Source organism: Blautia segnis, assembly GCF_014287535.1.
Taxonomy (GTDB): Bacteria; Bacillota; Clostridia; order Lachnospirales; family Lachnospiraceae; genus Blautia_A; species Blautia_A acetigignens.
In genome coordinates, this window is record NZ_JACOOT010000023.1 from 1 (window position 1) to 57671 (window position 57671).

52 protein-coding genes, 1 tRNA gene and 1 pseudogene (1 of these 54 running past the window's edge) are annotated in these 57671 nt (G+C 46.2%); 15 read left to right on the forward strand and 39 right to left on the reverse strand.

The genetic code is table 11. The features are described 5' to 3' along the window. Positions 1 to 431: 431 nt before the first annotated feature. From H8S54_RS09705 to H8S54_RS09735, 8 genes are all read right to left on the reverse strand, one after another. Positions 432 to 803, reverse strand: coding sequence for a TnpV protein (locus H8S54_RS09705; protein WP_118253499.1), 372 nt, complete (start codon positions 801 to 803; stop codon positions 432 to 434). A gap of 31 nt (positions 804 to 834) precedes the next feature. Further along, positions 835 to 2781: a recombinase family protein gene (locus H8S54_RS09710; protein ID WP_279288577.1), complete on the reverse strand. Its 1947-nt coding sequence runs from the start codon at positions 2779 to 2781 to the stop codon at positions 835 to 837. Then, positions 2762 to 2992, reverse strand: a complete 231-nt coding sequence (locus H8S54_RS09715) for a helix-turn-helix domain-containing protein (RefSeq protein WP_015540908.1) — start codon at positions 2990 to 2992, stop codon at positions 2762 to 2764. Before H8S54_RS09715 ends, H8S54_RS09710 begins: the two co-directional genes overlap by 20 nt. A gap of 89 nt (positions 2993 to 3081) precedes the next feature. Further along, on the reverse strand, positions 3082 to 3267 hold the full coding sequence (locus tag H8S54_RS09720) for a hypothetical protein (protein ID WP_117526568.1): 186 nt from the start codon (positions 3265 to 3267) through the stop codon (positions 3082 to 3084). A gap of 15 nt (positions 3268 to 3282) precedes the next feature. After that, positions 3283 to 3594 (reverse strand): hypothetical protein, encoded by a 312-nt coding sequence (locus tag H8S54_RS19560; protein ID WP_330600158.1) that lies wholly within the window; start codon positions 3592 to 3594, stop codon positions 3283 to 3285. Beyond that, the gene (locus tag H8S54_RS09725) at positions 3588 to 4544 is read right to left on the reverse strand and encodes a plasmid recombination protein (RefSeq protein ID WP_330600159.1); all 957 of its coding nucleotides are present in this window, start codon (positions 4542 to 4544) and stop codon (positions 3588 to 3590) included. Before H8S54_RS09725 ends, H8S54_RS19560 begins: the two co-directional genes overlap by 7 nt. Positions 4545 to 4916: 372 nt before the next feature. Next, the gene (locus tag H8S54_RS09730; RefSeq protein ID WP_117598360.1) at positions 4917 to 6308 is read right to left on the reverse strand and encodes a DNA primase family protein; all 1392 of its coding nucleotides are present in this window, start codon (positions 6306 to 6308) and stop codon (positions 4917 to 4919) included. Further along, positions 6283 to 6903 carry a CHC2 zinc finger domain-containing protein gene (locus H8S54_RS09735; RefSeq protein ID WP_186901402.1) on the reverse strand — a complete coding sequence of 207 codons (621 nt, stop codon included), beginning with the start codon at positions 6901 to 6903 and terminating at the stop codon, positions 6283 to 6285. The genes H8S54_RS09730 and H8S54_RS09735 overlap by 26 nt, the downstream gene beginning before the upstream one ends. A gap of 222 nt (positions 6904 to 7125) precedes the next feature. On the opposite strand from H8S54_RS09735, the gene H8S54_RS09740 reads away from it, so the two are divergent. The 7 genes from H8S54_RS09740 to H8S54_RS09770 all read left to right on the forward strand — a co-directional run bounded on the left by H8S54_RS09740 (position 7126) and on the right by H8S54_RS09770 (position 15129). Next, positions 7126 to 8229, forward strand: coding sequence for a DUF6076 domain-containing protein (locus tag H8S54_RS09740; protein WP_186901403.1), 1104 nt, complete (start codon positions 7126 to 7128; stop codon positions 8227 to 8229). Between the two features lie 12 nt (positions 8230 to 8241). After that, positions 8242 to 8868: an alpha/beta fold hydrolase gene (locus tag H8S54_RS09745; protein ID WP_055058962.1), complete on the forward strand. Its 627-nt coding sequence runs from the start codon at positions 8242 to 8244 to the stop codon at positions 8866 to 8868. 34 nt (positions 8869 to 8902) lie between these two features. Next, positions 8903 to 10075 (forward strand): sigma-70 family RNA polymerase sigma factor, encoded by a 1173-nt coding sequence (locus tag H8S54_RS09750; RefSeq protein WP_186901404.1) that lies wholly within the window; start codon positions 8903 to 8905, stop codon positions 10073 to 10075. A 16-nt stretch (positions 10076 to 10091) separates the two neighbouring features. Further along, complete coding sequence (locus tag H8S54_RS09755; RefSeq protein ID WP_186901405.1) at positions 10092 to 10769, forward strand: response regulator transcription factor; 678 nt, start codon at positions 10092 to 10094, stop codon at positions 10767 to 10769. Beyond that, the gene (locus H8S54_RS09760; RefSeq protein ID WP_186901406.1) at positions 10762 to 11661 is read left to right on the forward strand and encodes a sensor histidine kinase; all 900 of its coding nucleotides are present in this window, start codon (positions 10762 to 10764) and stop codon (positions 11659 to 11661) included. Before H8S54_RS09755 ends, H8S54_RS09760 begins: the two co-directional genes overlap by 8 nt. 135 nt (positions 11662 to 11796) lie before the next feature. Further along, positions 11797 to 12468, forward strand: coding sequence for an ABC transporter ATP-binding protein (locus tag H8S54_RS09765; protein ID WP_118225235.1), 672 nt, complete (start codon positions 11797 to 11799; stop codon positions 12466 to 12468). Positions 12469 to 12483: 15 nt separating this feature from the next. After that, positions 12484 to 15129: an ABC transporter permease gene (locus H8S54_RS09770; protein ID WP_186901407.1), complete on the forward strand. Its 2646-nt coding sequence runs from the start codon at positions 12484 to 12486 to the stop codon at positions 15127 to 15129. A 51-nt stretch (positions 15130 to 15180) separates the two neighbouring features. Here H8S54_RS09770 and H8S54_RS09775 read toward each other — a convergent pair whose 3' ends face one another. Genes H8S54_RS09775 through H8S54_RS09785 form a run of 3 tightly spaced genes read right to left on the reverse strand, consistent with a single transcriptional unit; the run spans position 15181 to position 18044 of the window. Then, positions 15181 to 15426, reverse strand: coding sequence for a DUF6061 family protein (locus H8S54_RS09775; protein WP_055199743.1), 246 nt, complete (start codon positions 15424 to 15426; stop codon positions 15181 to 15183). Positions 15427 to 15450: 24 nt separating this feature from the next. Then, positions 15451 to 17091, reverse strand: a complete 1641-nt coding sequence (gene rlmD, locus H8S54_RS09780; protein ID WP_186901408.1) for a 23S rRNA (uracil(1939)-C(5))-methyltransferase RlmD — start codon at positions 17089 to 17091, stop codon at positions 15451 to 15453. A gap of 5 nt (positions 17092 to 17096) precedes the next feature. Further along, positions 17097 to 18044 (reverse strand): 3'-5' exoribonuclease YhaM family protein, encoded by a 948-nt coding sequence (locus H8S54_RS09785; RefSeq protein WP_021925191.1) that lies wholly within the window; start codon positions 18042 to 18044, stop codon positions 17097 to 17099. Positions 18045 to 18338: 294 nt separating this feature from the next. On the opposite strand from H8S54_RS09785, the gene H8S54_RS09790 reads away from it, so the two are divergent. From H8S54_RS09790 to H8S54_RS09800, 3 genes are read left to right on the forward strand one after another with little or no spacing between them, the layout of a single operon-like run. Then, positions 18339 to 20720: an endonuclease MutS2 gene (locus H8S54_RS09790; protein ID WP_021925192.1), complete on the forward strand. Its 2382-nt coding sequence runs from the start codon at positions 18339 to 18341 to the stop codon at positions 20718 to 20720. Between the two features lie 11 nt (positions 20721 to 20731). Beyond that, positions 20732 to 21433, forward strand: a complete 702-nt coding sequence (locus tag H8S54_RS09795) for a response regulator transcription factor (RefSeq protein ID WP_021925193.1) — start codon at positions 20732 to 20734, stop codon at positions 21431 to 21433. Next, complete coding sequence (locus tag H8S54_RS09800; RefSeq protein WP_186901409.1) at positions 21430 to 22890, forward strand: sensor histidine kinase; 1461 nt, start codon at positions 21430 to 21432, stop codon at positions 22888 to 22890. Before H8S54_RS09795 ends, H8S54_RS09800 begins: the two co-directional genes overlap by 4 nt. Positions 22891 to 22966: 76 nt before the next feature. Here H8S54_RS09800 and H8S54_RS09805 read toward each other — a convergent pair whose 3' ends face one another. From H8S54_RS09805 to H8S54_RS09825, 5 genes are all read right to left on the reverse strand, one after another. Next, positions 22967 to 23467 (reverse strand): tRNA (cytidine(34)-2'-O)-methyltransferase, encoded by a 501-nt coding sequence (locus tag H8S54_RS09805; RefSeq protein ID WP_021925195.1) that lies wholly within the window; start codon positions 23465 to 23467, stop codon positions 22967 to 22969. Between the two features lies 1 nt (position 23468). Beyond that, a complete protein-coding gene (locus H8S54_RS09810) occupies positions 23469 to 24098 on the reverse strand; it encodes an AIR synthase-related protein (protein ID WP_021925196.1) in 630 nt (209 codons plus the stop codon). Between the two features lie 132 nt (positions 24099 to 24230). Beyond that, the gene (locus tag H8S54_RS09815; protein ID WP_173765315.1) at positions 24231 to 25895 is read right to left on the reverse strand and encodes a B12-binding domain-containing radical SAM protein; all 1665 of its coding nucleotides are present in this window, start codon (positions 25893 to 25895) and stop codon (positions 24231 to 24233) included. A 6-nt stretch (positions 25896 to 25901) separates the two neighbouring features. Beyond that, positions 25902 to 26231: a thioredoxin gene (gene trxA / locus H8S54_RS09820; RefSeq protein WP_330608623.1), complete on the reverse strand. Its 330-nt coding sequence runs from the start codon at positions 26229 to 26231 to the stop codon at positions 25902 to 25904. Next, positions 26231 to 27163 carry an NAD(P)/FAD-dependent oxidoreductase gene (locus H8S54_RS09825; RefSeq protein ID WP_021925200.1) on the reverse strand — a complete coding sequence of 311 codons (933 nt, stop codon included), beginning with the start codon at positions 27161 to 27163 and terminating at the stop codon, positions 26231 to 26233. Before H8S54_RS09825 ends, trxA begins: the two co-directional genes overlap by 1 nt. A gap of 264 nt (positions 27164 to 27427) precedes the next feature. Between H8S54_RS09825 and H8S54_RS09830 the strand changes: the two genes are divergently transcribed. Beyond that, positions 27428 to 27500, forward strand: a tRNA-Phe gene (locus H8S54_RS09830). A 245-nt stretch (positions 27501 to 27745) separates the two neighbouring features. Here H8S54_RS09830 and H8S54_RS09835 read toward each other — a convergent pair. The 13 genes from H8S54_RS09835 to H8S54_RS09895 all read right to left on the reverse strand — a co-directional run bounded on the left by H8S54_RS09835 (position 27746) and on the right by H8S54_RS09895 (position 42220). Further along, positions 27746 to 28372: an HAD family hydrolase gene (locus H8S54_RS09835; protein ID WP_243176772.1), complete on the reverse strand. Its 627-nt coding sequence runs from the start codon at positions 28370 to 28372 to the stop codon at positions 27746 to 27748. Beyond that, positions 28356 to 29372 (reverse strand): UDP-glucose 4-epimerase GalE, encoded by a 1017-nt coding sequence (gene galE, locus H8S54_RS09840; protein ID WP_021925202.1) that lies wholly within the window; start codon positions 29370 to 29372, stop codon positions 28356 to 28358. Before galE ends, H8S54_RS09835 begins: the two co-directional genes overlap by 17 nt. An 86-nt stretch (positions 29373 to 29458) precedes the next feature. Further along, positions 29459 to 30577 (reverse strand): phosphotransferase enzyme family protein, encoded by a 1119-nt coding sequence (locus H8S54_RS09845; RefSeq protein ID WP_186901410.1) that lies wholly within the window; start codon positions 30575 to 30577, stop codon positions 29459 to 29461. Between the two features lie 3 nt (positions 30578 to 30580). After that, positions 30581 to 31507, reverse strand: a complete 927-nt coding sequence (locus H8S54_RS09850) for a nucleotidyltransferase family protein (RefSeq protein WP_021925204.1) — start codon at positions 31505 to 31507, stop codon at positions 30581 to 30583. Between the two features lie 93 nt (positions 31508 to 31600). Then, on the reverse strand, positions 31601 to 32419 hold the full coding sequence (locus H8S54_RS09855; RefSeq protein ID WP_186901411.1) for an acyltransferase domain-containing protein: 819 nt from the start codon (positions 32417 to 32419) through the stop codon (positions 31601 to 31603). Beyond that, positions 32410 to 33666, reverse strand: a complete 1257-nt coding sequence (locus tag H8S54_RS09860) for a Gfo/Idh/MocA family protein (RefSeq protein ID WP_186901412.1) — start codon at positions 33664 to 33666, stop codon at positions 32410 to 32412. Before H8S54_RS09860 ends, H8S54_RS09855 begins: the two co-directional genes overlap by 10 nt. Positions 33667 to 33673: 7 nt before the next feature. Continuing rightward, complete coding sequence (locus tag H8S54_RS09865; RefSeq protein WP_186901413.1) at positions 33674 to 34984, reverse strand: alpha-L-fucosidase; 1311 nt, start codon at positions 34982 to 34984, stop codon at positions 33674 to 33676. A 48-nt stretch (positions 34985 to 35032) separates the two neighbouring features. After that, the gene (locus tag H8S54_RS09870) at positions 35033 to 35887 is read right to left on the reverse strand and encodes a carbohydrate ABC transporter permease (protein ID WP_186901414.1); all 855 of its coding nucleotides are present in this window, start codon (positions 35885 to 35887) and stop codon (positions 35033 to 35035) included. A gap of 15 nt (positions 35888 to 35902) precedes the next feature. Further along, complete coding sequence (locus H8S54_RS09875) at positions 35903 to 36793, reverse strand: carbohydrate ABC transporter permease (protein WP_186901463.1); 891 nt, start codon at positions 36791 to 36793, stop codon at positions 35903 to 35905. Between the two features lie 160 nt (positions 36794 to 36953). Further along, positions 36954 to 38231, reverse strand: coding sequence for an ABC transporter substrate-binding protein (locus H8S54_RS09880; RefSeq protein ID WP_186901415.1), 1278 nt, complete (start codon positions 38229 to 38231; stop codon positions 36954 to 36956). 249 nt (positions 38232 to 38480) lie between these two features. Continuing rightward, entirely contained in the window at positions 38481 to 39752 is a 1272-nt protein-coding gene (locus H8S54_RS09885) for an ABC transporter substrate-binding protein (protein WP_186901416.1), read from the reverse strand. Continuing rightward, positions 39736 to 40491, reverse strand: a complete 756-nt coding sequence (locus tag H8S54_RS09890; protein WP_186901417.1) for a response regulator transcription factor — start codon at positions 40489 to 40491, stop codon at positions 39736 to 39738. Before H8S54_RS09890 ends, H8S54_RS09885 begins: the two co-directional genes overlap by 17 nt. Next, the gene (locus H8S54_RS09895; RefSeq protein WP_243176774.1) at positions 40466 to 42220 is read right to left on the reverse strand and encodes a sensor histidine kinase; all 1755 of its coding nucleotides are present in this window, start codon (positions 42218 to 42220) and stop codon (positions 40466 to 40468) included. Before H8S54_RS09895 ends, H8S54_RS09890 begins: the two co-directional genes overlap by 26 nt. Before the next feature lie 202 nt (positions 42221 to 42422). Between H8S54_RS09895 and nagB the strand changes: the two genes are divergently transcribed. Next, positions 42423 to 43148: a glucosamine-6-phosphate deaminase gene (nagB, locus tag H8S54_RS09900; RefSeq protein ID WP_186901419.1), complete on the forward strand. Its 726-nt coding sequence runs from the start codon at positions 42423 to 42425 to the stop codon at positions 43146 to 43148. A 28-nt stretch (positions 43149 to 43176) separates the two neighbouring features. On the opposite strand, the gene H8S54_RS09905 is transcribed toward nagB, so the two are convergent. The 5 genes from H8S54_RS09905 to H8S54_RS09925 form a co-directional block, all read right to left on the reverse strand. Then, complete coding sequence (locus H8S54_RS09905) at positions 43177 to 44511, reverse strand: sensor histidine kinase (RefSeq protein ID WP_186901420.1); 1335 nt, start codon at positions 44509 to 44511, stop codon at positions 43177 to 43179. Continuing rightward, on the reverse strand, positions 44508 to 45194 hold the full coding sequence (locus tag H8S54_RS09910; RefSeq protein ID WP_186901421.1) for a response regulator transcription factor: 687 nt from the start codon (positions 45192 to 45194) through the stop codon (positions 44508 to 44510). Before H8S54_RS09910 ends, H8S54_RS09905 begins: the two co-directional genes overlap by 4 nt. 38 nt (positions 45195 to 45232) lie before the next feature. Then, positions 45233 to 47002: a Na/Pi cotransporter family protein gene (locus H8S54_RS09915; RefSeq protein WP_186901422.1), complete on the reverse strand. Its 1770-nt coding sequence runs from the start codon at positions 47000 to 47002 to the stop codon at positions 45233 to 45235. 247 nt (positions 47003 to 47249) lie between these two features. Then, complete coding sequence (gene greA / locus H8S54_RS09920; protein WP_021925218.1) at positions 47250 to 47750, reverse strand: transcription elongation factor GreA; 501 nt, start codon at positions 47748 to 47750, stop codon at positions 47250 to 47252. 50 nt (positions 47751 to 47800) lie between these two features. Then, the gene (locus H8S54_RS09925; protein WP_186901423.1) at positions 47801 to 50695 is read right to left on the reverse strand and encodes a translation factor GTPase family protein; all 2895 of its coding nucleotides are present in this window, start codon (positions 50693 to 50695) and stop codon (positions 47801 to 47803) included. Positions 50696 to 50969: 274 nt separating this feature from the next. Here H8S54_RS09925 and H8S54_RS09930 point away from each other — a divergent pair, with 274 nt between their 5' ends. Together H8S54_RS09930 and H8S54_RS09935 are read left to right on the forward strand one after the other, a co-directional pair. Then, on the forward strand, positions 50970 to 52190 hold the full coding sequence (locus H8S54_RS09930) for an iron-containing alcohol dehydrogenase (RefSeq protein WP_186901424.1): 1221 nt from the start codon (positions 50970 to 50972) through the stop codon (positions 52188 to 52190). A gap of 79 nt (positions 52191 to 52269) precedes the next feature. Further along, a complete protein-coding gene (locus H8S54_RS09935; RefSeq protein ID WP_186901425.1) occupies positions 52270 to 53649 on the forward strand; it encodes an aldehyde dehydrogenase in 1380 nt (459 codons plus the stop codon). Between the two features lie 101 nt (positions 53650 to 53750). On the opposite strand, the gene H8S54_RS09940 is transcribed toward H8S54_RS09935, so the two are convergent. Together H8S54_RS09940 and H8S54_RS09945 are read right to left on the reverse strand one after the other, a co-directional pair. Next, the gene (locus tag H8S54_RS09940) at positions 53751 to 55820 is read right to left on the reverse strand and encodes a PQQ-binding-like beta-propeller repeat protein (protein WP_021925222.1); all 2070 of its coding nucleotides are present in this window, start codon (positions 55818 to 55820) and stop codon (positions 53751 to 53753) included. Positions 55821 to 55853: 33 nt separating this feature from the next. Next, complete coding sequence (locus tag H8S54_RS09945) at positions 55854 to 56219, reverse strand: response regulator (protein WP_186901426.1); 366 nt, start codon at positions 56217 to 56219, stop codon at positions 55854 to 55856. A 134-nt stretch (positions 56220 to 56353) separates the two neighbouring features. Between H8S54_RS09945 and H8S54_RS18470 the strand changes: the two genes are divergently transcribed. Then, a complete protein-coding gene (locus H8S54_RS18470; RefSeq protein WP_279288576.1) occupies positions 56354 to 56485 on the forward strand; it encodes a hypothetical protein in 132 nt (43 codons plus the stop codon). A gap of 117 nt (positions 56486 to 56602) precedes the next feature. Here H8S54_RS18470 and H8S54_RS19355 read toward each other — a convergent pair. From H8S54_RS19355 to H8S54_RS09955, 3 genes and pseudogenes are all read right to left on the reverse strand, one after another. Next, positions 56603 to 56773, reverse strand: a pseudogene (locus H8S54_RS19355) (virulence-associated E family protein); the annotation flags it as partial. Positions 56774 to 56963: 190 nt separating this feature from the next. Further along, a complete protein-coding gene (locus H8S54_RS09950) occupies positions 56964 to 57644 on the reverse strand; it encodes a hypothetical protein (RefSeq protein WP_186901427.1) in 681 nt (226 codons plus the stop codon). An 11-nt stretch (positions 57645 to 57655) separates the two neighbouring features. Beyond that, positions 57656 to 57671: the final stretch of an SH3 domain-containing protein gene (locus H8S54_RS09955; protein WP_186901428.1), read on the reverse strand. It continues 791 nt past the right edge of the window; the window shows 16 of its 807 coding nt (coding positions 792-807); the start codon falls outside the window, past its right edge; its stop codon occupies positions 57656 to 57658.

Below are 57671 nucleotides of genomic sequence, written 5' to 3' on the forward strand. Positions count from 1 at the left end.
GCTTAAACACCATTGTTAGCCTTTGGCGCTCCAAGGACTCGGTACTGGCGACTTGCTAAGTCTTACCAGACTGGATTCCCACCAGTTATATATTTGGCACCGAACTGGCGCACACCTCCTGCACACATATTATAATGAGAGCGTGCATAAATCAATCGACTAGCAGTAGAATTGCAGAATATTAGCACATAATTCATCAAATAATCTCCCCATCATGATTATTTCTATAAAGTTATATTCGAATATTTTTTAAGCCATACTATGGAATAATTAAATCGGCAACTTATAACTATGACGGAAAAAACCAGCCTTCCGAAACTTAGAAAAGATCACTTGCTATAGAATTGTAATTTGCTTCTTCTTTGACCCCTTATAAACATAAAAGCTGAACAAACAGGATTTTTCGTCCTACTTGTTCAGCTCTTATTCTACTACCTATAAATCAATTCTTTTAACACAATCTCTTCTGCTGCATTCCGGATGTTATTTACAACTCCAACCCACACCATCTGATCACGAGCTTTCAATTCTTCCGTAACGCCTTGCTTCTCCATCATCTGACGCACCAGAATACCCATCCTCTCCTGTGCTTCATCATCCACAGCATTCAGATGTTTTGTCAATCTGTCTTCCAACATATACAGAGAATACATTGCCGGACGATGCTCTTTCAGATACGTTTTCCGCAGCATTCCATATTTCCCATAATGCGGTTCTTCATCTGTACTGACAAGATTCGGATAGTAAATTCCGTCTGCTCCCAGTGTGTAGGTTCCACCCATTTTTTCAAATGTGCTTTTCATGTGTTATTCCTCCTTGAAATCAGCGATATCTTTAGATCATCGCAAAATATTTCAGGGCAGCCTTGATAGCATCTTCTTTCTCTTTCGGACACTGTGGCACTTTTGGATTTTCTGTCTTTGGCAGATTATAGTTCTCTCCTACTTCGATTCCACATTTCCTTTTGATTTGAGAAATATATAAATTTGAAACCTTCAAGCCAAATTCTTTCAGCACATAATCTTTGATTTCCTGATAGGTCGCTTTCGTCTCTGCACTGGTTGCATCCAGCTCATCTAAGTCTAAGTCGATCTCTATCGTATCATCTGGTTTTTGTTGGGACAAAAGAACAACCGTCTCAACGGTTGTTTCAGTTTCCAAGGGAAGTTCTTTCACTTCCTCACCATCAACAGGCACAGGAAAATTGAATACGATCTTCTTTATCCAACTACCGTCTTTTCTCTTTTCCGGGAACATCTCAATTCGCTCAATAAAGGCTTTCATAAACTCTTTCTGCTCCGCTTCTGTTGCGGAATGGTAGACTTCATCAAATGCCAGTAAGAGCCGATAAATGTTATCGCCAGAGATTTTCTCCTGCTGGATGCTGCGTATCTGTCCTTGCAGTTCGGCAATCTGAACTTCAATTTCCTCTATGATATCATACTGCTCATCATAGCGGCGCTGCAAGTCCAAAATCTTTCTGTCATAGTGGGCATCATTGAGGTCCAAGGTATCCATCTGACGCTCCAAGCGGCTTTTCGTTCCAAAGGCTTGCTTTAGCCGCCCTTGTAGGACAGCAATCTGCTTTTCCATATCTTCTGTATCAACTGCTGTTCCGATTTTCGCCTGAATCGCTTCTACAAACCGTGGATTATTGACCATAGCGGAGATAACCTTCGCCACAAATTTGTTGATTTCCGTCTGCTCAATATTCAGACGGAAGCTGCACTCATGCCCGGTAGGTGTAACCGTATTTTTGCAGTAGTAATAATACCGGGTTTTCTTATCCTTACTGTGCGCCTTGGCGATATTGCCGTACATACTCTTGCCGCAGCATGGGCATTTCAAGATACCGGACAGGATGTGGGCGTGGTCTGGATTATTGACCTTTTCCCGCTTAAAGGAATTGACCTTGCGCTTTTCCTGTGCCAGATACCAATCTTCTTCGGAAATGATAGCTTCGTGCTGTCCTTCATAAACCGGGAACTCCGACTGCTCAACCACATGCATCTCGTTTCTTGTACCCTGTTTCTTTTCTGTTCTTCGTCTGCCGTAAGCAATCTTTCCCATATAAACAGGATTGTACAATACATTTTTCACAAAATCTCTTGAAAATCCCGGAATGGTATTATTCTGTCTTAGTTTCTTAGTATAACCATTGCGGTTCAGATATTTTGCAACTCCTGCAACACCCTCGTTTGTATGAATATAACGATCATAGATTACTCGGATAACTTCTGCTTCATCTTCGGCAATAACAAGTTCACCATTATCCAGTTTATATCCATAAGGTGCAAATCCGCCGTTCCATTTGCCCTCACGAGCCTTTTGTTCCCGTCCTGCCATTGTTTGTGTGCGGATATTCTCTCGCTCGATTTCTGCCACCGCAGACAGCACAGAGATCATCAGCTTTCCTGCATCCTTGGAGCTGTCAATGCCATCCTCCACGCAGATCAGATTGACACCGAAATCCTGCATGAGTTGCAAAGAGTTCAGAACGTCCGCTGCATTTCTGCCAAATCGGGACAGCTTAAAGACCAACACATAAGAAACATCATCTTTGCCGTCCTGGATGTCATTCAGCATCCGTTGAAACTCCTGCCGCCCTTGAATGTTCTTTCCAGAAAAGCCCTCGTCAGAATACTCCCCGGCAACGATCATATCCTCGTATGCCGCATACTTCCGCAGCTTGTCACGCTGGGCATCCAAGCTGTATCCGTCAACCTGCATCGAGGTGGACACTCTTGTATAAAGATAGCATTTAAGTTGTTTCTTTTTCAGAATCTCCACCTCCCTCATTCCTTCCTTTTACCATAAGTCCCTCGTTGCGGATATAATACTCCAAAAGCCACAGCACATAATCCGGTGCATGGCGGTTGTCCAATTCCCATTCAGTCATAGTCCGGTAAGGAATATGGACGAGCTTGCAAAAATCTTTCCGATTCAGTCCTGTGCTTTCCCGCAACTTTATAATTCTGTTTTTACAATCCATCCGTCTTTTCTCCACAAAAGCAAAAAATACACGTTGCGTAATCATTATAGCATAGCCATAGTGAATACGCAACGTGTAAATTGCAAATTTTACGCAGCCTTATCCGTCAGAAGCTGCGCTTGATTACTTTCCTCGGAATACTCCACTTCCTGCGGAGCGTCCTGTTCCAATTTATCCAAAACCTGATGTCCATATTTCTGGAGCATCTGGCTCATAACATCCACACAGCGGTCAAATGCCGCATTATATTTCGCTTCTTCATAATATTTCTTCAATAGGCGATTCCTCCATCAAAGTTCCATATCCTGTCCACGCTTCCGGGCAGGGTGTTCGTGTTCCTGTGTTTCCTTTCCTCTGATGAGGATAGAATTGATAAAAGCCCGAACCTTTTCGGATGCGATTTCCAGTGCATCCAGAAAGGGTTGGGCTTTCTGTTTGAGTTTCATATATTTTTCGCTTACCGCTTCATACCGCTGCTTCCAGATGGAAACCGTCTTTTCTGCGGAAGCCAATTTTTCTTTCAGTCGCTTGTTGTCAGCATTGGCAATAATACCATTGACCGCATAGTGTTTGAGCGTGTCGCATTCATCCGGAGTCAGCACAACATTGTTTCAATCTCCTGCACCGTCAGAGCAACGGTCTTTGCTGTTTTGGTTTCCTTTTGCAGAGCTTCCAGTTTCTGTTTCTGCTTCTCCGTGGCAGCTTTGGCATTCTCCAAACCCCGCTCCACCTGTGCCACCTGTCCGGCCACAGTTTCCAGCCGCTGCTGTTCTGCCTGCACCTTGAACTGGGTCACAGTCAGATGTTCCTCGGTACTGCCACGCTCTCCACGCTCCAGATCGGTATATCCGGCAACTCGCATGAAATGAAAAAAGTCATCCTGCAACACACTGTAGGATGACCTCAAAATCTTTTTTCCTCTTGCGTTCAACATTGGATTACCGTCCTCGTCAAGCACCGGCTTAGACTCCCATTTCTTACTGCGGCTGACCTGTGTGATGACCTCCTTAACGGTTCCCCGGAGGGCTTCATCCTTGCATCGCTTCGACCAAAGGATCTGCTTTTCCACCACCGGGATATAAACCACATGAAGATGATAGTGGTACACATCCTCGCCCAGAGCTTCGGACATTGCCCGGTTGCGCTCATCGGCGTGCATCACAGCGGAGAGGATATACTGCTCACCGCCTACAATCTCCACGGCGGCTTTGTAAGCATCAGCATAAAACTGTTTTGCAAATTCATAGCCGCCATGATTGTAGAAATAAGCAGAGTTCACATCAGATACTAACTCGCCGTATTTGACGGCATCCGGTTTCAGACCTCTGGTGGAAATTACGCCGTCCTGTTCCATCTGCTCAAACGTTTTTACATAATCGTCCGTGGGTGCTTTGAAATGAACGTTCAGAGAAGTGCGTTCCGGCACGATGTCCTGATTGCTGTAGCTGTCCTTTTCACGCTCATTGTGTTCCTGTACCTTAGCCACATCTGCCGGGGTTTCCAAGTCCTGATTTCTGGCTACGGTACGGTCTATTCCATCATTTCTTGCCATAGAATTTTTGTCCTTTCTTTGAGATTTGCAGACAGCGGAGAACTACGGAGAGGCACTTTTTCAAAGTGTAATAACCCACTATGACACTTTCATCCATACTGGCTGCAAAGTGCCGTGGGCTCTCCGAGGGCTCTCCCGAGGGGGAATGCGGTCACTGCGGTGACCTCTGCTGAACTGCCCGAAAACTGTCTGCATCGTTTTCTGTTGTTCAGCCCGGATAGCTGCTGTTTTGCGAAACACCACCCATCCCGGCGGCAGTGAAAATCAAATCTTTCACTGCAATAGAAACAGCCCAAATAAAGGAAATGAGCTGTTTCTATCACAAGCGTTTCACGCTCTTTTGCTGCGTACATACGTACCAGCCAATGGGATTTACTCGACCTGCCGCCATTCCTCCGGAATGTCCTCCGGTACGTACGTACACGGCGAATCTCCGTAAAACCCATTTATATGAGGTCGTGCAATGGCTTCCACTCCCATGAATCCCCAAACCCGCCGTCCGGCAGAGTTGGTGATATTGTTGCAATGTTCCAGATTAAATTTCTTGGCATTGGCAATCATGGCGTCGCTGAAGCTGCGGGCTTTCAGCGGTGCAAGGGAATTTTCTTCGCACCACATCCGGTAGATTTCATAGAAATCCTTGGAACTGATGGACGCATCCGCTTTACGCTGGATGTATCCCTCGGAATCCATGAAATCAAAGATATTGTTGTTGTCACGCTTGACCGCTTCCCGGTTTTCCCGGATACGCTCACTCTCCGTAAACTTAAAGTTGTTGGCAACAAGCCGCTGTAAGCCTTCAAATGCCCACAGGAAGATACCCTCGGCTTCAGCTTTCATCTTCTCCGCAAGGTCGGGATCGTCAGCTCTGTCCACTGGCTTTTCCTTGGTGGTCAGCACAAGCTGTCTGCGATAAAATCCGTCACTGCGGTCATACAAGGCTTGCAGATCACCGTTGCTGAATGCCAGCAATCGGGCGAACATCCAACCCTGATAACTCTGCTTGCCTTTGCGTTCCAAATCCATCTTGCCCTGTGCGGTGACAATGGATTTTACATAGTTGGTCTGGCGCAGAGCTTCCATCCGCATATCATCATCCACGCACAGGAGAATGTGTTCCAAATCGGCACGGGCGAAGCGGTTTTCAGAAATCTTGCCGATGCTGCCGTCTTTCATATTCGTGCCGAAGATGGTAGACAGTACCGCACCGATTTGAGATTTACCCTCGCCGCCGTTGCCTTTAATCACCATCATGCGCTGCCCCTTGTTGGAGGGAATCAGGCAATAGCCGATAAACTCCTGCAAAGTTGGAATGTCCTCGGCGTAAAGCAACCCATCCAGAAAGTTCAGCCAGATCACCGGCGCAGTAGCATCGGGATTGTAAGCAACCGGCAAACGGCTCCGCACGATAGCCGGTCTGCCCTCGGTAAATGTGCCGTTCAATAGCAGCGTACCGTTGGACAAATGAATCCGATCCTGCTCCGGTGGAAAGTCCGGCACTTGCGCTTCCAGTTTCAGCACTTCCAGAATGTTGGTGATCTTCCGGGGGATATTGTTTACGGCACAGAATTTCAGCTTGTCGTAAATCTCCCCACGCAGAGGAAGATCGTCCGTCACTCGACCATCGGGCGTGAAAAAAGCTCCGTTTGCGAAGATGATCCTGCGCTCTTGCAGAAATTCTTCACAAAACAGAGCTTCGTTGATGTTCTGCCCGTCAAACCACATGGGCAAGTTCATATCAGGCGTTTTCCGGTTCTTCGCCATGGTGCGCCACCTCCTTTTTCTTTCGTGCGGTATACTCTTGCAGAAAAGCAATTTTGCCGTCCTGCATCAGCTTGTCCACCAATGCCACCCGTTCTTCCAGATCACCCACCGTCAGCACATCTGCCATATATTCGATATGGCAGTGCATCTGGCAGGCTTCCACAAAACGGTCATCCAGAGCATCTTCCGGTGTCTTGGGAGCATAGCGCACTTTCCAATCTTCCAACAGATGCAAATAATCCGTCAGCACCCGGAAGCACAGCATTTCATCCTCCCGGAACTGACGGATATAGGGACGCTTTGGCTTGACCATAGCTGCGGCAGTGGGCGGTTTCGGGTCAAGCCCGAAGTCCAAAGCCAGCTTTTGCGCTGCTTCATAACTGCTCAGATTGAACAGCCTTGCCACAAGGTCGATCACATCCCCTTTGGCTCCGCAGCCGAAGCAGAAAAAATAGTCCTCATTCAGCTTCAAGCTCGGATGCCTGTCGTTGTGGAACGGGCAGCAAGCCATGCCGTTGCGGTTGACATTCAGCCCGTAGTGTTTGGCGGCTTGCTTCACGCTGATTGCCGCCTTGATGGTTTCATAGATCGTCATAGAAAACCTCCGTTCATAGTATTCAGAAAGCACGAAACACCCACCGTGATTGGCAGGTGTTTGGCTCTTTCTACTATGGTTATGCCGGATTTTTCAAAAAACAGGCTAATCGGAGGACAACCCCGTTTCAAAAAACAGGACAACTTATTGATAGATGTAGATTTCCTTACATTAGCATGATACAATTAAGAAAGTAAAAAAAACGGGACAGGAGGGGCAAGCATGAACCAAGAACTGATGACATTGGACTTTTGGCAGGATACGGTCATATATGAGGGAAAAACACTTCCTGTCGGCACTCTTGCCTGTGATGCGCTGAATGTCCCTGCGGATACCATTGCAAAGATGAACGAGCAATGCGAGAAAATCAATCTGCTGCTTGGAATATTAAACGCCGGACAGGATGCTTCTGCACTCTGTCCTATTGCAAGGGAAGCTACTCTGGCGATGTTGGATATTCTCAGCGAAACTCCGCCGTTCTCCTATCTGGATATATCAAAGCACAGAGAACGGATTGAAAAAGTCTTTACTGTAGACAATGCGCTGAAATATGTGGAGTTTGCCATAAAAGCCGCAACCAATTCTTTGCAATTTGAAGAAATCCAGAACTTTGCCGATGCGATGATGCTCCAACGCTATACCGCAGTTTTCGGGCATCTATCATACTCCCTTGGGGAATACCAAACGGCTATGCTTGATTTTGCAGAAAAAACAGACGGCAACGAAGCAGACCGCACCGCAGAGGGTTTTGCAAAAATGTTCGGCAGCTATTTCCCGCCGGAGTTTTCCATCACGGAAGGCAATGCCTGGATGTCTACCCTGAACAATTCCGTTCAGTATGTATCCGTCATCCGTCCCGGCGAGGATGTAGCAAAGCTGGTCAAGCGGATGCACTATGTATCCTTTGTGGGGATGTTCCGGTCTGATCTTTTTGAGGGCTTATGTGTTGGTCATGCACCGAAGAAATGCAAAATCTGCGGCAAGTGGTTCCTCACCACCAACGCAAGGCACACCAAATACTGCGGCGGCTATGCACCGGGGGACAAGCTGCACCGTACTTGCCGGCAGATCGGCAATCTAAAAGGCAGAGAACAGCGAGAGCTTGCAGACGATCATCCGATTATCCAGATATATGAAAAGAGGCTGAACACCATAAATCGCTATGTAAAGCGTGGTACTCTGGACGCTGACCTTGCGGAGGTCATGAAGAAACTGGCAAAAGATAAAGAACTCCGGGCAAAAAGTGATGTTGCTTATGCCAAAGGAGCTTATGAAAAAGAAATGGAACAGGCTGCTTTGCTTGCAGAAGCTAAGATACATATTTAGTGGGGGAACAATATGAAACAAATATATGTGCATGGATTAGGACAAACATCTGACAGTTGGACAAAAACAATAGATATCTTGCAAACTACTGATTACAGCTTGTGTCCGAATCTTCCTGATTTAGTTCATAGCAAAGAAGTGACCTATGATAATCTATATGCTGCATTTTCAGATTACTGCAATCAATATGATGAGCCTATTGATTTGTGCGGTTTATCGCTTGGGGGCGTATTAGCTCTGAACTATGCTATACAATATCCGAAAAAAGTTCGCTCCTTGGTACTTATCGCCACACAATATAAAATGCCCAAGAAGCTTCTGAAATTTCAAAATCTTCTCTTTAGATTTATGCCTAAATCCATGTTTCAACAAATGGGATTTAGAAAAGCTGATTTCTTACTTCTATGCGAAACCATGATGGAGTTGGACTTTAACAACTCTCTGCACAAAATATCATGCCCTACACTATTGTTATATGGCGAGAAAGATACTGCGAATAAAAATGCTTCTATTGAATTGGCAGAATTGCTTAAGAACGTGGAATTAAAAACGATTATTGGTGCCGGACATGAAGTTAATATTGAATCACCGCAGGAATTGGCAGAAATACTTCATGCTTTTTATGAAAGAATGTCTTAAGGGATTCTTATAGAAATGAGAAGGGAGGTGCGCTATGCTGAGTGATTTTTCATGGGACATGACCGGATACATACCAAAACACGCTGTCAATCCGCACGGTGACGGCATCATTCCTTATGCGGCAGAGCGCATCTTTCAACTGGAACCGGAGCCTCCAGCGGTGGGCAATCTGAACGAATATATCCTGTCTGCCTTGCAGGAAAAGAATTTGATATATTTCTCATTCTTCCTACACCACTACGAGCCGCAGCTTAACAAGCGCATCAAAGACTTTCTCGGTGTGGATGGCGGCGATCTGTATGACACAGACCGATTTATAGATATAAAGCTCTCCTGCCGGGAGCAAATGCTCCAAAAGCTGATGGACTATGACCTTACCAAGGGCGCAGAGTATGCTACATACATCTATCCGTTCATCCGGGATGATATGCTCCGTTTTCGCATGGGCGAAGAAAAATGGTCGGTGTCCTCTCTGACCAATTACAAAATGGTGCGGTCAATGGCTTGGCTGTACCACAATACCAAGGATGCGGTCAACGAATTTTCCAAGAAATACAACTGCGATCTTGCCCTTGCGGAAGAATATCTGAAAGTTGTCCGTGGAATCCGCAATCAGCAGCCTTTCTATGTCACAGACGAGGACGGCGAAGAAACAGGCGAGGATGTAGCCCTTGACGATAGCTGGAACTATACCGATATCCTCTGGAACGGCATACAGGCAGAAAAGGTGCAGCGGGCATTTGAGAAACTGAATTACCGGGAACAGACCTTGCTCGAAAAACGGTTAGCAATTTGCATGACCTGTGGGCGTGTCAGCTCATGGAAAGACCGCCCCACCTTTGAAAAACTGGCGGTCATGTTTGAGGGCAGTACAGCCAGCGGTGCAGAACGAGCCTACCGAAAAGCAGTGGACAAGTTGACGGAATTGTTGGTTGCCGAGGGCGCAATCCATGCAGTCCGGCTAAAACAGAAATCCAAGATCAAGCGAAAAAAGAAAATCGCCGCCGCAATCTACGAATATCAGGCAGACTGCGACGGCGAATGGGGCGAAATATCATTAGATTTTGAGAACGGCAAGGCAGAGGTCATTTTGCTTGCCGATTGGGATACAGTGAAAACAAACAAATTTGCAAGCAGAGCAATCGCCTATCTTCTGAACTGTGAGAACGAAAAATTACCCAAGGAAATAATGGTGGCCTTTGAATAACGAGGGAGTGAGATACATGGAACAATTATTGATTATTGAAGATGATATAGGGTTGAATCAGGGTTTAAGTAAAGCACTGAAAGCAGATGACCGTCAGATCATTTCCTGCCAAGACCTAAAAGCGGCGAAGGAACAGCTGCTTTGCGGCGGTGTATCCCTGATCCTGCTGGATATCAATCTGCCGGATGGCAGTGGGCTTGAGCTGCTTCGGGAGGTCAAGGAAAACCTGCCCGGAATTCCTGTTATTCTGCTGACTGCCAACGACACCGATCTGGACATCGTAGACGGACTGGAGAGAGGCGCTGATGATTATATTACCAAGCCCTTTTCTCTTTCGGTTTTGCGTGCAAGGGTGAATACCCAACTGCGAAAGCAAGCGTCAAACCATAAAAATGCGCTGTTCCATATGGATCTATTTCACTTTGACTTTGAGGCTATGACCTTTTATGTGGGAGATTCAAAAGTTGAATTGAGCAAAACAGAACAAAAATTACTGCGTCTGCTTGTTGAAAACCGAGGCCGAACCATGACCCGTGGAGACCTTGTCGACCGGATCTGGACAGATGGCGCAGAATATGTGGATGAAAATGCTTTGTCTGTTACGATCAAGCGTCTGAGGGATAAGCTTGGCGCACAGAAATACATTAAAACCATCTACGGAATCGGTTATAGCTGGGTGACAAAAGATGAATAAAACCGGCATTGTGATCATACTGCTATGTTTTCTGGCGGCGATAGCTGCTGTATTATGGGAGCGGAGGAAGACCAGAAAAACGATGGAAGAAATCGAAAGGATGCTGGACGCTGCCATGACCGGCTCCTTTTCTGAAACCAATTTTGATGAAAGCCGGCTATCTGCTTTGGAAACAAAGTTTGCACACTATCTTTCCGCAGCAGAAGCATCTTCTCGAAATGTAGCGCAGGAAAAAGACAAAATCAAAACCTTGATTGCGGACATCTCGCACCAGACAAAAACGCCGATTGCAAACCTGCTGTTATACAGCGAGCTTCTGAAGGAGGAAACTCTGCCTGCATCGGCGAAGGCAAATGTGGAGGCGCTGTACAAACAATCGGAAAAGCTGCGATTTTTGATCGATTCTCTCGTAAAGCTTTCCAGACTGGAAAATGGGATCATTTCACTCACCCCTCAGCAAGCAGCGCTACAGCCGCTGCTTGAAAGCGTAGTAGAACAATATGCCGCCAAGGCTTCTGAAAAAGGATTGTCTTTGCGACTGCAGGATACCGATGCTTTTGCTGTATTCGACTTCAAATGGACAGCGGAAGCGCTGGCGAATATCGTAGACAATGCCATCAAATATACAGAGCATGGCACAATCAGGATTTCTGCCGTAAGTTACGAAATGTTTGCAAGGATCGATATATCGGATACCGGTTCAGGCATACCGGAAACTGAGCAAGCGAAGATATTTGCTCGCTTTTACCGCTCAAAGGCGGTTCAGGAGCAGGAAGGGGTCGGCATCGGCTTATACCTTGCCCGACAGATCATATCCGGCGAGGGAGGTTATATCAAGATTGCTTCCGTTCCGGGAAAAGGAAGTACGTTTTCCATATTTCTGCCGAAATAACAACAATTCTATCAAAACTGTTAGATTTCATTTTCCGCCGGAAAGAATGTGGAAAGATTCCTATGCGATAATCTGTATGTATCAAAGGATGATTTCCTTTCATACATACAGATTTTTTCATGGAGGTACTCATTTATGGATGTTTTACAGGCAAAAGACCTGAAAAAGATTTATGGCTCCGGCAATAACGCAGTTCATGCGTTGGATGGAGTTGATTTAAGTGTAAAGAAAGGCGAATTTGTTGCAATTGTCGGCACATCCGGCTCCGGCAAATCCACGCTGCTGCACATGCTGGGCGGGCTGGATCGCCCTACAAGTGGCACGGTCATGGTGGACGGACAGGATATTTTCTCCCTGAAGGAGGAAGCGCTGACCATCTTCCGCCGCAGGAAAATCGGCTTTGTGTTCCAAGCATATAATCTTGTTCCGGTGCTGAATGTGTATGAAAATATTGTTCTACCCATTGAGCTGGACGGTGGCAAGGTCAATAAGGATTTCGTACAGCAGATTGTACAGACACTTGGGCTGGATGATCGTCTGGATGCGCTGCCCAATCAGCTCTCAGGCGGTCAACAGCAGCGGGTAGCCATTGCCCGTGCGCTGGCGGCAGCACCCGCTATCATTCTGGCAGATGAACCCACCGGCAATCTGGATTCCAAAACCAGCCAGGATGTATTGAGCCTTTTGAAAGTCACCAGTCAAAAGTTCGCCCAGACAATCGTAATGATCACTCACAACGAAGAAATTGCGCAGATGGCAGACCGCATTATCCGTATCGAAGATGGTCGGATCGTCTCCCAGAACTAACGGGAGGTGGCTGCGATGAATGTCAAAAACAGAAAATGTATTCGAAAACTCAGCTTAAAATCTCTTTATGCGAACCGTCGCCGCAATCTGATCGCTATTTTTGCCATTGCGCTGACAACGCTGCTATTTACGTCCATGTTCACCATTGTCTTGTCGTTGAACGCCAGCTATGAAACCTACCAGTTTCGGCAGGTAGGCGGCTATGCACACGGCACCTTTAAGGATGTTTCCCCCGAGCAGGCGGAACGCATCGCTGCCCACCCAAAGGTGAAGGCTACGGGGGTACGGAAGGTAATCGGTATCACTGCGGAGGGGGTCTTTGCCAAAATACCGGCAGAGATCAGCTACATGGATGCCAACTGCACTAAATGGAGCTATGCAACCCCTACTATCGGACGGATGCCCGAAAGCGGCAAAGAGGTAGCCATGGATACGGCAGCGTTGCAGCTGCTTGGTGTGACGCCGGAGTTGGGCGCAGAGGTCACGGTTTCCTATTCCATCACGGACAAGGATCAAACCGCCTTTGCTGTAACGGACACCTTTACGCTGGTAGGCTATTGGGACTATGATGAACTAATGCCTGTTCACTACATCAACATCAGCCGTGATTACGCAGATGACATCGAAGCGCAGGCAGTGAAAACAGGGTTACAGCCCTTCCGCACCGATTTGAATGTCATGATGGCTTCCAGTACAAACATTCAAGGGCAGATGGAGCAGGTGGATACCGATCTCGGCTACACATGGGACAGCTATACCGATCCCAACAGCGTTCGAATCGGCGTCAACTGGGGATATACCTCATCCCAGCTGGAGTCGCAGCTCGATCCGGAACTTGTGATCGCCATAGCAGCTTTTTTGCTGCTGGTGATTTTCACCGGGTATCTTATCATCTATAACATTTTCCAGATCTCTGTTGCGGGGGATATCCGGTTTTACGGGCTTCTGAAAACCATTGGCACAACGCCCCGGCAGCTCAAACGCATCATTCGCCAGCAGGCACTTCTGCTTTGTCTGATCGGCATTCCGGCGGGGCTGCTGTTGGGCTATGGCATTGGCGCTGTTCTGGTGCCTGTTGTCTTGCGCTCCACCCAGTTGGATGCAGGCATCACCACCATCAGCACTTCGCCTGTGATCTTTGTTGGCTCCGTGCTGTTTGCCCTGCTGACGGTGCTTTTGTCCTGCTCCAAGCCCGGGAAAATGGCAGCCAGGGTTTCTCCGGTGGAGGCTACCAAATATACGGATGCAATGCAGACCAAGAAAAAACAGCGCAGCACCCGGGGAGCGAAGCTCCATCAGATGGCCTTTGCCAATCTGGGACGAAACAAAAAAAAGACGGTGCTGGTGGTGGTGTCTCTGGCACTGTCGGTGACGCTGTTCAATGCGCTGTGTGCCTTTGTGGGCGGCTTCAGCATGGAGAAGTATGTATCCTTCATGACCTGCGCCGATTTTATCGTCAGCACGCCCGACTATTTCCGTTACAACCCGGCAGATGAATTCATCACGCCGGAACAGATTGAAGAGATCGCAGCAAACACAAAGGCCAGTCTTTCCGGCACGGGATATGCTGTGCGAAAACCCGCATATCTGTGGATGACGGAGGATGCTCTGCGGCAGGACTATGCAAGGTACGAAAGTGCTGAGCAGTTGGACAGCCATATGAGCCGTCTGGAGCACCGGGGCAATATGGTGATGGGAGATACCAGAATCGAGGCTCTGGATAACAGTCTGTTTGACAAGCTGCAAGTGCTCGACGGAGATATTTCTCCTATGCTGGAGCCAAACAATAACGCTATTGCCATTGCGGTTTCTTTGGATGATTACGGCAATCTGCTCAATCCTGAATACTACCCCAAGGTGGGGGACACGATTACCGCTACCTATGCGGATGATGTGAAATATATCGACAGCCGCACCGGGGAACTCCGCACCGAAGATACACCGGAGGAGTACTTTCAGGCAAAATTGTATGGAGCCAGAGATGTAGAGTACACGGTCTGCGCCTTGGTAGAACTTCCGAATTCCATGAGTTATCGTTATGGTGGTATTGGATATGACGCAGTTTTGTCTGTGGACACCGCACAGAGGGACAGCGGTGGTGCAGCCATTCCGATGCTCTACCTGTTCGACACAGCGGACGAAGTTGACGAGGCCGAAGCAGAGCAATATCTATCGAAGCTCACTGCCGGTGAGTTTTCGCCCTTGATGTATGAAAGCAAGGCCACGGCTCGCTCTGAATTTGCTCAGTTCCGGCAGATGTTCCTTCTGATAGGTGGTATCCTCTGTGCTATCATTGGGCTGGTGGGACTCTTAAATTTCTTCAACGCCATGATGACCGGTATTCTTTCCCGCCGCCGTGAATTTGCTGTGCTTCAGGCTGTAGGAATGACAAACCGGCAGCTCAAAACCATGCTGATCTATGAGGGGTTGTTTTACGCAATGTCCTCCGTAGCGGCGGCCTTTATTTTGTCGCTGGCGGTGGGACCTCTTGCGGGAAAAATGCTGGGCAGTATGTTCTGGTTCTTTGAGTATCGATTCACCATTCTGCCTGTCCTGCTGACAATTCCGGTATTTCTTCTGCTGGGGTGGCTGATTCCTTGCATGATGTATGACAACGCAGCGAAATGCAGTGTTGTAGAGCAATTAAGGGATGCTCAATAACTGTTAAGCAAAAAACGGCCCTCTGCCAATGAAAAGGCAGAGGGCTGAGTTTTAATCTAAGGGTTTACATTCAGTTACAGTTTTTAGATAAATTTCGGGGTTTCCGTTCAATATCAAGTCTGCATATCCAATCGGGTCATTGTAGATTAGATAGTCCAGCTCTGACCGCTGATACATATTGTCAGCAACCTCATTCTCCACGGCTATTGTATCAATAGCAATCATACTGCCATCTAAGAATTTCAGTTCCACACAGGCATTATCCATGTTGAACTCACAAGAAATCAACCTATCCATAAGAAACCTCCACTTTGCTGGATGTTAGATCATCCCAAAATATTTGAATGCTTCTCGGATTGCTTTCTCTTTTTCCGGTGGACACTGGGGCTGTCTGGAATCCTCGGACTTCGGCAGATTATAGTTCTTACCAACCCCAATCCCACATTTTCGTTTAATCTGTGAGATATAGAGGTTGGACACCTTTAACCCGGTATGCTCCAACACATACTCCTTGATCTGCGGATAGGTTGCCCCATCCTGAAATTCGGACATATCCATATCTTCCAAAGAGAACTCAACCCGAATCTTTTTCGAGTCGACCTTACCCTTGGAAAGCAAGACAACCGTCTCTACCGACACCGTGTTCGGGAACATGTCTACGGGGCAGACTTTCTTTAACTGGTAGCCGTGGGCGCAGAGGTACTTCAGGTCGCGGGCCAGGGTGGCGCTGTCGCAGCTTACGTAGACCACTCGGTCGGGCTGCATTTCGATGATGGTGGCAAGGAGGGTCTCGTCACAACCTTTGCGGGGCGGATCCACTACGATCACATCGGCGCGCTCGCCTGTGCGAGCGTACTGCTCCGGCAAAACCTCTTCGGCTTTTCCTACAAAGAATTCTGTATTGGTAAAGCCGTTCAGCTTGGCGTTTTCTTTGGCATTCTCAATAGCTGCAGGAATAATCTCCACGCCTCTTACCATCTTCGCCTTCTGTGCCAGGAACAGGGAAATGGTTCCGATTCCGCAGTAAAGATCCCATACGGTTTCATTACTGGTAAGGTCTGCGTATTCCAGTGCCTTTCCATAAAGCCGTCCCGTCTGGTAAGGATTTACCTGGAAAAAGGACAGCGGCGAAATCTGATAGGAAATCTCCCCAATCTTATCTGTAATGTAAGGCTTGCCCCAAAGCAGCCGCACTGTTTCCCCAAGGATCACGTTATTTCGCTTCTTATTCACATTCACCATCACACTTACAGTCTCCGGAATTTCCCGAAGGGATTTCACAAGAGCGTCCTCCCCCGGAAGCTCCTCCCCGTTGATGATCAGACAGACCATCATCTCATCTGTGAAAAAGCCGTAGCGGATCAGCACATGGCGCACCAGCCCTTTGCCTGTGTTCTCGTCATAGGGCTGAATATGGTACTTTTCCATGTGGGAGATCACACGGTCCAGCACCTCTTTATTCTGGGAAACTCCAAGAGCGCAGTCCCGGTTCTCAATAATGCTGTGAGTCCTTCCTGCATAAAATCCGGTAATAATTCTGCCGTCCTTTGATTTTCCCACAGGAAACTGGGCTTTATTTCGATAGTGGAAAGGCTGCTCCATTCCAAGGATCTCTTCCATGGGAATATCCGTAAAGCCGCCGATCCGTTCCAGGTGTCCCTTTACCTTGCCAGCCTTGAATTCCAGCTGCTTCTCATAAGAAAGAGCCTGCAGCTGACAGCCTCCGCACTGTCTTGCAAAAGCACATTCTGGCTCCACACGGTTTGGTGAGGGTGTAAGGATCTCCTCCAGCCTGCCATATCCGTAATTTTTCTTCGCTTTCATGATCTTTGCGCGAACTGTGTCTCCGATTACCGCATCCTTGACAAAAACGGTGAAGCCATCAGCCTTTCCGATACCTTCACCGTCAATTCCGCAATCTTCAATCTTTAACGTAACAATATCATTCTTACGATACTCCATAAAGATTACCATTCTCCTGTCTTTCTTAAGTTAGATTCAAACAATCTGTTATATCCAAGCCATTCCTTCTTGCTCTTGTCTGCCGCAAAAATCTCGGTAAGGGTCTCCATGCGGGCGTCTGTATTATCTGCAAGGTTTAAGGCAACCGCCTCTACCATAGCAGGCTTCTTCGGGGAACCGTATTCCAGTTCGCCGTGATGGGCCAGAATACAGTGTACCAGCTGGTTCTCAAGATCTTGCGGAAAATCCGGGATCTCCTTAGCCAGATCATGGATCATCTGTGCTCCGATAATAATATGTCCAAGAAGCTGTCCTTCATCTGTGTAGTCATTCATCGGAAAAGAAGAAAGCTCCCTTGTCTTGCCCACATCATGCAGAAGAGCGGCTGTGATCAGCAAATCACGCTTGATCACCGGATAAGCACCTGCCATATAATCACAAAGTCTGGCAACGCTTAAGGTATGCTCCATCAGACCGCCCATAAAACCGTGGTGCACAGTCTTGGCTGCAGAATGCTCCTCAAAGGATTTCAAAAATTCCTGATCCTCCACAAACAGCTTCTTCAGAAGGGTATTCAGATACCCATTCTTCACGGTACCGATCATAGCCGTCAGCTGTGCGTACATATCATCCGTGCTGTTCTCACTTACCGGAAGGTAATCTGCCGGATTGTATTCGCCCTCGCCTGCCTTGCGCACGCGCTTGATATTCAGCTGCATGGCACCTGCAAAGCTAGTCACATCTCCCATGACCTCAATATAATCCAGTGCATCAAAATCGTCGATTCCAAGGGAATTGGGATCCCAGATCTTGCCGTCCATCACTCCGGTTTTATCCTGAAGAATAATATTTTCATAGGGCTTTCCGTTCTTGGTCACAGCCGGCTGCTTCTGCTTGCACAGGTAAATGCCGCTGATCCGGTCACCCTCATGTAACTCGTTCAAAAAACGCATATAATCTCTTTCCTAACCTTTCTAAACACATATACCTCTAAATCATGCTCTGCGCACAGGCGCTCACAATAAAGAATCCGAATCTTTTATAGCATACCAAATATTTATGAACATTTTATGAATTTCTTCCCACTTTTTCCTTTTCAAGCGGGGATAAATCATGTACAATAGGTGTTGCAGCAAAGCTGCCCGCAGAGAGCACATTTCTGATGCTGCCTCTGTGAACAGCGTAAAGAGCAGTATATTTGCGTTACTGTTCACTCTGTGCCCAGTAACATATTTACAGGAGAAATTATGAATCAAAAAGCTTTAAAATCACTTGAATATTACAAGATCATCGACCAGCTGGCCGAGAAGGCTTCTTCCCCTATGGGAAAAGACCTGTGCAAACACCTTCTCCCATCTGAAGATGTTTATGAGATCCGTCATATGCAGACCCAGACAAGAGATGCCCTCACCCGCCTTTTCCAGAAGGGAAACATTTCCTTTGGAAGCGTGAAGGATGTGCGGGGCTCCCTGAAGCGCCTGGAGATCGGAAGCTCTCTGGGAATTTCCGAGCTGCTTGCCATTGCCGGACTTCTTGAAAATACCAACCGTGTCAAAGCATATTCCCGCAACGAGCGCGGAGATGCCAGAGAGGATTCCCTTGACGGCATGTTCGAGAGCCTGGAGCCGCTGACTCCTCTCTCCTCTGAGATCCGCCGCTGCATCCTTTCCCAGGATGAGATCAGCGATGACGCCAGCAGCGGACTGATGCATGTGCGCCGCAGCATGAAAATTGCCAACGACCGCATTCACACACAGCTTGCATCCCTGGTAAACGGCAGCGCCCGCAATTACCTGCAGGATTCTGTGATCACCATGCGAAACGGCCGCTACTGTATTCCAGTCAAGGCAGAATACAAAGGACAGGTTCCCGGCATGATCCACGACCAGTCCTCCACAGGCTCCACCTTATTTATTGAGCCTCTTGCCATCGTCAAGCTGAACAACGACATCCGCGAACTGGAGCTGGAAGAACAGAAAGAAATCGAAGCAGTCCTTGCCGCCTTAAGTGAGCAAACCGCACAGAACGTGGATGCCATCCGTGCAGACCTGGAGATCATGATCCAGCTGGACTTTATTTTTGCCAGAGCCGGACTTGCCATGGATATGAATGCCACTGAACCTATTTTTAATACAGAAAAAAGAATCCGCCTGAAACAGGCACGCCACCCTCTGATTCCGAAGAAACAGGCAGTTCCCATTGACATTCGTCTGGGCGAGGATTTCGATCTGCTTGTGGTAACCGGACCGAACACCGGCGGTAAAACCGTTTCCCTGAAAACCGTGGGACTTCTCACACTGATGGGACAGGCTGGCCTTCACATTCCGGCCCTTGACCGCTCCGAACTTTCTGTTTTCCGTGAAGTTTACGCGGACATCGGGGATGAACAGAGCATTGAGCAGTCCTTAAGTACCTTCTCCTCCCACATGACCAATGTGGTGTCTTTCCTCGAGAAAGCAGATCAGGACTCTCTGGTACTTTTCGACGAGCTTGGTTCCGGTACGGATCCCACAGAGGGGGCCGCACTTGCCATTTCCATTCTCTCCTTCCTTCATGAGCAGGGAATCCGGGCCATGGCAACCACCCACTACAGCGAGCTGAAGGTTTACGCCCTTTCCACCAAAGGCGTGGAAAATGCCTGCTGTGAATTTGATGTAGAGACCTTGCGTCCCACTTACCGTCTGCTCATCGGAGTTCCTGGAAAGAGCAACGCATTTGCAATTTCCTCCAAGCTTGGTCTTCCTGATTTCATCATCGACCGTGCCAGAAAGCGCATCAGCAAAAAGGACGAATCCTTTGAGGATGTACTTGCTTCCCTGGAAAACAGCCGTGTGATCATTGAAAACGAGCGCCAGGAGGTGGAGCGCTACAAGACAGAGATTGCAGCCCTAAAGCAGGAGCTGGAGTCCAAGCAGGAGAAGCTGGATGAGCGCAAGGAGCGTATTCTCCGGGAGGCCAACGAGGAGGCCCGCAAGATTCTTGCAGACACCAAGGAATACGCAGACCAGACTATGAAGATGTTCCACAAATTCCAGAAGGATCATGTGGACACCGCTGCCATAGAGAAAGAGCGCCAGAACCTGCGCGCCCGCATGAACAAAGCCGAAAAAGGCATGTCCATGAACACTGCAGTAAAGAAACCAAAGAAAGAGCTCAAGCCCAAGGATCTTTCCCTTGGAGATACGGTTCACGTACTGAGCATGAATCTGAAGGGAACCGTCAGCAGCCATCCGGATTCCAAAGGCTTCCTTTTTGTACAGATGGGAATCATCCGCTCCAAGGTACATATTTCCGACCTGGAGCTGGTAGACGAGCCGGTGATCAATACTCCCGGACTTTCCCGCACAGGCGCAGGCAAGATCCGCATGTCCAAATCCACCAGTGTCTCCACAGAAATCAATCTTCTTGGAAAAACTGTGGACGAGGCCGTGGCAGAGTTGGACAAATATCTGGATGACGCTTACCTTGCACACTTAAAAAGCGTCCGCATCGTACACGGAAAAGGAACCGGAGCCCTCAGAAAAGGCGTACACAATTATCTCCGCCGCCAGAAGCATGTGGCTGATTTCCACCTGGCTGAGTTCGGCGAAGGAGACGCAGGCGTTACTATTGTAGAGTTTAAGAAATAAAAGGAGAAGTTATGGTTGCTAAACAGAAAATCCTCATCGTAGATGATGACAATAACATTGCAGAGCTGATTTCTCTGTATCTTACCAAGGAATGCTTTGAAACCAAAATCGTAAATGACGGCGAGCTTGCACTGAAGGAATTCCAGACCTTCCGCCCGAACCTGATCCTTCTGGATCTGATGCTTCCGGGCATTGACGGCTATCAGGTATGCCGGGAAATCCGCCACACCTCTGATGTGCCCATTATCATGCTCTCCGCAAAAGGAGAAACCTTTGACAAGGTGCTTGGCCTGGAGCTTGGAGCTGATGATTACATTATCAAGCCTTTTGACTCCAAGGAACTGGTAGCCCGCGTCCGCGCCGTGCTCCGCCGCTTCCAGCCAAAGCCGACAGCCGTTGTCAGCGACGAAAAATGTGCATCCTACCCAGATCTTACCGTGAACCTTACCAACTACTCTGTTACCTACATGGGAAAACAGGTGGACATGCCGCCTAAGGAACTGGAGCTTCTTTATTTCCTGGCAGCCTCACCCAATCAGGTATTTACAAGAGAGCAGCTTCTGGACCATATCTGGGGTTATGAATATATTGGAGATACCAGAACCGTAGACGTGCACATCAAGCGTCTCCGTGAAAAGATCAAAGATCATCCAAGCTGGTCCATCTCCACAGTCTGGGGAATCGGATATAAATTCGAGGTGAAAAGCGAATGAGAAAAACAGTGCACAGCAAACTGATCGCCTGTTATATTCTCATCGGAATCATTGGTTTTCTTTTTGCCACAGCAGGAGGATCACATTTTGTGGAATCCTATCTGGAAGGTGAGGTAGGACACCGCTTATATGACGGTGCCACCCGCTTTGCTTCGGATGAGATTGCAAAGACGCAGATCACAGAAGGCCTTCAGAAACTGGTGGATATTCTGGCTTCCGGGGAAGAAGCAGGCGTACTGCTTTTTGATGAGAATGCTCATGTGCTGGTTCAGTCCTCCAATATTGCTTCCCGAATGGCAGTTTCTGATGCAAAGTCCACTGAAATGGACTTTGCAGATGCAGATAAAGCAGCTATCAATGATAATATCTCCCCATTTGAGCTGGATTCTGAGCTTTGGGAATCAGCGGAATACCGAATCAGCAATTTTTACGGTTATTTCGACAGCCCGCAGTTAAACGTGGTAGCTCCCATAAAGGATTCTGAGAAAATCCTGGGATATGTGACCTATCATTATGACATGCAGCAGCTTTATCAGAAACGCAGTGGTCTTCTTGGAATCCTTCAGATGATTTTCTTTGGAGTATACGCACTTTGCGGACTTTTGCTTCTGTTCTACCAGAAATGGGTGCACATTCCCATGAAGCAGATCATTAAGGGGGCTTCGGAGTATGCAAACGGAGATCTGACCTACCGCATTCCGGTAAAGTCAGAGGACGAGCTGGGTTACCTTTCCAATACCCTGAATTACATGGCTGACAAGATCAACCAGAACGGGGAGTACCAGCGAACCTTTATCGCCAATGTTTCCCATGATTTCCGCTCTCCCCTTACTTCCATCAAGGGCTATGTGGAAGCGATTCTGGATGGTACCATTCCGCCGGAGATGCAGGACAAATACCTGAATATTATTTCCCATGAGGCAGACCGTCTGGAAAAACTGACCCGCAGTCTTCTGGTGTTGAACGATCTGGATCAGCGCAAACGGATGATGAACATCCGCCGTTTTGATATCAACGATGTGATCAAGAATACAGCCAATACCTTCGAGGGAACCTGCTCCCGGAAAAATATTGATCTGGAGCTTTTGCTGTCCGGCAAGGAACTGTTTGTGGAAGCGGATATGGAACAAATCCAGCAGGTACTGTACAACTTACTGGACAATGCTATTAAGTTCAGCAATGACAATTCTTCCATCAACATTGAGACAACTGTGAAGAATGGAAAGGTGTTCGTGTCTGTGAAGGATCACGGAGTGGGAATTCCAAAAGAAAGTCTTTCCAAAGTGTGGGATCGTTTTTATAAGACAGATACTTCCCGTGGAAAGGATAGAAAAGGAACCGGACTTGGACTTTCCATTGTAAAGGAAATCATCCGGGCACATAATCAGAATATTAATGTAATCAGTACAGAAGGGGTTGGAACAGAGTTTATCTTTACCCTGGAAAAAGCGAAGTGAGAAATTTGGGGATGGCAGAATCTGCCATCCCCTGTTTATTATTTCCAATTTTCTCTGCCATACAACTGCTTATTCTTTACTTCCAGTCGTATTTCCGTAAATGTCCTTCCAGCTTCAGATGGGCGAAATCATGCTGGCGGAAGGCTTCGTAGAGAATGATGGCTACGGAGTTGCTTAAATTCAGGGACCTGGTCTCGCCGAACATGGGGATTCTGACACAGGTTTCCTGATTGTCTCTTAAAATCTCTTCCGGAATTCCGGCGCTCTCTTTGCCAAACATGATGAAGCAATCGTCCTCATACTGTACATCCGCGTAGGTCTGAGGAGCTTTGGTAGTGGCATAGTAAATCTTCGCTCCTGGATTCTTTGCCAGAAAGTCCTCGTAATCCACATATCTGGTTACGTCCAGATCCTTCCAGTAATCCATTCCGGCACGCTTCAGTGCTTTCTCACTTAGAGAAAAGCCCAGGGGCTCGATCAGATGAAGACGTGTTCCTGTTGCCACACAGGTACGTCCGATATTTCCTGTATTTGCCGGAATCTCCGGCTCATGAAGTACAATGTTTAAGGTTCCCATTTTATTCTATTATTATCTCCTGTTTCTGCAGTACTTTATAAATCTCATCTTTCGCAGGTCTTTCCAGATATCTGCCGTTTCCGTTATAATACAGCATTCTGTCATTCCCACTGTTGGTCTGGCCAATTACGGCAGCCATAAGGCCCATGCGGCGAAGCTCCAAAACCAGCGCCTCTCCTGCCGGAACGCCAATCAAAATAGTTCCCTCTGACTGCAGTTTATATGGATTTACATCAAAAATCTCACAAATCTCAATGGTTTCCTGCCGGATGGGCACTTTGGTAAAATCCATTTCCAATCCCACCTGGGAAGCTTCCGCCATTTTCCAGAGGGCACTTAGAAATCCGCCCTCTCCCATGGCATATAAAGCAGTGGCCCCAGCTTTCTTAGCTGTTTCCCAGGCTGCGCTTTCCTCTGGATTTTCTCCTACACCGTAACTCTCCTGCATGTTCTCAGAATCATACAGAAATCCCTGGGAAAAATGTTCCCTGAGAATCTCATGCTTTTCTTTTGCAATCAGGGCAGTTCCCTTAAGGGCTACGGCTCCTGCCACAACCAGCTCATTTCCCGGCGAAAGCTGCCCGCAGATTTCTGCCTGCAGCGCCTCCATAGCTGCTTTTCCAAGTCTCATCTTCCCACATCCTTACAGAAGAAGAGAAATGACCGTAGGCACTACCATTGCCAGAACAAGAATCACTGCAATGATGGCTGTCACAAGCTTTCTTTTTTTCGGATCAAACATTCCCATATTTCTAACCTCTCTTTATAGCTGGATCTCACGCACTGCGGCATTGTTCAGCAGCGGATCCCGGTTTTCATAATCAAATAATAATACTCTGCCGTCACGGAATACCTCAATCTGGGCAGTCTTCGGAATCTCCTCCCTGCGCCTGTATTCCCAGATGGCTTTCTCGTAAGGCTTCTGGTCCTTTTCAAAGGACGGATGGCTTTTGAGCTTTTCCCGAAGATACAGATCGTAAATCATGGAATCTGCCACCTTTTCCCAGGTAATGGCGTCCTTAGAACCGCCAGTCTCTTCCCTGACAAACTCCAGCAAAATCTCATAGCGTCTCATTCTGGAATGGGAAATTTCAGAATAGCCTTTTTTCTCATAGTACTGTCCCAGTTTCTCGTACAGGGTAAACGCATCCTCAAAAAGCGGCTCTATACAGGCAATAGTATTCTGAAACTGTCCGCTGTTATAGTACACTTCTACCATACTTTCCACCATTTTCAGGCGCAGAATGTCCTCGTAAGGCAGCCATTTGGTTCCCAGTACCTCATAAGGCTCCTGTTCTTTGTACACGATCTGGTACTCTTCCACCATCTCTTTCATATGAGAGCCTTTCAGCACCTTCAAAAATCCAAGCTGAAGCTGCTGGGGCTTCAGTGCGTACACGTCGTTGAAGGATCTGTGAAAGCTTTCATAGTCCTCGTAGGGAAGACCTGCGATCAGATCCAGGTGCTGGTGAATATTCTGAAAACTATGAATGCGGTTTACGATTTCTGCCAGCCTTGGGAAATCCATGGTACGGTGAATGGCACGGATAGTGTCCGGATTTGTGGACTGTACTCCAATCTCCAGCTGGATCAGTCCCGGGCGCATAGTGCTCATCAGCTCCAGTTCATTCTCCCTGATCAGGTCTGCGGAAATCTCAAAATGGAAGTTGGTGATTCCATTGTCGTGATCCTTTATGTACTGCCAGATGGCCATCGCATGGTCATGCTTGCAGTTAAAGGTTCTGTCCACAAATTTTACCTGAGGCACCTTGTGATCCAGGAAAAACTGCAGTTCCTTTTTGACCAGGTTAATATCTCGGAATCTTAATTTCTTGTCGATGGAAGACAGACAGTAGCTGCAGGAAAAAGGACAGCCCCTACTGCTTTCATAATAGATGATGCGGTTCTCAAAATCCTCCAGGTTCTCATATGCAAAGGGAACCTTGCTCAGATCCATAAGCTGACGCCATCCGTTGTTCTGAAGAGCTCCGTCCGCTTTTCGATATACAAGTCCTCTGGTTTCTTCCAGGGTGACACTTCCGTCCACATAATGCTTCACAAGCTCCAGGAAGGTTTCCTCCCCTTCTCCTACCATAACGCCATTAAAGGCAGGATTTTTCCCAAGAAAGGTTTCTGCATCGTAAGAAACCTCCGGGCCGCCTGCCCAGAACGGAACATCCGGCAGGATCTTGCGAAGATCCTGCATCAGTTCCCGCACAAAGGTAATGTTCCAGATGTAGCAGGAGACACATACCACATCCGGATGACAGCGGTAGATGTCTTTCAAGATGTCATCTTTTAGCTGGTTAATGGTGTATTCCCGAAGCACAACCTGGCTGTCATATTCCTTTGCATAGGCTTTCAGATTAAAGACAGCCAGATTGGAGTGTATATATTTTGCGTTGCATGCTGCAAGTAATATCTTCATTTTAGATTACTCGTCAAGCAGCTTTTTCAGGTCTTCTTTTTCTGTAAGGCCAACCAGACGGTGTGCTTCCTCGCCGTTCTTGAATACGATCAGAGTGGGAATGCTCATAACACGGAACTGCTGTGCAAGCTCCATGTTCTGGTCTACGTCAACCTTGCCTACTGCATAGCCTTCTTCTCCCAGTTCTTCCACGATTGGGCCCTGACGCATGCATGGTCCGCACCAGGTTGCCCAGAAGTCCAGAAGGAACGGTTTCTCAGATTTCAGTACTTCTTCTTCAAAATTCTGTGTTGTGATTACTTTTGCCATAATTGATTCATCCTTTCTATCTGATATTATTTTGTAACTGTTGATTTGCTGCGCACATACTGATTGGCGCTGATGCCTGCCTGGGCGCCGTCATAGACGGCTTTCGCCACCTGGAGAAGTCCTCCGGTACAGTCGCCTGCCGCGAAAAGACCGGGGATGGAGCTCTCCATCTTATCGTTTACTTTTATGTTTCCTTTCTCGGTAAGGGATGCGCCCATCTGCCTTGCCATCTCCGCGCTTCCTGCAGTTCCCATAGCCACGAAAATGCCGTCAGCGGGGGCGAAGGTTTCCTGCTTCGTGGAATCTTTGCACTCCTGTGTGCTGACTTCTGCCTCTTCTTTCTTTCCAGAAATCACACGCAGCCCGGATACCTTGTCATCACCTTCCACGCACTGAATCTTCATGGTATTCACTGCAAAAGACGGCTCTCTGGAAAATTCCGGTTCTTTGCCATCGGTATAGATGGTAACAGAACCTGCCATTGGGGCCAGTTCTTCTGCCTCATGAAGCGCAAAGTCACTGTTTCCAACCACGGCAACGTCTTTGCCTCTGTAAAAGAATGCGTCGCACACCGCACAGTAGCTGACTCCTCTTCCCTCGAACTCCTTAATTCCAGGAATGGAAGGAGCTTTTCGTTTGCTTCCTGTGGCAAGGATCACGCTGATAGTCTCGAAATCTCCGGCAGTAGTCTTTACCTGGAAGGTATCAAATCCGCCAATGCCAAGAACCTGGGCATCCAGAATCCGCACGCCAAGAGCCTTCGCCTGGGCTAATCCAATCTCAAAAAGCTCTTTGCCGGACACAGGATGATCCATGCCGTAGTAATTCTCTATTTTCTCCGCTTTTTCCAAAGCGCCGATTCCATTGTTGATCACAAGGGGATCCATGTTGGCCCGCGCAGCATACAAGGCTGCTGAAATTCCAGCCGGTCCGGCGCCGATGATCACTATTTTTTCCACATTCTCACCTGCTTTTTATCAGATTGCCTGTAGGGATTTCTCTGTTGCTGCTCACTGTGAGTCAGCAATACTGCTTCTACAGGTTACTGCCATTCTAACATTACTATATATGAAAAGCAAGGCATGGATTTTACAATGGCTATCTCTTTTGGACGTTTTGCATTCTTGAAATTGACAGATTTTACAGATTTTTGCAAAAATTCTGTTGCATGCGAAACATTTCTGTGGTATGATAACGTCTGTAAGTTCAAAGAACTTGCAAATGCCCAGATAGCTCAGTTGGTAGAGCAGAGGACTGAAAATCCTCGTGTCGCTGGTTCGATTCCGGCTCTGGGCATTTTTCTATACCTTTTTTTGCTCACGGCTGGTTAGAAAAAGCCTGGGCATTTTTCTATACCTTTTTTTTTGCTCACGGCTGGTTAGAAAAAGCCTGGGCATTTTTCTATACCTTTTTTTTGCTCACGGCTGGTTAGAAAAAGCCTGGGCATTTTTCTATACCTTTTTTTTGCTCACGGCTGGTTAGAAAAAGCCTGGGCATTTTTTTGTTAGAAAAAGCTGCCCCCGGAGGGACAGCCTTTTTATTTACTCGGATAGCATTTTGTCGAGGATTTCGTTCAGCATCTCTCTTGATGTGACCTGGATTGCCTCAATTCCCATATTCCTTGCCGCTTCCACATTGTCTGCGCGGTCATCGAAGAACAGGCACTCCTCTGCTTTCAGATCATATTTCTCCAGAAGCAGCTCGTAGATTCTTCTGCCAGGTTTGATCTCCTTCACCTGGTAGGAAACGATTCCACCGTCAAGAACCTTCAAAAAAGAAGCATCCTTCGTATGCATCTCGAATAATTCTTTTGAATAATTGGACAATATGTAGATGTTATAGCCTTTTTTCTTTAGTCCGATAACCTTTTCCCAGATTTCAGGACGCTTCACAGCCATCCTTTCTCCATTTCTGAGAAACCATTCCATTACCCGAATATCCTGCGGATACAATTTACCGTATTCCAGAATCGCCTCATCCAGAGTAATCCGGCCACCGTCCAGACCAAGTCCCCACAGATCATTCTCAAACATTTCGTTTCCGATTCTGTTTGCCTCCTCCGAAGACAGCCCAAAATCTTCTGTGAGCATCTCAAACCAACGATACCCGATCAGAACATTTCCAACATCAAAAATCAAATTGCGAACCATATTAGTCATCATAACCATTCGGGTTATTGCTCTGCCATCTCCAGGAATCCTCGCACATTTCACGGATGCCATTTTCTGCAGTCCAGCCAAGCTCTCTGGCTGCCTTGGAAGCATCGCAGTAGCAGGTTGCAATATCACCGGCACGACGAGGTTTGATCACGTATGGGATCTTCACGCCTGTTGCAGCCTCGAAGTTCTTCACAATGTCAAGAACGCTGTAGCCTTTGCCTGTACCAAGGTTGTAGATTGCAAGTCCCGGATTCTCCTCGATCTTCTTGAGGGCTTTTACATGGCCTTTGGCAAGATCCACTACGTGGATATAATCTCTCACACCAGTTCCGTCCGGAGTGTCGTAGTCGTTTCCGAATACGCCAAGCTCTTTCAGCTTGCCAACAGCAACCTGTGTGATGTATGGCATAAGGTTGTTCGGGATACCATTTGGGTTCTCTCCGATGGTTCCGCTCTTGTGTGCTCCAATTGGATTGAAGTAACGAAGAAGCATTACATTCCACTCAGGATCAGCCTTCTGAATGTCAGTCAGCACCTGCTCCAGCATGGATTTGGTCCAGCCGTATGGGTTGGTGCACTGTCCCTTCGGGCACTCTTCTGTGATCGGGATCTGAGCCGGATCACCATATACAGTTGCAGAGGAAGAGAAAATAATATTCTTAACGCCGTGTTTTCTCATTACATCTACAAGAGTCAGGGTTCCTGCAATATTATTCTCATAATATTCCCATGGTTTCACTACAGACTCTCCAACTGCCTTCAGTCCGGCGAAATGAATACAGGAGTCAATGTCTTCTTTGTCAAAAATCTGGTCGAGGGCTTCTCTGTCCAGGATATCAGCTTTATAGAATTTCACTGGCTTGCCTGTAATTTTGGAAACTCTATCAAGTGCCTTCTCGCTGGAATTGGACAGATTGTCCAGAACTACTACATCGTAACCGGAGTTCTGAAGTTCTACAACTGTGTGGCTTCCAATATATCCTGCACCGCCTGTTACTAAAATTGCCATGATAATTTCCTCCTTATGCAACCAACTTTTGGTTTCCTTATGGTATCCGCAAAGACAACTTATTCTCTGCAAGTTTTAGGATACCACTATTTATATTTTTGTACAATAGCTTTCATCTCAGATAATTTCTGTTCCATATCCCAAACAAGCTTAAACTGGGTTCTGGCACGATCCAGATTGTGATTTTCCCTGTGGATACGGAAATAATGGTCTCCCTCAAGGTGATCTGCAAGGAAGCGCATTCCACATTCAAAGGTCATAAGAATGGCGCCCATAGGAAGCATTTCCACTTCCAGATCTGTAAGTGCACCGCCGCAGCCTTCCAGGAATCCCTTTACATACACTTCAAACAGGTGAAGGTCACAGGATACTTTGGAAATGTCCTGTTCGTCCTCTGCTGCCGTGCTGGCTCCGAAGCGGATGGAATCTCCGAAATCATTCAGGGAAAGTCCCGGCATTACCGTATCAAGGTCAATGACGCAGATTCCCTTGTGGGTGACATCATCGATCATAATATTGTTCAGCTTGGTGTCATTGTGAGTTACGCGAAGCGGCAGCTTTCCTGCTTTCTGAAGGTCCACAAGGGTATGTGCCAGCTGCTCTCTTTCCAGGACAAACTGAATCTCCTTCTGGACATCAGCTGCGCGGCCACACGCATCCTCTGCCACAGCCTTTTTGAAATCGCCGAAACGCTTCACTGTATTGTGAAAATCCGGAATGGTCTCATGAAGAGTTTCTGCCGGATAATCAGAAAGAAGTCTCTGGAAATTACCAAATGCAAGGGCACTCTGGTAGAAATCCTCATCATTTTCCACCTGGTCAAAGCAGGTCGCTCCTTCAATAAACAGGTAGGCTCTCCAGTATTCTCCTTCTTTATCTACCAGATAAGGGGAACCCTCGCGGTCATTGACAATATTCAAAGTCTCACGCTCCACATCCCCGCCGTTCTCCTGGATTTTCTTCTTCAGCCAGGAGATGACTCCGCTGATATTTTCCATAAGGCCAACGGGATCCTTGAAAATCTGGTGATTCATTTTCTGCAGAATAAATTTTTTCTTTCCGGTATCTGTGGAAAATACCGCACAGTAAGTCTCGTTAATATGACCGTTTCCAAAAATACCAACCTCTTCCAGTTCTCCGCCAAAATCAAAGCCTGAAATTACTTCCAGCAGTTCCTGACGGCTTGCCTCTTTTGCTCTTTCCACGGATCAGTCCTCCCACAGCTTCTGAGGATAAACGCCTTCATCCTTCATCTTCTGGACAGCAGCCATTACAACCGGCTTGTCCTCTTTATAGGTAACGCCATACCATTTGTCCATGGATTTCAGCACCTTAACAGTGGCTTTCTTCTCACCAAGAAGCTCATCTACTACAAATGGAAGGAAATACTCGCACTTCAGCGGGTTCTTCTCTATGTTCTTCTCAAGGAATAACGGGAATCTGTCCTTCAGCTCCTTCAGAATGCTTGCGGAAAATCCCCACATGTTCATGGATACGGTAGCATCCATAGGAAGTGCGGTCCAGGTAGCACCGTCATCCTCTGTGTAGGCTGCGCCGCCGTCCTTTTTCTCAATGTGGGTACGCTCATTGATATCCTTCAGGTATCCGTCCTCGTCTGTCACACATACGCCTCGTGCCACATGGCCGTTGTCGGTAAGGGTGTTCTCCAGCTTGTAGCCAACCATCATATACTGGTAAACACCATCCTGATCCTGGTTCTTGGTAAGGAAATCATAAGCCATCTGAAATGCATGACGTCCATAATAATCGTCTGCATTGATAACTGCAAATGGTCCGTCGATCACATCGATACAGCTCATGATCGCATGACCTGTGCCCCATGGTTTCACACGTCCTTCCGGAACCTGATAGCCTTCCGGAAGATTGTGCAGATCCTGGAATACAAAGACTACCTCTGCATGCTTGCTCATGCGGTCGCCGATGGCTGCACGGAAATCTGCCTCGTTTTCTTTCTTTATGATAAATACAATTTTTTCAAATCCTGCCTGGAGCGCATCATAGATAGAAAAATCGATAATAATATCTCCCTCTTTATCTACCGGGTCGATCTGTTTGAGACCGCCGTATCTGCTTCCCATACCTGCTGCCATTACTACTAATGCTGGCTTTTTCATATTACTGCTACCTCCCTGCTTTCGCGCAATAAAATTTCAATTTTGTTACTCTGATTATCGTAACAGACTATCCCATTCTTGTCAATTTTAACCTCAAAGTTCCTGCAGAACTCCCAGCCCGTTTCCAAGTTTTTTCCCGGACAGAAGATACTGTTTTGCCCTTTTTTGCAGGGTGGTGTTTTCTGGATATTTTTCCGGATTTTCTTCCACCTTTCCGAAAATTCGCCACTCTGCTTCTTTCTCTGCAAAATCAATGTCCACAATCTGAAAATAATTCTGAAACTGCAGGATATTGCTTGTCTGTGAAAGTACTTCTTTCAGCCCCGGATATAAAAGCCAGGAATGACACAGATAAGGCAGCTCATCTCCCCAGAAGCTTTTTCCTTTTTCCAGGGAATGGGCTGCTGCCTGGGGTGTCAGCTTTTCCCCCTGCGGAATGTGAACACTGATCACCGGGTGGCCTTTTCTTATTTCCCAGACCGCAGCGTGGATCTCCCATGGAGATTCCATTTTTTCAAATTCCAGCCTTCCCAGCCGGAAAATCTGCAGGTCAAAATGACGGAAAAACCAGTCGTATTCGTTGATGCCATACTCCCCATATTCCCGGAAGCAGTTTTCACACCATAGGGTAAGATCATAAAAGGTAGCGTCAAATATTTCATCCCCGATTCCCTGTGACTGATAATCCTCATAGGCTTCTACTCCCATGCGGCAGAAATCATACAAAAACCGCAGCCGATAGTCCTTATGCTGCTTTACCTTCTCATAAAACTGCTGCCTGTTTCTTCTATAGAGCATTTTATCCTGCAAATACTGTTCTTCTTTTATTCTTTTGGAAGCAGCCAGCTGTTTCAACATTTCCACAGCTGGCTGCACCATATGAATTCTATTCAAAAATTCAATTAATTCCACTTACAAAACTCCCCGAAATCGATAACCTGTCCTTTTACTCTTGCTTCCTCTGCTGCCAGGGCCATCAGATGGCTTTCCACAGAAACGGAGGCATCTGTCTTTCCTTTTTTGCCTTCTCCGATCATTCTTACGAAATCACGCATCATGCTCATGTCGCTTCCGTTGTGTCCCTTGGCCGGAGTGTGCAGCTGTATGGTTTCATGGTTCTGGCTTACGAAATCAATGATCTCGATCACGCCCGTGTCCATATCTCCCTTGATTTCCCCCTTTGTTCCCATAAGGCGGATCCGTCTTGCACACTGGTTGGTAAATGCGGTCATAAGGAAGGTAGCGGTCACCTGATTTTCAAAATGGATATCCACACTCTGATGATCCACAACGGTGTTATCACAGTGGAACACACATCTGCCGTAAGGCCCTTTTTTCAGCGCTTCCAGAACATGCTCCGGGTCTGCCGGATCTGTTACGGCATACACAAGCCCGTCATCCACTGCTTTGGGATGCTCCAGATAAAACCTTGGTGCATAAAAGGCACATTCATCCCTGTGGCTGCAGCCATCCAGACAATAGGCAGGCGCACCTTCGGGACTGTTTTCCTCTTTGAAATAAGATAATTCCCCGAAGGAGCTGATGCTTTCGCATTTGCTGTCCGCCAGCCACAGCATAATATCCATATCATGGCAGCATTTCTGCAGGATCATAGGGCTGGATTCCTCTGCATTTCGCCAGTTTCCGCGGACAAAGCTGTGAGCGTGGTGCCAGTAGCCCACTTCCTCCATGTGCTGAATGGTCATCAGCCTTCCGATTCTGCCCTCTTCCAGAAGTTCCTTTAATTTGGAAAAGAAGGGTGAATACCGAAGTACGTGGCACACAGACAAAATCCGGTTGTATTTTTTCGCCATCTCCCCCATCTTTATGATTTCTTTTTTGTCCGGGGACATGGGCTTTTCACAAAGTACGTGATAGCCTTTTTCCATAGCCATCACAACTGGCTCATAATGCATCTGATCCTGGGTGCAGACCATAGCGCAGTCCGCCATTTTTTCTTTTGCCAGAAGCTCCTCATAGTTTTTGAAGCATAATTTCTCCGGAATGTGATGCTTCGCAGCAAAAATCTCCCTGCGCTCTTTATCCGGCTCTGCAACTGCCACAACCTGAAATTCGTCCGGATGATCCAAAGCATACTGGGAATACACATAGCCGCCCCTAAGACCCGCTCCGATCAAAATTGCTGTAACTTTTTTCATATTCTGCTCACCCCTGTCTCAAACGGATTTTTAAAACTGTGTCTTTCTCGTCGGGCAGTGGATACGTAAATACCGGATTCTCCCCAAAGGATAAAAATGCCACATCCGGATACAGTACGGTATTCCAAGCCTCTCCTCTGTTTACCTCGCTTCCATCTGCAAGATAGGTAACGGATTCCAGCTTATCCGGTCCGATTCCATATAAAGGCAATGCACCAAGAGGAGTTTCATAAACATGGGCATAAATTACATCGCCATTCTGGGTATACCTTCCCCAATCCGGTTTTTCCAGCTGTGAAATACCGCAGCCGTAAATGCTCTCTTTATTTTTGTCCATCCATTTTCCCATCTCCGTGAGAATTTCCTCACTCTTAGTCGGAATGTTTCCCCGACCATCCGGGCCCACGTTCAGGATCATGTTGCCGCCCTTGCTGACGCACTCCACCAGTTTTCGCACAAGCATCTGAGGTGTTTTGTACTGATAGTCGAAATTGCAATATCCCCAGTGGTTGTTCATTGTGGCACACAGTTCCCATGGAATGGGATTTCCATGTTCATCGCACACACCCTTTGGCGGAATGATCTGCTCCGGGCTTGCGAAATCGCCGCTATAGATCAGAGGCTCATCTGTGGTGATGCTGCCGTGATTGTCACCTGCCCCTTCCAGGCGGTTGTCTATAATTACGTCCGGCTGGTAGGTGCGCACCATTTTAATCAGCTCAGTTGCCTTCCATTTTTCCCCGGTCATATCATCATAAGAAAAGTCAAACCACAGAAGATCCAGCTTGCCATAATTGGTCACAAGCTCTTTTACCTGTCCATGCATGTATTCCAAATACCGGTCAAAATCAATTTTTTCATCCTTGTATGCCAGATTGTTCCGCATTGGATGCTGCCTGTCCCCATATTTTGGAAAGTCTGGATGGTGCCAGTCAATAATAGAAAAATATAGTCCGGTCTTCAGCCCTTCCTCATGGCAGGCATCTACAAATTCTCTTACCAGATCGCGTCCGGCTTTTGTATTTGTTGCTTTGTAATCGGTCAGCTTGGAATCAAACAGGCAGAAGCCATCGTGATGCTTTGCAGTAAGAACTGCATATTTCATTCCCGCTTTTTTCGCCAGGCGAACCCACTTTTTCGGGTCATAATCTACAGGATCAAACTGTTCAAAATACTTGTGATATTCTTCTGTTGTCATTTCTTTTTCTGACATCATCCACTCGCCGCAAGCAGGAATGGAGTAAAGTCCCCAGTGAATAAACATGCCGAATCTGGCATCCATAAACCATTTTGTACGCTTTCTAATTTCTTCGTTCATATTATTGTTCTCCTATTGTTTTCTAAGTCTTCAAGCGTGTTTGAAAAATCATCCCTTTACTGCTCCGCCGGACAGTGCCTCAATAAAGAATCTGCTGAAAATACAGTACAAAAGCACAGGAGGCAAAATAATAATTACCATAGCAGAAAAAAGTCCGTTGTAATTAGTATTAAAGGCAGTTGTAAAGGTGGACAAAAGTGCAGGAACGGTCAGCTTTTCCCTTGTGATCAGTACAAGAGATGCCCAGTAATATTCGTTCCAGTTATTCAAAAAAGCAAGCACTGCTGCCGTCATAATGCCGGGACGGGCAATTGGGAAAATTACCTTTACCCATGTCTGCACATAGCCGCAGCCGTCAATTCTGGCTGCCTCCTCAAGCTCTCTTGGAATGTTGTCATAGTAGTTTTTGATTACAAAAAAGCTGACTGCAATTCCGCTGCAGGAATAGATCAGGATCAGGGCAGATCTGGTATCATACAGATGCAGGCGGTTTACCAGGTTGTAAACCGGATAGGTAAGGGCTGTGGCGGGAATGAACATGGTGGAATATAACAGGATATTCACCAGTGCCTTTCCCTTGAATTCCATTCTTGCAACTACATAGGCAGACATGGAGATCATCACAACGCTGATCACAACGGATATACCGGCAACAAACAAGCTGTTTCCAAAGTACCGGAGCACATGCAAGTCTTTAAATGTGGAAATATAGCCATCCAGGCAGATAGATTCCGGAAGCTGGAAGCCAGGTCTTGCCATCGGATCTTTTTTCAGACTGGAAAGAACCAACCAGCCAAGTGGGACTAATGATACGATCAGCGCCCAGGCAAGACAGATGTAGGTCACAATTCTTGTTCCCATTGGCATACTGTTGACACCTTTTTGGGTGTTTGCTTTTTTCATATTCTTCCTCTTTTCTTATTTCTTCTCTTTTTTGAAGGAAATGCTGTACGCAAAATTGATTACCAGAATAATCACCATTCCGGCTAAAATCTGTATCATGGCAACTGCGTTGGCACGACCGAACTGGGTTCTTGGGCTGGTAATGGCAAGCTCACGAATGATATAGCTGATACTGTAGGTTCCTGCAGCGCCCTTTGTCAGGAAGTAAACCTCGTTGTAAAGGAGGAATCCGGATGTGGCAGCAAGTACAGATACGGTTTTTAAGGTTCCTTTTATCATGGGAATAGTGATATGCCAGTCCTGTCTTAAGCCGCTTGCTCCGTCCAGCATGGCAGCTTCCCTTACCTCTTCCGGTACTGCCATAATATTTCCCAGAATCATCAGGGTGGTGGTCCCAGTAAAAAAAATGTAAGCACAGGTCATTGCCACAAAAGCAGATCCCTTCAGAAGCAGAATATTATCAGTAAAGTCCTTATGAAAAAGACGAATAATTGGATTGATGATTCCATAGGACGGATTATACAGCTGTAAAAATACAATGCCCATTGCGGCAGTTGAAATCATATTTGGAATAATATAAACATTTCGTACAAATTTGATGCCTTTTACTTTTCTGGACAGTGCCAGAGCGATCAGCGTTGCTATAGGAATCTGAACTACCGCACCCAAAATTGCCCATGTTGTGGAATTGCGAAGGGCTTCCCAGAAAAACGGATACTTGTTAAAAATATAATCATAATTGTCCCAAAGATTGCTCCAGCCGAAAAATTCCGGGCTGGTAATGTTAGTGTAATCCCATTTGCAAAAAGAAGTGACAAACACGGTGATAATGGGATACAGATAAAATACGCAAAATGCAATAAGAGTAGGTGCAAGAAAAGCAATGATAAAGCTTTTTCTACGCATTCCCAGCTTATTCTTTCTTTTGTTCACAGCTTTCAAATTTTCCAAATTAATACCTCCAGAGTAACCGTTCACAGTTACCTTTCAAAAAGGGAAGGGATTGCTCCCCTCCCTTTCCTTCATAGTTTATGTTCATCACAGCATATTTCTGAATTTCTGTTATTCAGGCGATCAGTGCAATCAGTTCTGTCTGAAGCGCTGCGAATCTTGCATCAATATCAGTTCCAGATACTGCACACTCCATCAGTGCATTGATAATTGCCTTGTCAACGTCAGATCCCCATGTGTAGTTCATATCGATTACTACATTTTCAGCTTCGTTTACCTCAGAGCAAGCCAGTGCAAGCTTCTTGGTTGCTGCATCATCACTGTTTTGGGCCAATGCATTTAAATCAATTGTTGTATTACATGGATTCGCCTGTACGCCTGTGAAGATTTTCTCCTGAACCTCTTCGCTTGTCATGTATTTGATAAACTCAAGTGCAAGCTCTGTTTTTTCCTCGCTCATGTTGTTTGCAACAGCAAGTCCGCCGCCTGCGGAAGCGATTGCGATGTTTCCCGGGAAAAGAGCCGGCTCGATCACATCACTAAGAGATGCATCAATTCCGCTTGCATTCCATACGCCGTTAAATAGAACACCAGCTTTTCCATTTGTATTAAACTCAGCCATAAGGTTTCCGTTGTCATCCGTTGTGTGCTCAGATCCGTTGTCCTGATCCAGCTTTGCTGCAGTCTTAAATGCATTTGCGAACTCATCAGAATTGATGGTATCTTCTGTAAGTTCAGATTCCAGCATTGCTTTTCCTTCATCAGTAGATGCCATGACCGTATTTACAATATAGCTGGAACCCTGTCCTGCAATGTATCCGTAAACATCCTCATCCAGAGCACGGATTTTCTCCATAGCTGCTGCAAAGGAATCCCAGTCAGCAAAAGCATCCTCTGTGATTCCGGCTTTTTCAAAAATGTCAGAGTTGTACCACAGTCCGCGGCTTTCAATCTGATCGTGCACTGCATAGATATGTCCGTCAATATCATGCTGTGTGTAGTTCAGTCCAACAGCATCCTGAAGACCGTTCTCATCAATGTATGGCTTCAGGTCATATACAAGCTCCTGGGAAAGTGCTGCCTGGGGAACTCCGCCACCTCCAACATCTACCAGATCCGGGAAGGAACCGCCAGCAACCTGTGCGCTTACAATATCATCTCTGTTCTCCACTGCGATTGGTTTGAAAGTAATCGGTCCGTCTGCATGGGCTTCTGCAAACCCGTCATAAATATCACGCATTACCTGCGCTGCTGCCCACTCACTCTCATCCTGATAATAGCCATGGTAAAATTCCAGAACATCATCAGCTGCATAAGCTGTGCTTCCAAATCCAACCAATCCAGTAGCCCCCATTGCTGCTGCCAGTAACACACTTACCATTTTTTTCTTCATTGAAAATTCCTCCTTCATAGCTTTATATGTCTTTGCTTTTACTATCCTTATTGTATCGTTGTTTTTGGTATTTTTGAATGAATCCAATTTGCATTTTACAGGTAATTATTGACATTTTCACAATGAAAACCAGGAATATATTTACCATCGCTCAATATTTTACACTTTTTGCACAAAAAATAAGATGAAGTTCAGCTTTTTCTTTTCCACTTCTGCCGATCTCCATCTTATTTTTTTGTTTGACAGTATTTATTTCTGACTGTTATTTTCTGTAGTTTGTATTTTTCCAAGACGCTTCTGAAAGTTCTCCGGCGTCATTGCACCTGTCAATACACGGAAAATATTGCCTGTAAAATAAGCCTTCTGGTCTGCCGGCCACAGGTTATCCGGAACTTCAATTTTCCTGTCAGCTTCAAGCACCAAAGAAGCAGCCTGATACAGACGGGGCATTGCCTCCTTGTAGGCATCCAGCACCACGTGTTCATTTGCTGGAATCTGCTCTGTTTCCTCCAGGATTCTTTTTTGTACCTTTTCGCTGAGCATATATTTCAAAAAATCAACAGACGCATTCTCCTTCTGCTCATTTTGGCTATTTCCCAACACATAGCCAAGGCATGCTGATTCGCAGGAAACCGCATCCTGGGAAAAGGTGGGAAGCAGAGCATATCTGGCATTGATATTTTCGGAAATCATGGAAGCGCCCCAGACACCATTTACATACACTGCCAGCTTTCCTTCGTTAAACAGTCTGGTCTCATCCAGATAGCTGTATTCTGCATTTTCTGAAGCAGAATAAGCATAGATTCCCTGAAGCTGCTTGAGCACCTCCCGAACCTGGTTCTTCCATAAAATATGATTTTCCTCATCCTCCAGCAGCATCTGATCCATAAAATAAAGATATCCCTCCGGCGAGGTCTGAAGCGGCTTTACCTCATTTTTCTGCTCGTTGGCCCATTTAAGTATTTTGTAGCACATGCCGCGAAATGCATCCCAGGATTTCGGAAGGCTTTTCACCCCTGCTGCATCTAAAATATCCTCGTTATACCAATATCCACCACTCAAGGATAAAACATCTGCTACGGTGAACAGCTGTCCGTTATCTGTCGTCCAGTAATTCAAATTAGTTCTGGAAATATTCGCCGCAAACTCCTTATCTTCTTTCAGATAAGGCATAATATCCAGTGCCATATTGTTTTTCACAATAAAATCATAGGTTGTGTTCTGTCCCATTCCGCTGAAGGTGATCACATCCGGCATGTTTCCCACCATGATCATATCTTCCACTTTGCGCAGCATCTCCTCCCGTGCCGGCATGGATATCATTTGGACTTCAATATCCGGGTTTTCCTTCTGGAAGCCATCGTAAATATCACGCATTGCAACATGGTCTGCCCCGGTTCCGCCCCAGGCATGGATCACTGTAATAGTCACAGGCTCTTTTTCCCTTTCTCCGCATCCGCAAAGAGACAGTGCCAGCAGCAATATAAGGCCAGACAGGCTGTTTCTACTTCGTCTCTTCATTTTTTTCTCTTTTCCTGAATTCTTTTGGAGATACTCCTGTGATCTTTTTGAACATCTTGGAAAAATATCCTGCATCCTCCACTCCCACAGCCTCTGAAATTTCATAGGTCTTCATATCGGTATTCCGCAAATAATCCTTCGCAGCCTCAATACGTTTATTCAAAATAGCATCAAACAGATTTACTCCTGTTTTGTTCTTGTAAAAACGGCTTAAATAGCTCCGGTTCACATGCATGGTATCTGCAATGTCATCCAGCGTAATCTTATTACGGTAATTTCCTTCCACATACTGTTCTACCTGGGAAAGCAGGGATTCCGGTTCCTCAGTTCTTCTGGCCTCGGTTGTTTCAAATTCTTTTTTCAGCCTGGATAGGTTCCCAATTGCTTTTTCCACAGCTTCCGGAAGCTCATCAATAATGGAAATTTTCAGTACATAACCGCAGGCACTGTATTTAATGGCTTCCTTTGCATATTCAAAATCCGAATATGCGGTAAGAATGATCACCTGGGTTTCCGGACTTGTTTCATATATATATTTGCATACCTGAAGCCCGTCTACGCCTGGCATCTGGATATCAGTGATCACAATATCCGGCATGCTTCTGGTAATCCCGTCCAAAAGTTCCTGACCATCGCTAACCACCTTTTCCAGACTGCAGTCCATTTTCTCCCAGTTGATCAGCTTCTGCAGGGCTTCCCTGATATAGCTTTCATCATCTGCTGCCAATACTTTCCACATAGCTCTCTCCTCTTTCAATAGGAACCAGTATCTCAATTCTGGTTCCCTTTCCCTTCTCACTCCACACCTTAAATTCATGAGCATCTCCATACAGGATCTGAAGCATTCTTCTGGTGTTTTCCCATCCGGTATGAGTGTGTTCTATCTTATTCGTTTCTCCTGATTTCTCCTGTTTTTCCTCCATTTTGGTAAAATCAATACCCACTCCGTTATCTTCCACGCAAATATGAAGCATCTCCCTTTCGTAAAGATGAACCTTCAGCATTCCTTTTTCCCGTTTTGGTTCCAAACCATGGGACACCGCATTTTCCACCAGAGGCTCGATAAGAAGGCGTGGAATCAGATTGTTCTCTATGTCCGGATTTTCCAGCGTCACTTCATAGGAAAGCTTGTCCTGGTATCTGCTTTTCTGCAGATACAAATAAAACTGCACAATTTCCAGTTCTTCCTTTACCTTGATCTTAATCTCTTTTTCCCTGAAGATCTTGCCCTGCATCAGCTTGGAAAATGCATTCAGACCGTCGTAAACCTCCTCGTTTCCCGCCATTTTTGCCTTCAGGCTGAGCATGGCCAGAATGTTGAACTGAAAATGAGGATTAATCTGAGACTGCAGATACTTTACCTGGGCGCGGACCGCCAGAATCTCTTTCTCATATACCTGTGTAATCAGATACTCAATTCTGTCTGCCATCTGGTTGAACACAATCCCCATATCATGAAATTCCTGAATGGAAGAATCCTCCATGCGCACATCCAGCTTAGGCTTGCCAAATGCCTGAATGCTCTGAATCATTCTTGTTACCGGTTTGGTAAAACGATAGCTGGTAACATAGGATACCAGAAAGGCAATGGCAATTACCACAACCAGGCCCACCAAAAAGATCAAAAGAGTGGGCTTCAAAATAGAAAAAATATTTCCATATCCAACTGCGATAACTGTTCGCATCCCGAAGCCGCACTGATCTGCATAACCAATTACCCTCGCATTACCCAGTGTTCTGATTCCGCTCCAGGAAATCTCTGTTTTCTGAAGTGCCAGAATATTTTCCTTATCACCATCTGATGCAAGAAGCATATCTGTTTTATCAAGTACTGCCCAGGAACCGTCGCTGTAGGAATTCACTGCATTTAATAAAGCCGCTGCAGCTGTCTGGGAAATCTGGACGATTCCCAAGCCTTTTTCCTTCATGCTGTCATCATAGATACGGAAAAAAATATTTATCTCATCCTCATCGGTCAGACAGATATATTGGCTTTCTGTTATTTTCAAACTCTGCAGCATGTTTTCATACCGGCTTTTCTGCTCCCGCTCAGCAGCCAGGGTAGTAGCATAATAATGTTCATAAATGCAGTCATCACTGTTGTTAAACAGATAAATGCTTGTCACAAAGGGCAGCTGCCTGTCCACCATGTTCCGCTGTGAAAACAATTCCATGCTATAGGAAAGCTGGGATTCAATTTCATCCGGATCATAGTCTTTCTCCTGAAAAAACTCATTCAGCACTGTATTGTGGCGTATAGTGATCACACTGTCCTCAATGAACTGCATATGTGCTTGATACTGCTGGCTGGTGTTGCGAAGCACATACTCAATATCTTCCTGTGTCTTCTGGAAAAAGAAAGAAAAGAAAACATAGAAAACAGCTACACATGCAGACAGCAAGGTACACGCAGATGCCAATATCATAAGAAGGGTCAGTTCTTTTTTTAGTGTATGTTTTTTCTTCATCCTTATAATTCCTATGCATAAATTAAGCATATCCTCTGATATAGGATCAGATTTTATGCTCTTATTTTCATTATAGGAAATGATTTTCCAACTTGCAATCATTTTTACCAAAACAATAAAAAAATCGCAAAAATATTTATAGCATTTCGCACAAATATAAGGTATACTGGAAGTAATTAATGGAGAAGGAGAAACAAGCATTATGAAAATTATTAAAGTAAAAAATTATGAAGAGCTCAGCCGTACTGCGGCTACAATTATTGCAGGCACTATCTTATCCAAACCAGACTGCATCCTTGGTCTTGCTACCGGTTCTTCACCGGTTGGAACCTATGACCAGCTGGCAGCAATGTATGAGGATGGAATCCTTGATTTTTCACATGTTAAGTCCGTTAACCTGGATGAGTATGTAGGGCTGGACGGCTCCAACGACCAGAGCTACCGCTATTTCATGAACAAGAATCTGTTCAGCAGAGTGAATATTGATATTAAGAATACATATGTTCCCGATGGAACCAATCCTGATGCAGATGCATGCTGCAGCGCATACAATACTCTGCTTGAGAATATCGGCACAGTTGATTTACAGCTTCTTGGAATCGGACCCAACGGTCACATCGGTTTTAATGAGCCAGCTGATCACTTCGAAGCAGGCACACACTGTGTAGATCTTACAGATGCAACCATTCAGGCAAATAAGAGATTCTTTGCAAGTGAAGAGGATGTTCCGCGTAAAGCCTATACTATGGGAATTGGCAATATTATGCGTGCTAAGAGCATTCTTCTGGTTGCCAACGGCAAAAACAAGGCAAAGGCTCTTGCAGCAGCCCTCAAGGGTCCGGTTACTCCACAGTGTCCGGCTTCTATTCTTCAGTTCCATCCAAATGCCATTATTGTGGCAGATGAGGACGCAATGAGTGAACTGTAAATCTCAATCTCATACAAAATGGAGCTGCCTAAAATAGCAGCTCCATTTTTGTACCTTTTCCAAGATCACTATCCACTGTAATCTTCGCATGGTGTAAATTGGCTCCATGCTTGACAATGGACAGTCCAAGTCCTGTTCCTCCGGTTTGCCGTGAATGGCTTTTATCCACCCGGTAAAACCGTTCAAATATTCGTTTTTGTTCAGATTTTGGAATTCCTATTCCGTCATCCTCTACCCTGTAAAAAGGCTTTCCGCCTCTTTTTCCCACATAAATATGAATGTGTCCGCCTGGATTGGTATAGCGCACTGCATTATCTGCAATATTGTAAAGCATTTCGTAAAGCACATGGCGTACTCCCTGAATAGTTGCCGGCTCTCCGTGATAATCCAGAAGGATTTCTTTTTTCTCTGCGTGACCACGAAGATTATTTACTACATCCTGGGCAAGCTCATCCAGTTCCACACTCTCCATGGAAACTGTGCTGTCCTGCTGTTCATCCAGACGGGAAAGCTGAATAATATCTGCCACCAGATTTCCCAGACGATTGGCCTCCTTATAGATCCTTCCTGAAAAATCAGCAATGTTCTCCGGTCTGACCATTCCGTTCATCATCAGCTCTGCATAACCGGAAATAGACATAAGCGGAGTTTTCAGTTCATGAGAAACATTGGCGGAAAATTCCCTGCGCACAGCTTCTGTTTTTTTCAGTTCTTCCAGCTGGCTTGCAATCTGCTTATTTTGCTGATCAACCCTCACAAGAAGAGGCCGAAGCTCCTCATAACACACATTGTCGAGAGGTTTCTCCAGATTCAGATTATTAATAGGCTCGATCAGGCTCTTTGTCTGCTGCTGTGCAAGCACATATTCCACCAGGATGATCAGAATCATAAGAAGCCCAAGCAAAGTAAAGCTTGTCATCAAAGTATGAAAAACACTGTCTGTTGTTTTTGCCAGACGCAGGATTCTGCCATCAGACAGCTTCACTGCATAATAAAAGGTCTGCCGGGCAAGGGTTTCTGAATAACGGACGATCTCACCCTGCCCGCTCTCCATTGCCTGAATAAATTCCGGACGATCGCTGTGATTAGGAAGCAAAGAAGCATCAGCCTCACTATCGTAAAGAACATTTCCGTCTTTATCCGTAAGCGTAATACGAGTATCTGTAGCTTGTCCCACTTTTTCATTCAGATAGATTGTTCCTGCTTCCTCCAGCCCTACCTTTACATATTCGGCTTCATTTCTGACTCCTGTTTTCATAACTGAATCAAATTTTCCATACATCACAAAGCTTGCAGCCACAAAAGTTAAAAGCACTGTAAGAATAATCATTATGCTGGTATGATTCAGAATTTTCTGCTTCATCCCTGATTTCCTCCCTTATCCGCCATGCGATAGCCCACACCACGAACAGTTTCAATCAGTCTGCCGGTATCTCCAAGCTTCTGGCGAAGGGTTCGAACATGTACATCCACAGTTCTCGTTTCTCCGTCAAAATCATATCCCCATATGTGACACAGAATCTGGTCACGGGTCATAACAATTCCTCTGTTTTCCATAAGGTAGAGAAGAAGCTCAAATTCTTTTCTGGTTAGTTCTACAGGCTGATCGTTGCTGTAAACCTGATGACGTCCCGGGAAAATGCTCAGTTCTTCACAGCGCAGCTCTCTGTCATCTCCGTGACGGCTGCTGCGCCGAAGCACAGCCTTCACCCTGGCAATAAATTCCATCATTCCAAAGGGCTTGGTAATATAATCATCTGCGCCTGCTTCCAGGGCACGCACCTTATCAAATTCAGCCTCTTTGGCAGTTACCATAATTACCGGAATATCTCTGGTTCCGGAGGATTTCTTCAGCTTATCCAGAATCGAATAGCCATCCTCTCCCGGCAGCATGATATCCAGAAGGATCAGTTCCGGCTCCTCTTGTGCAAGAGCCTGCCACAGCTCCAAAGGATCTGCCAGGCCTTTTGCATGAAAGCCTGTGGTCTCCAAGGTGTATACCAGAAGATCACGAATGTTGTTGTCGTCCTCTACACAAAAAATCATTTCAGTTCTCTCCTCCCATACGCATTATCTGCGCACATTTACGGAAGCATATAGTTTACTCTTGCCACCTCAAGCTCATGGTGAAAGTGCTCTCCCGGAGCATTTTTCACAGTGTCCAGATGGCTGTGTGTATCATATAGGTCTTCCCTTACCTGTGTTACGCAGACACCAATATTAGAGCAATGATCTGCAATTCGCTCAAGACTTGTAGTTACATCAGACAAAATAAATCCCATCTCAATAGTGCATTCTCCTGCTCTAAGGCGGTTTACATGGCGTCTTTTTAATTCACGGCTAAGCTCGTCGATCACTTCCTCTAAAGGTTCGATTTCCTCTGCCAGCTGAATGTCCTGGTTGGCAAATACTGCATACGCCTTATCCACAATATCAACCACCGCTTTTTCCATAACATGAAGCTCCTTCACTGCCTGTGGAGAAAAAACTGCATTTTTTTCCCACATCTCTTTGGCTGACTTCATAATACTTAAAGCATGATCAGAAATACGTTCAAAGTCACCGATGCAATGGAGCATAATGGAAAGACTGTGACTGTCCTCTACGGAAAGCTCCTTCTGATTCAATTTAATCAGATAGGTTCCAAGCTCATCCTCATAGCGGTCAACCTTTGCCTCGATTTTTTCCACACGGAACGCATTTTCCTCCTGGAAAGTATCCAGAAGTCCAAAGGAAAGCTTCAGCGCATTTTGAGACTGCTCTGCCATTTTTTTGGCTGCTGTTTTGCTCTGTTCAATGGCAATTCCAGGATTGCTCAAAAAACGGGATTCCAGGATCATAAACTCCTGATCTTCTTCTGAGATAGCTTTTTCTTCCTTGGTATCACGAATAGTCGCACATGCCATTTTTACAAGAACGTCACCAAACGGAAGAAGTACAACAGTTGCAATTACGTTAAATGCGCTATGAATGACAGCAATCCCTGCCGGTCCTGCCACATCATTGATAAATGAAAAATGTAAAAATGTATTAAGAAGATAGAAAACACCCATAAATGCAATGGTTCCTACAATGTTAAAGTACAGATGAACCACAGCTGCACGCTTTGCGTTTTTGGTTGCACCAACAGAAGAAAGCATAGCTGTAATACAGGTTCCAATGTTCTGTCCCATGATAATCGGCAGGGCCGTGCCGTACTGAACGGCACCGGTTACACAAAGTGCCTGAAGAATTCCTACGGAAGCAGAGGATGACTGAATAACCGCAGTCAAAAGCGCACCTGCCAACACTCCCAGAATCGGGTTGGAAAATTTCAGCAGAATATTAGTAAATTCCGGAACCTGGGCAAGCGGCTTTACAGCACCGCTCATAGTGTTCATTCCGAACATAAGCACTGCAAATCCTACCATAATGTTTCCTATATCCTTCTTTTTTTCATTGTGAAGAAAAACAATGAAAATCACACCAACCAGTGCCAGAATAGGTGAAAATGAGCTTGGATTTAATAATTTTACAAAGAAATTCGAGCTTTCAATTCCGGCAAGACTAAGAATCCATGCAGTAATCGTAGTACCGATATTTGCTCCCATAATGAAGCCAACAGCCTGTGATAAGTGCATGATTCCTGAGTTTACAAAGCCAACAACCATAACTGTCGTTGCTGATGACGATTGAATAACTGCTGTCACGGCAGCGCCAACCAGAACTGCCTTTAATCTGTTTGAAGAAAGATTCTCAAGAATCTTCTCAAGCTTTCCTCCTGAAAGCTTTTCCAGTCCGTCTCCCATAACCTGCATTCCGTACAAGAACATTGCCAGGCCTCCCAGCAAAGTCAGGATGCTAAAAAAATCCATTCTTTTTCCTCTCCTTTTATCCATTTGTTAGAGTTTGTTTGTTTCTTGGTTATGAGATTAATATAGGTGGTCTATGTAAAATTTCGGGGGAGAGGAATGTTAAATCTATGTAAAATACTTTACATTTCCCTGGTTTTTACTACCAAATCTTTGTTAAATCACATTGGCTCCAATGTAAAATTACTGTAAATGCGGCTGGTGAGCCTGGAAAACAACTGAATGCAGCATTTTATCCGGTAAAGGTCTTTTAAAATCCTCTTATCTCTTCCTCCTCAGAGTGGGTTTTGTCAATGGAGCGGATTTCCAGGAAGTAGCTGTAATTATCATTTACTTTTACTTCCACGCGGTCGCCTACCTTGTGGCCTTTTAATGCCATGCCGATGGGGGAATCAATGCTGATCCGGTTCTCCATGGAGTTTCCCCTGATGGATGTAACCAGCTTGTATTTATCAATCTCGTCATCCTCCTCGAAATAAACCTCTACAATGTCATCCATTCCAACCTCATCGCTGCTAGATTTATCTGATACGATCGTAGCAGTTTTCAGCATATTTTCCAGATAGCGGATGCGGCTTTCGTTTTGATTTTTATGACGTTTGGCAGCATAATACTCAAAATTCTCACTTAAATCACCCTGCGCACGAGCTTCCTTCACAGCTTCAATGGCTTCCTTACGGATTACCAGCTTGCGATGCTCAATTTCCTGCTCAATTTTCTCAACATCCTTGCGGGTAAGCTTCTCTCTCATTTTTGATACATCTCCTTTATCTCATCATTTTCAAATTGTCAGTAAACCGCTTACAGTTTTTTCTTTCCAAGACGGACTTCCTCCATCAGCTTTGCTGTTTCTTCATCTGCATGATCAAACAGGTACGTATGGCTTGACTGGCGGCGCTGATGCCACTCCTGGCGAAGCTGCTTCCTTGTTTCCTCAATTTCCTCTTTCAGGCCTCTTGCAGAAATTCGGTTTGCCCCCTGTCCCATAATTATAATCTGTTCCAGGCCATCAGAGGTAGCTACTGTCACCTGATGCTGTCTGCCGATCTTGTGGACCGTTTTCTCAATATACTGATCTGCGGTCTCTGCTTCTTTGGTATAAACCACATGAATGTTGTGATAGGTCAGAACCTCTTCCTGGTGGCCTTCCACTTTGTATGCGTCAAAAACAAGAATCAGCGTGCATTTTTTGTATCCCTGATAATTGCTGAGAATGTCCATCAGCTTGGTCTGCGCCGCACGGACATCCGCATCTGCCAGTTCCTTCAGTTCCGGCCATGCAAAAATAATGTTGTAGCCGTCCACCAGAAGGTATTCTTCTTTGTCCTTTTTCCGGTAGGAGCTGGTGGATGGAGAGGATGGCGCAGTTACTACTTTTTTATAGGAAGACATTCTGTCTCTTTTTACAGGACCGAAGGTTCGCTCGAAAATTGCCTGAAGTTCCTTATCGTCTTCATAGCTGCCGCGATAAGCGGACTTTGGTGGCTGGTAGCCGGATTTTCCTGAAGTCTGGCTGGCACCGCGGGCCTGATTTCCCGATTGGCTGCCGGCACCGCCGTATGCTGCATTTTCTTCTCCGCTTTCTGTGCTCTGCCAGTCTTCCTCTGCGCTTAGATCATCAAACTCCTCGGAAATCCCTGTGTCCAGATGCATATACTCTTCCACCTGATACCATGGCACCACAAATCCGGCGCCATGGGCACAAAATACAGAACCAGTGGGATTGTCCAGGTCACGCTCAGAATCATAGCCAATCTGTTCCACAATCTCTTCCTGATTTTTACAGGGCTCATAGCCTTTCAGGCTGCAGAACAGCCTTCCCAGGCCTCTTGTATAGGAAACCACTTCCTTCTGGTAATCACGCATAGCAGAAACCGGTGCTTTTCCCTTCAAAATTGCAGTCATGTCCTCCGTTTCCGGGGGCAGAAGGGTTCCCTGCATTTTCTGGATATCCGTCATGGCACGACCTACTGTGTCCACCGGAATTTCCAGGCGAAATTCATAGTATGGCTCTAACAAAACGCTTGTGGCTTTTTTCAAGCCCTGGCGGATAGCGCGGTAGGTTGCCTGTCGGAAATCACCGCCCTCTGTATGCTTCTGATGGGCGCGCCCGGTGAGCAGTGTAATCTGCATATCCGTGATAGGCGCTCCGGTAAGCACGCCTCTGTGTTCCTTTTCCTCCAGATGGGTGAGAATCAGCCGCTGCCAGTTGCGGTCCAGAACATCCTCGCTGCACGCCGTGAAAAACTGCAGGCCGCTTCCCGGCTCACCTGGCTCCAGAAGCAAATGTACCTCCGCATAGTGGCGCAAAGGCTCAAAATGTCCCACGCCCTCCACAGGCGCAGCAATTGTTTCCTTATATACAATGTTTCCGGTGCCGAAGTCTACTGCTACATGGAACCTTTCCCAGATCAGCCGTTTCAGAATCTCGATCTGCACATCTCCCATGAGCATGGCATGGATTTCTCCTAACTGCTCATCCCATACAATATGAAGCTGGGGATCCTCCTCTTCCAGTTCCTTTAATTTCTTCAGCATCTGGTGCACATCGCAGCCTTCCGGGAGCAGGATCCGGTAGTTCAGTACAGGCTCCAGAACAGGCATGTTGGAATTTTCCGTGATTCCAAGTCCCTGGCCCGGAAATGTGTGGGTAAGACCTGTGACGGCACAAACAGTTCCCGCTTTTGCTTCTTTCGCCAGTTCAAATTTCGCTCCGGAATAAATGCGGATCTGGTCGGCTTTTTCCTCCCAGATTTCTTCCCCTGCTGCCACATTTCCCTTGCTTGTGGTAAGAAGGTCTTTCACCTTCAGGGTTCCGCCAGTGATTTTCATATAGGAAAGGCGGTTTCCCTGCTCGTCCCTTGCAATCTTGTACACCTTGGCACCGAAGGCCTCCGGGTAAAGGGGATTGGCTGTATAGTGCTCAAGTCCGCCGATGAGATATTTCACGCCGCCCATTTTCAGCGCAGAACCAAAATAGCAGGGGAAAACCTTGCGCTCAATGATCAGCCTAGTGACTTCTTCCGGGCCCACCTCGCCCTCTTCCAGATATTTTTCCAGAAGATGCTCATCGCACATAGCCAGGCTTTCCCAGAATTCTTCCCCGTGCTCTGCTTCTGTGTGGAAAATTTCGTTGGTGTTCTGCTCCGCGCGGCTGCCCGGATCTGTTTCTTTTTGAATCTCTGTTTTGATATCCGTGGGACCAAAGTCCAGACAGTTTTCGCTCAGGCGTTTCCTCAGCTCTGCCAGAAGAGCCTCCTGGTCGGCTCCGTCCTGATCCATTTTGTTGATAAAAATAAAAGTTGGAATCTGGTATCTTTCCAGAAGTCTCCACAACGTTACAGTATGTCCCTGCACGCCATCTGCTCCGTTGATCACCAAAATGGCGTAATCTAATACCTGCAGGGTCCGCTCCATCTCCGCGGAAAAATCCACATGGCCCGGAGTGTCCAGAAGCGTGACTCTGGTGTCTCCAAGATCAAGGATGGCCTGCTTGGAAAAAATTGTAATTCCACGTTCCCGCTCCAAAGGAGAAGTGTCCAGGTATGCGTCTTTATGGTCTACTCTTCCCAGCTTGCGGATTTTGCCGCTTAAATATAAAAGTGCTTCTGACAATGTAGTCTTTCCTGCATCTACATGTGCCAGAATGCCTATGCTCAAGTTCTTTTCCGGATTCTTTCCAAAGGTCTCTGCCATGGAAAATACCCCTTTCTTTATGTTCTTAATAGGATGTTAGGGGCAAAAAGTATTTTGCCCCTAACTTGATATCTACGAATTGCTCCGCTGTTTTGCAGCTCCCGCAATTCTTTATCTTTATATTATCATAACACACAATCCCCCATCAGTCGATAAGAGAAATCTGCCTGCAAATTTATCTTGATATTAAAATTATTTTATCTTTACAATATTTGAAACCATGATATAATTTCATTCAGGATAAAAACCGTACAAGAAAGCGAGAAATTTTATTATGAATCCAGTAAAGAAAATATACTGCAGAATTTTCCAGAATGTGTTTAAGTTCGCACTTCCCTTTCTGCCTTACCGAAACCCGAAGATCATCGGCAGCCTGAAGGAAGTTCCCGATATGCTGAAAAAGAAAAAATGCGAGAATGTGCTGATCATCACAGATGCAGGCATTCATCAGCTTGGGCTTACCGACCGTCTGGAAAAGGCGTTGACAGACAGCGGCATTTCTTATATCCTTTATGACAAAACAGTAGCCAACCCTACTACAGACAATGTGGCAGAAGCGCTTGAGCTTTACCATGCAAACAACTGTAAAGCCATTATCGGCTTCGGCGGCGGTTCCAGTATGGACTGTGCCAAGGCAGTTGGTGCCAGGGTCGCCAAGCCCCGTCAGTCCCTTGCCAAGATGAAGGGAATTCTGAAGGTGCACAAGAAGCTTCCTCTTCTGATTGCTGTTCCAACTACAGCAGGAACCGGAAGTGAAACCACGCTGGCCGCCGTAATTGTAGATGCGCAGACCAGACACAAATATGCCATCAACGATTTTCCGTTGATTCCGCGCTATGCAGTTCTGGATCCTAAGGTTACCTTAAGCCTTCCGCCTTTTATCACCGCAACTACTGGTATGGATGCCCTTACCCATGCAGTGGAGGCATACATCGGCAATTCCACCACGCCAGGCACCAGGAAAAATGCCCTGGATGCTGTAAAGCTGATTTTTGAAAATCTGGATACCGCATACACAGATGGCTCTAATAAGGAAGCCCGCCGGAATATGCTCCGCGCTTCCTACTTTGCAGGCTGTGCTTTTACCAAATCTTATGTGGGCTATGTACATGCAGTAGCACATTCCCTGGGCGGACAGTACAATGTGCCTCACGGACTTGCCAATGCAGTACTGCTGCCTTATGTGCTGGAAGCCTACGGAAAAACCATTCACAAGAAACTGGCTGCTTTAGCTGTTGCAGCAGGTGTGGCTGACAAGGAAACACCTGTGGAGGAAGCTGCCGCAGGCTTTATCCAGGCCATCAAAGATATGAAAGCCCGCTTTGGCATCGGAGATTTCATTCCGGAAATCCAGGAAGAGGACATTCCGAAATTGTCTCATTATGCAGACAAGGAAGCCAATCCTCTGTATCCCGTTCCGGTACTGATGGATGCCGGGGAGCTGGAGAAGTTTTATTATATGCTGATGCCGGATAAAGAACAGCCGGAAGCATAAAACGCTTTTTTCAAACAGGATCTCGTCCCTGGAGAGGGACTCTAAACAATACTACATTTTATAATGCGAGGAAAATCCCATGACACAGGAAGCGATCCAGGATATCATCCGCAGGCAGCGGGAATTCTTTTATACAGGTGCTACACTTAATATTGATTTTCGCATTGAAGCATTGAAAAAGCTTCAGGCCTCCATCCAAGCACATCAGGAGCAGATTGATGCTGCATTAAAGGCAGATCTTGGGAAAAGCAGCTTTGAGAGCTACATGTGTGAATCCGGTCTTGTTCTCAGCGAGATCACCTACATGCTGAAGCACATCCGCTCTCTTTCCAAAGAAAAGACCGTGCACACCCCTCTCGCGCAGTTTCATTCCAGAAGCTACATGAAGCCATCTCCCTATGGGGTTTCCCTGATCATGAGTCCCTGGAATTATCCTTTTCTTCTCACCTTTGATCCGCTGGTAGATGCAATTGCGGCAGGAAACACAGCCGTGCTTAAGCCAAGCGCCTACTCTCCTGCCACTGGAAACATCATCCGGGAAATCGTCCGGGAATGTTTCCCAGAGCATCATGTTGCAGTTGTTATGGGCGGACGTGCAGAAAATGCCTGTCTTCTTCAGGAGCATTTTGACTATATCTTTTTCACCGGAAGCCAGGCTGTTGGAATAGAAGTGATGCGCCATGCCAGCGAGCATCTTACCCCTGTCACCCTGGAGCTTGGCGGCAAAAGCCCCTGTATTATAGACAAATCTGCGAACTTAAAGCTCGCAGCCAAACGTATTGTATTTGGAAAGTATCTGAATTGCGGACAGACTTGTGTGGCTCCTGACTATGTTTATTGCCACAGTGAAATAAAAGACGAATTTCTAAAACAGCTTCGAAAACAGATCCGCAAGCAGTTTGGCAAAGCACCTCTGGATAACAAAAATTACGGAAAGATCATCAACCAAAAGCATTTTGACCGTATTCAGAGATTAATTGATTCCTCAAAGGTAATCTGCGGTGGAAATATACGACCCGAAACACTGCAGATCGAACCTACTGTAATGGACAAGGTTACCTTCGAGGATGCCATAATGCAGGAAGAAATTTTCGGGCCTGTGCTTCCTGTGCTTACTTTCACCTCCATTGATGAGGTTATCCATAAAGTAAATTCCCTGGCTCATCCTCTTGCACTTTATATTTTTGCACAGGATAAGGCTATAATAAAAAAAGTCACCTCTGAATGCGGATTCGGAGGCGGCTGTATCAATGATGTAGTCATTCATCTTGCAACCAGTGAATTGCCCTTTGGAGGCTTCGGAGAAAGCGGTATGGGAAGCTATCATGGTAAAAAAGGATTTGAAACCTTTTCCCATTATAAGAGCATTGTAGATAAAAAAACCTGGATTGATCTGCCTATACGTTATCAGCCCTACGGGCGGATTTCCCGGAAGCTGCTTCATCTGTTTCTGAAATAATAAAAACACCGGTACAGTATGAGTATAAAACTCACACTGCACCGGTAATTTCATCATGGACTAATAAGTGCCAGAATCTTTCTGAAAAAGTTCCACCCTTTTTACTGAGCTGCAACAACGGATACTTTGATTTCCTTCTCATTTTCGCTAAGGTCGAATGTACCGCCATCCTGTACCAAAACGTGAATTTCATACAGTACATCCTCAGATAAGGTATCTGGGATTGCTCCCTCCTCGGTCTGGATATGCCACAGGTCTTCAGGCACTTCCTGAAGGGAGCCGTCTGCACCGTAACCGTAAAGCTTCAGTGCATCTGCGCTGCCGGACAGACCTTTCACTCGCAGCGCCACTGTGGTGTTCGGATGCACATTTTCAACAGTTACGGTATTCAGCCAGCCCATAACATTTCCCTGTCCGCCATCCGCTTCAAAGGTTTCCTGTCCAAGCACATTTCGCATTGCCTGATCCAGATCCACTTTGCGGTACGGCATTTCCGGCAAGTAAACAAAACGGTCCTGAAGTCTTAACAGCTCCAGATATCCGGTCGGACAATAAAGGGCATTTCCGCTGTTTCCGGCATACATGCCGATGGCCATGTTGTTGTAACCAGGCTTGCTGGAAACATCCATTGAAAATACGGTCTCGCCAGTCTCAAAATCCAGCATAATATACTGCCACATGCCAGTTTCCAGATCCTGAACATAGCCGTAAATATATCCGGTGGCAGTGGAAAGCTTCAGCATGGAAGTATCGGACAGATCACTTCTGCACCAGATACTCTTCATTTCGTAGCCGTCATCAGTTTTGATGGTGTCCACTCGTTCTACACCTGGCATGATCATTTTATTTCCCTGGCTTAACCAGTTTACATCATAAATATTGGCATAGCTCTGGATGGAAGAATCGCTGTCCTCTTTTCCAAGAGCAGCACTTCCGGCACCAAACCAGTTGCACACAATGGTACTCACCGTTCCTGCACCGTTGTCGTATACAATTGCGGAGTTTTCCACAGATACCTGACTGTCCTCCGGAAGCTCGTCGATAACCGGAAGGCTGGCAACTGTTTCTCCGGTTTTCATATCAACAGCAAGGAGATTTACCGGATTCTGATTGTCGGTAAACATAACCAGGTCTTTTGTAAGAGAAGGGGAACAGCCGCCGCCCCAGGCAAGACCACCACCTGTAGTGGCATCACCTTCTGCGCTTTCCTTGGCACCTACGCTCTCATAAGAAGTTTTCCATACCTTCTGCACACCGTTATCTGCCTGGAACAGATAGCAGTTCAGGTTTGTCAGGATCACAGCGCCATCCTTGGAGGATGCAATGCCATTTTCTGCGCCCTCTCCCGGAGTCAGTTCATATACAAATACAGAGTCTGTCAGATCCACTTCCTCTCCGTTTAAGATCGCATCAATGGCACTGCGGGAAATGTATCCAACAGCTCCTTGCTGCTCCCTGTCCGGATAAATGCGGAAGCCGCCGGTGGCAAACCATAAATTCCCGTCATAGTCAAATACTACTGATAAAAGATTCTGATCCAGTGTTTTTCCAAGAGCTGCTTCAGCTGCAGCCTTGATGTCGATATCCAGCACCTTCTCAAATTCCGGCAGCACGTTTCCTTCCTCGTCGGTTGCTTTTAACATCAGCACGTGATTGTTGCTGGTTGGACACACGATTCGGTTACTCTCATCTACGAAGGAGTAGGAGCTTTGAATCACATAGCCGCCTTCGTCATGCTGCTTCGGGGAAAAATATCCCACTGTCTGTGTCTCATCTGCATTGATATCGCGAATAGCAAGGCCACCAAGAAATGGAACCACTGCGTGACCGTAGGAATCAAAAAAGATGGCCGGGGATGCGTTTGCGTTTACCTTCTCGTAGGAAACATTGATCTCGGAATAGATACCCACCGGCAGCACCTCATCTGTAGAGTCGGTATTGTAGCAGTCATGATGAATGTTGGAATCACTTTTTGCCATATAAGGATTTTCTTCCACTACCTTGGGGGAAAGTGCTTTTATTGGAAGTTGGGATGTACCTTCGCTTTGAGAGTCTTCAGCTTGTGCTTCCTTGGTCTGTGTCTCCTCTGCATGGAGAAGCTTCACCGTGCAGTCAGAGGTAACCGTAAGCATGGCTGCCATCATTGCAATAATCATAGCTCTTTTTTTCATTATCATCTTCCTCCTGAATTAAAATAAATATAATCACCTGCGTCCGAAACATGCCGTAAGCCCTTCCCAGAGCTTCTGTTCCTCCACGGGTTCCATAAAAAAATATTCCACACGCAGTTTAAATGCATGAAGGGAAAAATCCAGATCACTGCACCAGATCATTTTGCATTTCGGATGCAGGGAACGGAGATGCTCCGCAGCATTCAGCCCTGCTACTCCCTGAAGTGCCAGAAGCACAATGGACGGTATTGTTTTTTGTATTTCTCCAAAAAACTTTTCCTGATCCTGATAAATCTGAACCAGGGGAAATATCTTTCTGTCGGCGCAGTAGTTTAAAATATATTCTGCATAGTCCTGCCCCTTTTGTCCTTTATCAATCAATACAGCAATGCAATACACGAATCTCCTCCTTTCCTGTTTGATTTTTTCCTTCACTTGTTAAAATCATTATATAAAAATCCATCTGTTTTTCAATTGGTTTGGCACGAAACGACGGAAAATGGCACGAATTACATATGGGGGTATGTATTGACTTGTCTACTATAAATAAGAAAGAAGAATCCCTGCTCCAATCTATTGCTGACTGGAAGCAGGGATTCTATGACGATGTGTTGTCAGGTAAGACAGCGTATTACAGCAATCTGGTTCCGGAATTGAGGAAGTGATAAGTCGGTACAGTTGATGTAGCAAATCATTTTCCTTTCCATCTGTTAAAAGATGTAGCATGCCCATTTTCCAAATGATACATGGCGGTTTCATGATCATAAACCAGAATGCCATCATATATGCTTAGAAATATCAATTCGCTCCGTCAGAATATTGTAGCGGATTGCGCCTTCCAGCTTCGGGTCATTCTGAAACACAGTCAGACAGTTTCGGATGCTGTTTTTGACAGTGGTTGTCCTTGCAGGACTACCTACGGTTCGTTTTAACTTTTCCAATACTCTGTGCAGCCGGATTAGGGCAAAAAAAGCCCCGGAAAGCCTTGATTTTCCGGGGTTTGTAAACATTTTGATATAGTCTGAGCAGTCGATTATCGTTTTGATAACTCCAAACGCCTATTTTACGGCATTTTTTGACCGTTTGTCAGTTACCCGTCTTTTACGCATATTCTCTCAAGCGTTTTCCCGTTGCTTTATTATATCACAACTGCTCGAACTGTACATGCTCGGATTCTCCGGAGAGGTAAAGGTCGCCGATTGTTCTGACCATCTTCTTTCCGTCGACAACATGAATCTCTTTCACATAATATGACTGTCCTCTGATAGCACGACCGCAGATGTTGTCATTGCCCCATTCTGCCGAACGTCTGATATTGAGTGAACCGTCACAAATGACTGTCACCCTCATTTTGCCCTGCGGAATGATGACCTTGTCCTCCTGCTGCTCCTCTGTCGCTTTGTCCGGCTCTGTATTCGCCCCGTTTTCGCCGTTTTCCTGTTCGGTCGGTGGATTTGTCGCCTTATCCTCATTTGAGGCGTTCTCGTCGTCCTCTGCGTTCTTCTGCGGTGTTTCCTGCTCATTGTCTCCGGTTGCAAGTTCACTCACATCGTCATTGACCGTTGTCATTTCCTTGAGTGTCTCTGCGTCTACTGTTCCGGTCTTGTTTCCGTCCGCATCGTATGTGTTGGCACTGCCGTCCGGATTTGTCTGCAACGCTCCCTCCGGAACATCATCCGTGAGCGAACCGATGACCTTTCCGGTTTCATCCCAAACAACGAGGCTCTCGTCCTTTGCTGCTGCCCTTAATGCTGCATCAAGTTTCTTGTACTCTTTGCAGTCCTCTTTCTTGAACTCTGTTCCTTTGCCTAAATAGTATAACATGATTATCCCTCCTATTTGCTCAAATAT

What these genes read in the sequence shown, in the direction of transcription:
- H8S54_RS09850 (WP_021925204.1), bottom strand. Translation starts at nt 31,507, where the DNA reads ATGAAAAAGCCAGCATTAGTAGTAATGGCAGCAGGTATGGGAAGCAGA.
- H8S54_RS09725 (WP_330600159.1), bottom strand. Translation starts at nt 4,544, where the DNA reads ATGGCAAGAAATGATGGAATAGACCGTACCGTAGCCAGAAATCAGGAC.
- H8S54_RS09755 (WP_186901405.1), top strand. Translation starts at nt 10,092, where the DNA reads ATGGAACAATTATTGATTATTGAAGATGATATAGGGTTGAATCAGGGT.
- H8S54_RS09775 (WP_055199743.1), bottom strand. Translation starts at nt 15,426, where the DNA reads ATGGATAGGTTGATTTCTTGTGAGTTCAACATGGATAATGCCTGTGTG.
- H8S54_RS09950 (WP_186901427.1), bottom strand. Translation starts at nt 57,644, where the DNA reads ATGTTATACTATTTAGGCAAAGGAACAGAGTTCAAGAAAGAGGACTGC.
- H8S54_RS09795 (WP_021925193.1), top strand. Translation starts at nt 20,732, where the DNA reads ATGGTTGCTAAACAGAAAATCCTCATCGTAGATGATGACAATAACATT.
- H8S54_RS09860 (WP_186901412.1), bottom strand. Translation starts at nt 33,666, where the DNA reads ATGAAAAAAGTTACAGCAATTTTGATCGGAGCGGGTCTTAGGGGCGGC.
- H8S54_RS09885 (WP_186901416.1), bottom strand. Translation starts at nt 39,752, where the DNA reads ATGAAGAGACGAAGTAGAAACAGCCTGTCTGGCCTTATATTGCTGCTG.
- H8S54_RS09905 (WP_186901420.1), bottom strand. Translation starts at nt 44,511, where the DNA reads ATGAAGCAGAAAATTCTGAATCATACCAGCATAATGATTATTCTTACA.
- H8S54_RS09865 (WP_186901413.1), bottom strand. Translation starts at nt 34,984, where the DNA reads ATGAACGAAGAAATTAGAAAGCGTACAAAATGGTTTATGGATGCCAGA.
- H8S54_RS09875 (WP_186901463.1), bottom strand. Translation starts at nt 36,793, where the DNA reads ATGCGTAGAAAAAGCTTTATCATTGCTTTTCTTGCACCTACTCTTATT.
- H8S54_RS09760 (WP_186901406.1), top strand. Translation starts at nt 10,762, where the DNA reads ATGAATAAAACCGGCATTGTGATCATACTGCTATGTTTTCTGGCGGCG.
- H8S54_RS09715 (WP_015540908.1), bottom strand. Translation starts at nt 2,992, where the DNA reads ATGGATTGTAAAAACAGAATTATAAAGTTGCGGGAAAGCACAGGACTG.
- H8S54_RS09940 (WP_021925222.1), bottom strand. Translation starts at nt 55,820, where the DNA reads ATGAAAAAAAGAGCTATGATTATTGCAATGATGGCAGCCATGCTTACG.
- H8S54_RS09835 (WP_243176772.1), bottom strand. Translation starts at nt 28,372, where the DNA reads ATGGTTATGATGACTAATATGGTTCGCAATTTGATTTTTGATGTTGGA.
- galE (WP_021925202.1), bottom strand. Translation starts at nt 29,372, where the DNA reads ATGGCAATTTTAGTAACAGGCGGTGCAGGATATATTGGAAGCCACACA.
- H8S54_RS09785 (WP_021925191.1), bottom strand. Translation starts at nt 18,044, where the DNA reads ATGCGTTTTTTGAACGAGTTACATGAGGGTGACCGGATCAGCGGCATT.
- H8S54_RS09800 (WP_186901409.1), top strand. Translation starts at nt 21,430, where the DNA reads ATGAGAAAAACAGTGCACAGCAAACTGATCGCCTGTTATATTCTCATC.
- H8S54_RS09935 (WP_186901425.1), top strand. Translation starts at nt 52,270, where the DNA reads ATGACACAGGAAGCGATCCAGGATATCATCCGCAGGCAGCGGGAATTC.
- nagB (WP_186901419.1), top strand. Translation starts at nt 42,423, where the DNA reads ATGAAAATTATTAAAGTAAAAAATTATGAAGAGCTCAGCCGTACTGCG.
- H8S54_RS09880 (WP_186901415.1), bottom strand. Translation starts at nt 38,231, where the DNA reads ATGAAGAAAAAAATGGTAAGTGTGTTACTGGCAGCAGCAATGGGGGCT.
- H8S54_RS09730 (WP_117598360.1), bottom strand. Translation starts at nt 6,308, where the DNA reads ATGGCGAAGAACCGGAAAACGCCTGATATGAACTTGCCCATGTGGTTT.
- H8S54_RS09915 (WP_186901422.1), bottom strand. Translation starts at nt 47,002, where the DNA reads ATGGATTTTTTTAGCATCCTGACTTTGCTGGGAGGCCTGGCAATGTTC.
- H8S54_RS09925 (WP_186901423.1), bottom strand. Translation starts at nt 50,695, where the DNA reads ATGGCAGAGACCTTTGGAAAGAATCCGGAAAAGAACTTGAGCATAGGC.
- H8S54_RS09870 (WP_186901414.1), bottom strand. Translation starts at nt 35,887, where the DNA reads ATGAAAAAAGCAAACACCCAAAAAGGTGTCAACAGTATGCCAATGGGA.
- H8S54_RS09805 (WP_021925195.1), bottom strand. Translation starts at nt 23,467, where the DNA reads ATGGGAACCTTAAACATTGTACTTCATGAGCCGGAGATTCCGGCAAAT.
- H8S54_RS09910 (WP_186901421.1), bottom strand. Translation starts at nt 45,194, where the DNA reads ATGATTTTTTGTGTAGAGGACGACAACAACATTCGTGATCTTCTGGTA.
- H8S54_RS09790 (WP_021925192.1), top strand. Translation starts at nt 18,339, where the DNA reads ATGAATCAAAAAGCTTTAAAATCACTTGAATATTACAAGATCATCGAC.
- H8S54_RS09740 (WP_186901403.1), top strand. Translation starts at nt 7,126, where the DNA reads ATGAACCAAGAACTGATGACATTGGACTTTTGGCAGGATACGGTCATA.
- H8S54_RS09765 (WP_118225235.1), top strand. Translation starts at nt 11,797, where the DNA reads ATGGATGTTTTACAGGCAAAAGACCTGAAAAAGATTTATGGCTCCGGC.
- H8S54_RS09745 (WP_055058962.1), top strand. Translation starts at nt 8,242, where the DNA reads ATGAAACAAATATATGTGCATGGATTAGGACAAACATCTGACAGTTGG.
- H8S54_RS09735 (WP_186901402.1), bottom strand. Translation starts at nt 6,903, where the DNA reads ATGACGATCTATGAAACCATCAAGGCGGCAATCAGCGTGAAGCAAGCC.
- H8S54_RS09810 (WP_021925196.1), bottom strand. Translation starts at nt 24,098, where the DNA reads ATGAGACTTGGAAAAGCAGCTATGGAGGCGCTGCAGGCAGAAATCTGC.
- H8S54_RS09750 (WP_186901404.1), top strand. Translation starts at nt 8,903, where the DNA reads ATGCTGAGTGATTTTTCATGGGACATGACCGGATACATACCAAAACAC.
- H8S54_RS09890 (WP_186901417.1), bottom strand. Translation starts at nt 40,491, where the DNA reads ATGTGGAAAGTATTGGCAGCAGATGATGAAAGCTATATCAGGGAAGCC.
- greA (WP_021925218.1), bottom strand. Translation starts at nt 47,750, where the DNA reads ATGAGAGAGAAGCTTACCCGCAAGGATGTTGAGAAAATTGAGCAGGAA.
- H8S54_RS09930 (WP_186901424.1), top strand. Translation starts at nt 50,970, where the DNA reads ATGAATCCAGTAAAGAAAATATACTGCAGAATTTTCCAGAATGTGTTT.
- H8S54_RS09770 (WP_186901407.1), top strand. Translation starts at nt 12,484, where the DNA reads ATGAATGTCAAAAACAGAAAATGTATTCGAAAACTCAGCTTAAAATCT.
- H8S54_RS09895 (WP_243176774.1), bottom strand. Translation starts at nt 42,220, where the DNA reads ATGAAGAAAAAACATACACTAAAAAAAGAACTGACCCTTCTTATGATA.
- rlmD (WP_186901408.1), bottom strand. Translation starts at nt 17,091, where the DNA reads ATGGAGTATCGTAAGAATGATATTGTTACGTTAAAGATTGAAGATTGC.
- H8S54_RS09705 (WP_118253499.1), bottom strand. Translation starts at nt 803, where the DNA reads ATGAAAAGCACATTTGAAAAAATGGGTGGAACCTACACACTGGGAGCA.
- H8S54_RS09815 (WP_173765315.1), bottom strand. Translation starts at nt 25,895, where the DNA reads ATGAAGATATTACTTGCAGCATGCAACGCAAAATATATACACTCCAAT.